Genomic DNA, 52,468 nt, shown 5'->3' with positions numbered 1-52,468 from the left:
TCGCGGACCCGGACCACTTGCGGCTTGCGACCACGCTTCGTCGGTTCACAAAAACCCGGTGTGTGGTCAGCTACTACGATCACCCGAAACTCGTCGAGCTGTACCCCGGTTGGCACAAGATCGATCTGCACATCAACCGCGCGATGGCGAATGCGAACCGGGCCAAAACCTCACTTGCGCCCGAAGTGCTGCTCGTGAACCAAGCCCCCATCACCCAAACAGCAAAGGAGGCCGCGTAATGGCACAGCAAAGCATCTGTCGGAGTTGTGCGAGGACGGAACGTGTCGCGTGGTGCCGAAGGCCGTGGCCGCCGAATGCACAGCGAAACTCGGCGTCGTGCTCCATCGCTCGCACTTCGTGACCTGTCCGAACTCCGATCGGCACCGGCGCCCAGCGTAAGCAACCCAAATTCGCCCCAACCATTGAACCGAGGAGCTGAAATGGCAACGAATCTGAAACCCGGTACGCACCCATACGTGATCGGCGATGCGCTCAACGACCTGGTCCGCGATCAGGGGGCATGGTCACAAGCCACGTTCGGCGCCGACGCCGAGCGCGGGCCGATCGGTGCGCTGAAGCATCTGGCGAAGGAAGCCGCGGAAGCGGAAATGGCCTTCATCATGAACAACTGCGTCGGCGGCGATCGCGGCATCATCGCCGAGGAGCTGGCCGATTGCTTCCTGCTCATCCTCGACGCGAGCCGTCGGGCCGGGTTCACACCGATCGAACTGATTCGGGCGGCCGAACAGAAGATGGTGACGAACAAACGGCGGGTGTGGCCTAAGACCGTCGGCGACGTGCCGAGCGAACACGTGAAAGAGGCCGCATGAGCGCCGCCGACCTCACGCCCGTGCGGGCCACATTCCGTTTGAGCGCGGAAGCGAATGAGTTATCCTGTTGAACATTACACCAACTACAACTAGATTTCACACCCGTACTCGTTTGGCATTCAATACAAACTGACTGAGTGTGGGGATGGGCTGGCAAACCAAGTTTAAGTTTGGCAATCGGAGTAAAGTAGATGACACCTGAACTCGTCCACGCGATTCTCTGGCCGACAGTCGTGGTTGTTGCTCTTATCTTGTCGCGGCACCGTTTTACCCACTTCAAACTTAAGGTTCTTGGCGGAGAGGTGGAAGTTTCTGCGAAAGAGGCCGCAAACATGGCACAGGAATTGCTTGATGAAGCTGATCGATTGATTAAATCTGTCACGCCAAAAGAGCAGAAACTACTCGCGAAGGTGTATTCGGCACCCAAGATGCTCACCGTTGAGCAACTTATTCCTGGTTTCAGTCGTGGGTCTATAGAGCACGAGCAACTTCGCAAGTTGCGGATGATACAGTTAATACGACCGGCAAGTGGCAAACAATGGGAAGCCCAGGAATATGTGGAGATTAAGCCATTCGGTAGAATACTATTTCGGATTCGACCAAAGGCGTTACTAGGCGAACAAGCTTAATTTGTCGCTGCGCCGAACCTAGCCCCATAGTCTTTAACAGCTTCCCATGTTTGCCCTCGCCTTCCTCACCCTCGCTGCTGATCCGCTTCCCCTTTCGCTCGACACAATCTCGGTCGAGCGAGCCCGCATGCTGGACGGCAAGCAGGTCACCGTCACCATGTTCGTCGCGAAGCCCATCGATCAGTCGCCGGACTGCACCATCGTCGGCGCTGTCGATCTCCCGGACGGTATCGAGCGCGGCGCGCACCTCAACGGACACCGTTACGACCTCGAAGGAACGCGGATCACAGTCACGGGGAAGCTCTGGGTGATCGATCACCCGGGAGCCTTCGTTGAAGGGGTGTTGGTGCCAGCGTGGACCGAGATTCGGGTGGAAGAGGGAAAGTGATGATTACCCTCAAATGAGCGATCTGCCCCCACGAATAATCAGTCAGGGAGGTCGTGTATGTACATCGCCAAGCTGTTAGCTGCCATCTTCGGCGCCAATCCCCGCTACTCCTGCTACGCAATGATGCCCCTTTGCGTAACATCCGACAAGATCAGACCTTTCGCCAAGATCAGATCGATGAAGAACGAATTTGTGGGATGTGTGCCCCTGGAAAAGTGGCTGACCAATGAGGTAGAGGTAAAGGAGGTTCTTGAAGCGCTTCTTCCAGCAAAGGAACTGCGACAGTTCATCGACTCCAAGTCGCGGTCAGCCGAGTATACCGTGCCACGTTTGCAGCTGTCTGCTCCGGTTCCCGCCTTTCCCCCGCGGACTGCCAACTACGGGCGGTATAGTACCGGGCCACCCGTACACGGCGGGTTTAGAAACCTCGCGTGACAACTTCCGGCCCTCAACGTGCAAACATGTTGAAACGGGCATTCGCGTGTGTCGTGCGGGCATTGAAGGCGTCGTGGGTGATGGCCCGAGGATCTATTACTTCCCTCGACCGCCTGACGCCCAAGGTCTCGGTCGAGACCGAGGTCAAGGTGGTTAAGGTCCGGGTCACATTCGATTGGTCGCGGCCCGTGCCGCCGAAATCCGACCAATTGAAGCTCGACTAACCGAAGGAGAGCCCTACCAAAGTTGGCGGGGCTCTCCCATTTCATTGGTCCCATCAAGCTCGGTCGCCACTGCCATTTTCCCCCGCGGGCGTGGAATCGCCCCTCCAAGCACTTCTCAGTCGCACGCGGAATGTTTGTCCCGCGCCCGCTCCTGCAAATACCGCGTTAGTCGGTACCGATGATTACGACGGGTTGTTTTAAATAGCAAAATCCAATCGAAATCTGGTACCGAATCGGGATTACCTATTTCGTAGGATGCAAACGCTCTACACTGAATCGCTCGCCACCAGCCTCAACCCGCCAGGCTCGATGTCATGAACTCCATTGCCAAAGCCCTCGAACACATCCACTCCCGAGGCGCTCAACTCGACCCGCACGAGCAAAGGGAACTGGCCGAGCAGCTCGCCGAAGAAGCGGAAACCCTCACCGACATGGCCGACGCCGCCGAACGGGACAGCTACCTGGTGGACGACCCGGACGAGCGGACCCTGAGCAAGCGTTAGAGCTTCGCTCGCTGGACAATCTGGCGAATGTCATTCTGACGGGTCCTTCCCCCGGGTCAGGAGGGGGAGACCCCACGGGGAACAGTCGGGCTCGCACACAGAGTAGCGGATTGGAGGACACCCGGGCTTGCACCGGGCGCCGGATCGGTCATGCTGTGGCAACCGTGACGGCCGATGTAGCCAGCGACGACAAGCAGATCACAAGGTCCACGCCATGAACGAACAGATGTGGCTCATGGATGACGGGGACGATTTCATGCGGCTCGTCAAGTTCGCGGCAAATAAAGTGAGCGAGCGCAAGATCCGATTGTTCACGGTGGGTAGTTGCCGGCTGATCTGGACGCTTATCACCAAGAAACCGTATCGCGTGGCCGTCGAGGTGGCTGAAGCCTTCGCGGACGGTGAAGCGACCAAAAAGGCGCTGACCGCCGCACGGATCGCGGCCCGGACCACTGTCGCGGCCGAAAAAAAGTATGCGAAGCTGCAAGTCGCGGCCGCGTGCTTGGATACCGTGAACGCGAACGTGGTCAGCGGGGCATTCGGAGCGTCCGTAGACGTCCCGAGCGCGGCCCTTTACCGCGGGACGGACGACTGGGACTACGACGCGACGAAACTGACCATCCTGGCGCTCCTTCGCGATGTGGTCGGCCCGTTGCCGTTCCGTAAGGTCACGGTGAAGCCCGCGTGGCGCACCTCCACCGCCGTCGCGCTCGCGTCCCAGATGTACGAAGCGCGTGATTTTAGCGCGATGCCGATTCTGGGGGACGCGCTCCAGGACGCCGGGTGTGACAACGACGAGGTGCTGGACCACTGCCGCGGACCGGGGCCGCACGTGCGCGGGTGCTGGGTTGTGGACTTGGTGCTCGGCAAGGAATAGCGGCGGTACTGACAGCTCTTAATCGTGAAACGACACGGGCCAGGGATTGCTCCCTAGCCCGCTCCGTTCCCGTGGTGTCTACTTCCCGACCTGGGGCGCGGTAGGCCCACGGCACGCCGGTGGCCGGGGAGCTTCTAACCATCTTCACAATGGTGAAAGCCCGACCCGCGGGGTTGCCACAGCCACCATTGTGAAGATGGTTTGAAGGGCAACGGCCACTGGTAAGCGTGCGGGAACGGCCTTCCCCGTGTGGGGTGTGGCGGAATGGGCTCGGCTGACGCAACATCAGCCTGTCGCAGGGCGACGAGCTAAACCAACCACGAGAACACGCACATTCTACCGGCCGGAACCGGTCCGAGCACGTCCGTCCCCAATCAATTGTTAATGACGATTGATTTCCGATATCGAATTGGAAATGACTATTAATTAGAATGGTGCCTGCGCGCAGTGCGTGAGGAGCCGGGGAGCCAATGGCCAAGAAGAAGCGACCGGCGAAGAAGCCGAAGCGCCCGGACCGGAGCGCCCCCGCGCCCCCACCGGTACCGCCCCCGCCGCTCGTGCTCCCGTCCCCCGGCGACGACGAGCGCGAGCGCAAGGCCGGGCAGTCGCGGGAGCGGTCCAAGTCGGTCCGGGAGATCGGCCCGCTACCCGCGGTCGCGGCCCCGGAGCGCCGCGAGAAGGGGCGCAAGTCGCTCCGGGCGTTCCTTCAGCTCTACTTCCCGCGTCGGTTCCGGCTCTCGTTTAGCTCGGCGCATCTGATCGCGATCGACCGCATGGAATCGTGTACCGACTTCGGGGAGCTGTTCGCGTGCGCCATGCCCCGCGGGTTCGGCAAAACGACGATGGCCGAGTGTGCCGTGCTCCGGGCCGTCCTGTACGGGTTCCGCCGGTTCGTCGTGCTCGTGTGCGCCACGGGGCGTCTCGCCGAGCGCCGGCTCAAGCAGATCATGCGAGAACTGGAGACGAACGACCTGTTGCTCGCGGACTTCCCGGAGGCGTGCTACCCGATCCGCGCGCTGAACCGCATCCACAACCGCGCGAAGGGGCAAACCCTCAACGGGAAGCCCACACGCATGGAAATGACCAAGGAAGGAGTGGTGCTGCCCACGGTGCCCGGGTCCGCGTGCTCGGGGGCCGTTCTTCAGGTCGCGGGGATGGAAGGGGCGATCCGCGGGGCGAACGTGGCCGGACCGGACGGCGAACCGCTGCGCCCCGACCTGGCGGTGATCGACGACGCGCAGACCCGGGATTCCGCGAAAAGCCTGATCCAGACGAGCGAGCGCGAAGCGGTCGTGACCGGGGACGTGCTCGGGCTCGCCGGTCCGGATGTGAACATGGCCGCGGTCATGCTGTGTACGGTCATTTACCCCAACGACCTGTCCGAGCGGTTCTTGTCCGAGGAGCTTCACCCGGAGTGGCAGGGCGTTCGCACGAAGCTGCTCGAGCAGTTCCCCTCAAACATGGAACTGTGGGACCAGTACGCGGAAATCCGGCGCGAGAGCTTCCGGACCGGGGACAAGGGGAAGCGGGGAACGGCGTTTTACAAGGCGAATCGCAAGGCGATGGACGCCGGCGCGGTGATCTCGTGGCCCGATCGGAAGAAGCCCGGCGACCTGTCCGGGCTCCAAAGCGCGATGAACTGGTTTTACACCTCGCGGAAGGCGTTCATGGCCGAGGGGCAGAACGCGCCCGAGGTGGACGGGGGGCCGGCGGGCGCGAAGGAGCTGGTCCCGGCCGAGGTCGCGAAGCGCGTGAGCGGGTGCGACCGGTACGCGGTGCCCCCGGACGCCACGCGACTGACGGCGATGATTGACGCCGGCGGCGGGCGCGGGCGCGGGTTGTGGTACATGGTGTGCGCGTGGACCGAGGGGTTCGGCGGTGCGGTGCTCGATTACGGCGCCTGGCCCCGGCAGTCGCGCACCCTGTTCAGCGCCGACGACATGCGCCCCGGGATGGCCGAGATGTACCCCACCCTCGGCGTGGCCGAGCGGTTGTACAAGGGGCTCACGGACCTTTCGGCCGAGGTGCTCGGGCGCGAGTACGTTCAGGAGCGCACGGGCGGGCGCATGCGGGTGGAGCGGTGCCTGGTGGACTCGGGGTGGCAACCGCAGACCGTCCACACCTGGTGCCGACAGACCCCGTATTGGGGCATCGTGTTCCCGTCCAAGGGGATCGCGCGCACCGCGACCTCGCGGGGTGTGGCCGAGTGGAAGCCGCGCCCGGGGGAACCGCGGCCCGGGTTCCACTGGCGCATCACGATGAGCGAAACGGGGATGGGTCGAATGGTGCAGTTCGACCCGGACGCCTGGAAGTCGTTCATCTGGGAGCGGTTCACGGCGCCCCTCGGCGGGGCCGGGTGCCTGACTGTGTACGGGCGGGGCGGGATCGGCTCGCCGGCGCACGAGATGCTGGGCGAGCACCTGGCGGCCGAGAACGCGGAGCCGATGATGGTTCGGGGGAGCACGTTCGACAAGTGGACCGAGCGCCCGTACCGGCCCGATAACCACTTGCTCGACTGCCTGGTCGGGTGCGCGGTCGGGGCGAGCGTTCAGGGCGCCACGTTCGACAGCGGGGCCGCGAGCGGGGTTCTGCTCCCGGAGCTGGCGCCCGCGGAACCCGTCAAGAGCTTTAGCGAGTTGCAGCGCGAGGCACGCGCCGCGAGAAACGGGGGCCGACGATGAGCAACGCGAGCGAAACACCGCAGACGGTTGTTACCCCGGTGCGTGGCGGGATCGTGTGCCCACGGTGCAAGGGGAACGATTGGGGTACCGCGAAGGTGCGAAAGCACCCCGGGCGGGTGATGCGGGTGCGCACCTGTCGAGGGTGCTTCCTACGGGTCCGAACTCGCGAAACGATCGAAGCCGTGATAAGTGGTCCCGATCGTTGAACGCGGGCAACGGATCAGGTGGCCGGACCCGGGGCATCGTATGTGAGCCCGGCATAACGGACCTCGGTTCCTGGTAGTCGCTCGCGCACCGATGCGAGAAATACCTCTGACATTTCTCCATACGCGCCCAAGTCAAGTACGCGCAAGTGTGGGAGCCCTTGCAGAACCGCCACGTCCGTTTCAGCAATGGGCTCGAGCGCGTAGTGGGAGCCGAGACGCAATTCCTCCAGCGATCGGCACGCGCTCAGCCCGCCGATCCCCGGGTGAAAGTAATTCGTGTCGGTCAGGTTGAGCTTTCGCAGCCGCGGGAGGGCGCCGAGAACGGATAAGTTCCGGCCGCTGATGTGTGTGTTACTCAGGTCGAGTTCCTCCAGGGCGTGCAACTTGATGATGTGCTGTAGCCCCGCATCGGTGAACTCCGAATAGCTGATATCCAGGTGCCGCAACTCAGTTAATCCGGCCAGGTACGCCAGGCACGCATCGGTGAGCCTGTCAAGCGACAACCGGAGCCGGTGCAACGTGCGCAACTTCCCGACGCGACGGATCGCATCGTTCGTGAGCCGGACGTTCCCGCCGAGCGTGAGCGACCGGAGGTTCGGCAGGACCGGCAGGTGACGGAACTCCGCGTCCGTCATACAGAAGCCGATTTCCAGTTCCTCGGCCAAAGGGAACTCGGCCAGCAACTTGAGACTATCTTCCCCGCCGAACACACCACGGGCGGCCGGGTGAAGCGTTGCAACGAAGCCACGGCGCCACTTGAAGAACAAGCACAGGGCGTTATTGGGTGCCCACGCTTGCTCGTGCGCTTCGAGTAATTTGGCTTCACGGGCGCGGAGCCCGAGGTGATCCGGGTGGTTCGGTGCGCGGGCGAGTTCGATCTGTACGCGAATGAACTCGGCCCGTTCGTGGCGCCCGTGCTCGTCGAGCCAGTCGGCGTAAACGAGGCGCGGGGTGTCGTCGTCCGGGTTCGCGGCTATAGCCCCCAAGAGGGCGGATTCGTCGTCCGTCACGTCTCGCCTCCGAACTCGGAAGTCCTGTCACGACCTCATCATCTTGGGCCGTGGCCGCTTTTGCAACCGCTCCGGAAGAGGTGTTTGCGGCCTAGACACGACCAGCGCGCCGGTCGTGTTCAGCCCCACATCACCTGATCGGGCATTACACCGGGTCGAGTAAAGATTACCCAGAAGGTGTGGAAACCGATCAAGTCGCCCGCGTTGTAGCACGCCTCGGCTCGGTCCGCTTTGAAATGAACGCACTCCAAATGAAGGCGCTCTCGGAATTGGTCCGCGGTTGTAATGACATCCCGTTGTCGAAAGCGTTCCGGGTTCCTGTCCGCGTCTTCGTGTTTCTTATCCGCCCAGTCGGTGCGGAGCCACCAGGGGAACATCTGGTCCGCAACGAACTTGAGCATGATCGGTTCGTGCTCGCGCATCCAAGTGACGTGCGCCCGAGTCATTTCCAAATGCGCCCCCGAAAGTGGCGCGCTTGGGTGATCCGGAAAGATGTACCCCATCACTCGTCGGCCGTTGAATTTCCCAACCCGCAACAGCCACCACTGACGTTCACCCTCCCAGAGTATCGGCCCGACCACTTCGTCTCGAATCAGCCCTTCTTCCATCGTTCCCTCCGCGGGTCTGTTCCGGCGCCCGTGATGGTTTCATCATCATGGGCCAGCTCGCGTTTTACAACCGGCTCTGGAGAAGCTTCTCGGCCGGCCAATTTGGTGCGGATTAGTGGCATTGAGACCCGGCGGGCCACCGGTGGCCCGTTTCGTCCCGAATCCGCTCCGCACCCCTGCGTCCGGACTGGCGCGTCGGCCCCGTGACCCGTCATGTTAAGTGAGTACGCTCACGTGTCGCCGTCTCACGGGGTGCTCGCATGGCCGATCCCGTTACACCCGAATCGATCGCCGAGGCCGCGAACGCGCCCGCCAGCGCCAGTGCGGACGGGCGCTCCGCCTCGGCCGTGTCCATTGACGGACAGAAGGACGCGCTCGAGCTGAAGGAAACGCGGGCCGCGGCGTCCGGGCGCAACCCCAGTGGCGGGGCGCCGAGCGGGTGGAACATGCTCGCGCCGGCAACCTTCGTTTCCTCCTCCACCGTGGGGCGCCGGTGAACCTCTTATCACGACTCCTGCGCGGCGCGCTGTCCCGGGTGACCGGGCGGGGCCGGGCCGCGCCCGTGCAAGCCAAGTACGACGCGGCGTCAACGACCGATCGGAACCGGAACCATTGGGCCGAGGCCGACGGGCTCAGCCCGAACGCGGCCAACAACCCGGCGGTGCGCCAGACGCTCCGGAACCGGTCCCGGTACGAGGCGCAGAACAACGGGTACTGCAAGGGGCTCCTGCGCACGCGCCGCAACGACGTGGTGGGGACCGGGCCGCGCCTGCAGCTTTCCGTCCCGGAGAAGTACACGGACCCGGACTTCGAGACCGAAATGACGGTGCCCAGGGGCACGGCGTCGGTGATCGAGACCAAGTGGGTCGAGTGGTGCGAAGCGGTCGGGCTCGCGGCCAAGCTCCGCGTCATGCACGAGACCGGGGACCGGGACGGCGAGTGTTTCGCGGTGCTCGTGAACAACCCGGCCCTACCCGCCGTTCAGCTCGACGTGCGCCTGTTCGAGGCGGACCAGGTGACCACCCCGGACCGGTGGTGGAACGACCCGCTCTCGGTAGACGGGATCAAGTTCGACGCGCACGGGAACCCGGTCGAGTACCACTTCCTGCGCACGCACCCGGGCGACCTGGCCGCGAACCGGCTCGAGTACGACCAGGTGCCCGCGGCGGCGGTCATCCACTGGTTCGACCCGGATCGCCCGAACCAGGCCCGGGGCATCCCCGCGACGACGCCGGGGCTCCCGCTGTACGCGCAGATCCGCCGGTACACGGGCGCCGCGGTCACCAAGGCCGAGTTCGGCGCCACGGTGTCCGGGGTGATGAAGACCCGGAACATGCCGATCGAGTACGCGCCGGCCCCGGGTCCGCAATCAGCAGCGAAACCCCGGTTCGACCGGGTCGAGCTGGAACAGGGCGCGCTGCTGACGCTCCCGGACGGGTGGGAGGCCGAGGGGTTCGACAACGGGCACCCGGTGGCCGGGTACGGGGAGTTCAAGCGCGAGGTGCTGACCGAGGCCGGGGCCGGGCTCAACGCGCCCCGGAACCTCTCGACCAAGAGCAGCTCGGAATACAACTACTCGTCCGCGCGCCTGGACCACATCCCGTACCGGGCCGATTGCACGATCATCCGGGACCAGCTCCGGCTCGTGGTCGTGGACCGGGTGTTCCGGGCGTGGGCGCGGGAGGCGGTCCTGGTCCCGGGGTACCTGCCGAAGGGGTTGCCCCCGGTGGCCGCGTGGTCCATGCGCTGGCAGTGGGACGGCACCCCGTCCATCGACCCGCAGAAGGACGCGAACGCGGACGACGTGGCGCTCAAGAACGGGTCCAAGAACCTGTCCGACGTGCTGTCCGAGCGCGGGGTGGATTGGGAAGAGCACCTGCGCCAGCGGGCGCGGGAGATCAAGCTGGCCCGCGAACTCGAGGCCGAGCACGGGCTCGCGCCGGGCACGCTGTACCCGATCGAACCCATGTCCAACGCGCCCGTACCCCAGGTTCCCGAACCGGAGTGGGACAATGCCCAACCGTCAGCAGCGGCGCAAGGCCGCCGCGATCGCGCGTCGTGGAGTTCCCCCGGTTCAGGCCGGGGCCGGAACCGCTCGCCCGTCCGGGAAGCCGTTGGCGCCGCGGCGGATTAGTGCCCGGTCCGCGCCGGTCGCGATCACCGGGGCCGAGGCGCCGACCGCGGATCAGCCGGCCCGGTTCGAGATGATCGCGTACACCGGGGAGGCCATGAACATCGGGTTCTGGGCGGACCCGGTAGTGGTGGACCTCGAGACTGCGGACCTGAGCGAGCAGCGGATTCCGGCCCTGTACGACCACTGGGCGCACGTGTCCGACGTGGTCGGGCAGGTCGAGGCGCTCGCGATCGTGAACCGGCAACTCAAGGCGAGCGGGTTCTTCACCCCGGTTGCGCCCGACGAGAACGGGCGCGGGGCAACAAGGCCGGTGAGGTGCTCGCGCTGGCCCGGCAGAAGTACCAGTGGCAGGCCAGCGTCGGCGCGGACCCGGCGCGGGTCGAGAAGATCGAGGCCGGGGCCGTGGGCGTGGCCAACTGGGGCCGCGAGTACCCGGGGCCGTGCGTGATCGGCCGCGGGTGCAAGTTCCGCGAGATGTCGTTCGTGGTTCTGGGCGGCGACCGGAAAACCTCCGTGGTGGCCGCCCGGGACCGAAACAGCAACCGACCCAAACCCATTCGGGGGTCCGCAATGCCGACGTTTGAAGAGTGGCTCGCATCGCTCGGGTTTCCCGACTCCAGCGCCCTGGACGCGACCCAGCTCGCGAACATGAAGTTGCTCTACCAGGACGAGTACCCGGAAGCCGAGGCACCGGCCGAGACCGCCCCGGCGACCGACGCGCCCCCGGTGGACGCGGCCAACGTGAGCGAGGACGACGAAGAAGAACGCCCGGTGACGGCCCGCGGGAACCGCCCCGCGGTGCGCGCGAACGCGGGTGCGAACCGCCCGGTCCCGCGCGACCCGGTTGCGGCCATGAACCGCCGGGTCGCGGCGAACCAGACCCGGATCGACCGCATCACCGACATCTCGGCCCGGTACGGGAACCCGCAGATCGACACCGGGAACGGGCGCCGGGCCGGGTTCCTGGCCCACGCGATCCAAAGCAACTGGACCCCGGACCACGCGGAGCTGGTGGCCATGCGCGCGAGCCGACCGAACCCGGAGCCGGACCGCAACGGGGGCGCCGGGGACAACTACCTGCCCCAGATCATCGGGGCCGCGATCTGCCTGACGGCGGGGATGCGCGCCGACCGGGTGGCCGCCGACGTGCCCGCGGCGCACCGCGAGCGGGTCATGAACGAGGCCACGTCGTCGCAGTTCCAGGGGTACGGGATTCAGGGGCTCATGGCCGCGACGATCCACGCGGCCGGGCGCCAGTACCACGGTTCCCGGAAGTCGAACGACTTCGTGCGGGCCGCGCTCGAGGCGGACCGGACCATTCGCGCCACGAACCCGCGGGTCGCGATCACCGCGGCGTCCCAGGGGTTCAGTACGGTTTCGCTCTCGGGCATCCTCGGGAACGTGGCCAACAAGGTGCTGATCGCGTCGTATGAGGCGCAGGCGACCACGTGGGCCATGTTCGCGGCGGTGCGCAGCTACGGGGACTTCAAGCCCGTGTTCAGCTACCGACTCGACATGACCGGGGCGTTCAAGAAGGTCGGTCAGGACGGCGAACTCAAACACGTCGGGATGCAGGAGACCGGGTACTCGAACCAGCTCGCGACCTACGGGGCCATCGTCAACCTGACGCGGCAGATGCAAATCAACGACGACCTCGGGGCGTTCCTCGCGATCCCGGCCGGGCTCGGGCGCATGTCCGCCATTCGGATCGAGGAGGGGGTGTACGTGACCCTGCTCTCGAACCCGGGGAACTTCTTCAGCGCGGGCAACAAGAACCTGAACAGCGGGGCGGGCTCGGCGCTGTCGATCGACGGGCTGACGGCGTCCGAGACCGCGTTCATGAACCAGGTGGACGTGAACGGGAAGCCGATCCTCAACGTGCCCGACCGCATTCTGGTCCCGACCACGCTCGGGGTGACCGGGAACAACCTGTACAAGCAGACCTCGATCGCGACGGACAACGTGGTGACGGGTAACGCGCTGGCGTACTACGAGAACCCGCACGCGGGCAAGTACCGGCCGACCGTGAGCCCGTACCTGAACAACACCGCGATCCGGGACCAGGACGGGGCCGCACTGTCCGGGCAGAGCGGGACCGCGTGGTACCAGTTCGTGGACCCGGCGGTCCGGGCCGCGCTGGTGGTCGGGTTCCTGAACGGGCAGCAGACCCCGACGATCCAGGACGCGGACACGGACTTCGCCACGCTCGGGCACCAGTGGCGCGCGTTCCACGACTTCGGGGTGGGTATGGAAGACCCGGCCGCGGTGCAGAAGAACGCGGGCGCGTAACGGTCCGTAGCCGCGGCGGATAAGCCGCGGCGGTGTGCAGGGCGGGGAGCTGGTCCCCTTGCTGAGGTTGATTCCGTGGCGAACGCCGGTTCGATTCCGGCCCCTGCGACTCGAACATTTTGACCCACGTGCGGAGCCGGACCGATGAAGCCCGAGCACAAGCGACTGGTGGAGATGGCGGCCGGTTGGAAGGGGTCCAACGCGGTCGTCACCGTGTCCCACGCGGACGCGCAGATCCTCGCGGGCGTGGGCGCCGAGGTGCGGCCCGGGCGCCGGGACTCGGACCCGTACACGATCGCGGCCCCGGAGCTGTGCGAGGCGGCCGACGCGCTGCTCCTCGCGAGCGTGCAACCCGAAACGGCGCCGATCGCGCCCAAGGCGCCCGGGGACGACGGGCTCGACAAAAAGACGGTCCCGGAGCTGCGCGCGATCGCGGCGGCCGAGTCCGTGGCCGTGCCCGCGGACGTGAAGAAGGCGGACGTGCTCGAGGCCATCCGCAAGGCCCGCGCCGCGAAGTAACCGGCCCCGCGTCCGCGTGACGCCGGCCCCTCACCCACACTCTCAACCGGAGAACGGTCATGCCCTTTGAAGCTCGGTTCCTGCACGGCGCCCCGGTGATGGTGGACCACACCCCCGGGTCCGCGATCGCGGCCGGTACCGTGGTCATCACCAACGACACCCCGCGCGTGGCTCACTTGGACATCCCGGCGAGCACCCTCGGCGCCCTGGCGAGCGGGGGCGGGGTGTACGAGATGGTCGGGGACGGTGCCATTGCCGCGGACAAGAAGGTGTATTGGGACGATGTGAACAACAAGGTCACGTTGACCGCGAGCACGAACAAGATTTTCGGCGTCACGGTGACCGCGTGCGCCGCGAACAACGGTCTGTGTCAGGTGAGACACGATCCGGGTGCGTAACGCTCGGCTCCTTCGTAGTTGAGTCCCGCGGCCGATCGCCCCGGCCGCTTTCCCGCTCGCCCGCACCCGAGGTTCACCGATGTCCGACACCACCGCGAAGAAGCCCGCACCGAAGGGTATCCCGACGACCGACACGGCCGGGGCCACGTTCCCCGGGAACGCATCGTCGCTCGTGATCCCGGACCCCGAGGTGAGCCCGCGCGACCGGGTGACCGAGGCCGTGCGCGGGAAGCCCGCCCGTTCGCTCGTGGAGGTGTTCGCGGGCGATGTGGTCGCGCTCGCGGCCCTGGTCCCGGAAGCGACCCACACCCCGGTTATCGGCGCGCTCCGGGACGGGGCGGCCAAAGCCGTGCGCGACAGCCAGAACCCGAGCGCGCAGACCGTGTACCAGGTGGCCGGGCAGCTCGCGCACCTGCTGGGGGCCGCGGCGTGAGCCTGCTCAACAAGGCGCGATCGTGGCTCACGGAAAAGGTCGAGCAGGCGGCCGGGGAACTGGTCACGTACTCGCGCTCCGGTGAGTCGCACACGGTCACCGCGGTTGTGGGCCAGACGCTCGCGAGCGAGGTCGAGCAGGGCGCGGCCCGGATCGCGTACAGCGACCGGGACTACCTGATCGCGGTGGCCGCGCTCAGGGATCTGGGGTTCGGGCGCCCGCGCATCGGGGACACGATCGCCCACGTGATCGACGGTGAGGAGATCGTGTTTTACATCGGGAACCTGGACGGCGCCGAACCCGCGGTCCGGTTCATCGACCAGAACCGCGACGTGTGGCGCATCCACGTGAAGCGCAAAGAGGACTGAACCATGCACGGGCCGAGTCTGGGGCGCGCGTTCGGGAACCTGTTCACCGGGCTCCTGGTGCTCGCCGGGTGCGGCGGGTTCCTCGGCGCGGTCGGAATCGTGTTCGGTATCGCCGTGTTGATCTGGAAGTGAGCCATGCCCACGACACCGACACTCATTCTGTGCGAGCAACTCGCCGCGGCGCTCCGGGACGCCTGGCGCCCGGTCTCGCCGTCGGCGGTGGAGTGGCACTTCTTCCGGCGCCTCGGGGACGCCGAGGAGGGCGAGCACCGGGTCCGCGGGCGCCAGGTCATCATTTACCCGACCGGGTACGATTCGGCGGCCGAGACCCGGGGCGAGGACCGGTACACGCACCAGGTCACGGTTCACGTGGTCGAGCGGTACCCCGATGCCGGTGACCCGCCCCGGGACTGGATCACCGAGCGCGTCGATTTCGTTTACGACCGCATCGTTCAGGGGTTCGATTTCGGGCGCCAGCCCCCGAACTGGAACCTCAAGCTCGTGACCGAATCCGCGGTGGTGACCGTGTGCGAGGTGGACCGGCTCCTCGGCGCCGGGAACCTGTTCTTGTCCGTGGTCGAGCTGACCTTTGCCGAACTCCGTGACGCCTAACGAGGTGCCCAACATATGGCCGCAGCAACCCAGATCCTCACCGGCATCGGCGCCGTTCTGTACAAGAATTCCGGCTCCTACGGCACCCCCACGTGGGGCGCCCAGAACATCATCCGCTCCGTGTCCCCCTCGTTCCCGTGGGACTTCGCGGACGCGCCCTCGCGGGCCACGCCCATCAAGATTTACGGCAAGGTGGCCGTGGACCTGGCGATTCAGGTGATGATGCGCGCGGACCCGGCGGACGCGAACTATGCCGCGTGGGTTGATGCGCACTGGTCCCGGACCGCGGTGTTGGACCTGTTGATCCTCAACGCGAAGCTCGCGACCGAGGGCGCCCGGGGGCTCCGGGGCGAGTTCCTGATTTCCCTGAGCGGCGAGCCCCAGGAGATCGAGGGCACCATTTTCTCGACGTTCGACATCAAGCCCACGATCACCACCAACGGGTTACCGAAGTCGGCCGTGATGGGCGCGAGCAGCACCCCGACCTTCACCGACATCACGGTGTAAGGGGCGGACCGGGGCCGGGTGCGAGGTGCGGTATGCCGTTCGACTTCTCCTTCGAGGCGCTCAAGGACGGGTTCTTCGACACCCGGGCCGTGATGGACGCGGCCATGAAGGAGTACCGCAAAACGGCGTCCCGGTTCGGGGCGTTCACGCGCACCCGGATGAAGTCGAGCCTGAGATACAAGCCGGGCAAGAGCAAACCGGGGCAACCGCCCCACGTTCACCGGAGCCGGAGCAAGTACACGCGGCCCAAGAAGGCGACGGACGGGACCACGGTCCGGCGCCAGGTGTCCCCGCTGAAAGAGCTGATCTTTTTCGCATACGACCGGGAATCCGAGTCGGTGGTGATCGGGCCGGTCAAGTTCGGGACCGCGGCGGACGCCAAGGTGCCCGGGCTGCTCGAGAAGGGCGGGTCGGGCACGTTCAAGGCGAGTCGGTCGGGCGAGCGCAAGCGCGGGGTGTGGTCGGCGCGACCGTTCGTGAAGCCCGCGGGGGACGCGGAAGCCGAGAGCGGGAAGTACCTCAAGGGGTAGGGCCAATGGCGAACACGTTTCGGGACAACGCGGGGCGCGAGTGGGTGGTCGCAATCCACGTTCACGCGGTCGAGCAGGTCGAGGCCCGGTGTGACGTGCGAATCGGAGCGCTGCTCCGGGACCAGCTCGCGGGGCTGTTCGAGCTGCTCGAAGACCCGGTGAAGTTCGTGCGCGTGCTGTGGGTGCTCGTCGAGGAGCAGGCCACGAAAGTTGCCCTCACCCCGGAGCAGTTCGGGCGGTCCCTCGGCGGGGACGCGCTCGAGGCCGCGTGGCAGGCGTTCGTGGGCGCGCTGGCAGATTTTTCCCCGAGCCGCCTGCGGTCCCGGATCCGCGCGCTGGTGGCGACGACGAACGCGGACCCGAGCCCGGCGACCTCGTCCGGCTCTGTTACGAACTCGCCGGAATCGTCGGGGTCGATCCCGCCCGGCTGACGCTCCGCAAGCTCGGGTGGATGGTGGGCGCCCGGAAGCGCGTGGACGGGCAGTTGTCCGCGTGGCACCTGGCCGGAATTGTGGGGTTCATGCCGTTCACCGGGAAGGCCCTGGACCCGGAGCAAATTAACCCGTTCGGGCCGGGGGCGGGGGCTCGGGCGGGGCGCAACGGCGGATCGCGGACGTGAAGGCGTTCATTAACGCGCGCGGGGTGGCCGCGCTCGGGGGCATAGGAAGGGCGTGAGTCATGGCGGGTACCGCGAACGACGTGCGCGCGGGCGGGGCGTGGTACGAGCTGTGGGGCAAGGACAAGCTCACGCCCGTTCTCGAGAGGGCGAAGAAGGGGGCCGAGTCGCTCACCGGGGCGCTGAAGAGCGCGGGCAAGAAGGCCGGGGGCGGGCTCGACATGGTGCTCGGGGGCATCAAGGGCAAGGCGGTCGAGCTGGCCGTGCAGCTCGCCACCGGGGTCGGGCGCGCGGTCGTCGAGCTGGTCGCGAACGTGGAAGAGCTGCGCAAGGAGTACGAGCGCACGAGCCGGGCCATCGCGCAGGCGGACCAGCTCGGGGCGATGAACATGAAGCGCCGCACGGAGCTGATCGAGTCCGAGATCGACCCGAAGAAGAAGGTGCTCGCGATCGACAAGGAGATCGCCCGGCTGGAACAGGACCGGGCCGTTCAACAGGGGCTTAAGGAGTACCACCAGGACAAGAAGGACCGGCTCGCGACGTTCCGGCGCAAGGGCACGCTGGGCGAGCGCGTCCAGGCCGGGCTCCTCCAGACCGGGGGCGCGATCGGGCTCCCGGGGCTGGAGGAAGCGACGGCCGACTTGCAGGCCCACATCGACGCGGCGAACGCGGCCCGGGACAAGGCGTTCGAGCGCTTACAGGAGCTGAGCGACCAGCGGGCCAAGCTCCTCAACCCGGGGCGCGACCCGGAGCGCATTAAGGAGATCGCGGAGCTGACACGGGAGCTGAAGAAACAGGGCGACACGTTCGGGCAGACCGCGGAGCAGATCCAGATTTACGAGCAGATGCTCAAGGGCGCGACGTTCTGGCAGATCGCGTTCATCGCGGCCGCGCAGGGCAAGAAGAAGCGGGACGAGGCGGTCGGCGGGGCGATTGCCGCGATCGCGGGCGGCGTGGAGGGGATGGGGGAGGAGCTGAAGAAGGAGATCGAGGAGGTCACCAAGGCGCTGAAGGAGCAGGCGGACACGTGGAACATGACGGCCGAGCAAGCGGCCCTGTTCAAACTCAAGGCGAAGGGCGCGAACGACGGGGCGCTGGACAAGGTCAAGGGGGAGGTCGGGCGCCTCAACATGCTCAACGTCCTCGGCGGGGCCGCGGAAGCGATCGCGGGCGGGGTCGCGGCGGTCGAGAAGATGACGCTCGCGAGCCCGGGGAGCTTCAGCGCGGGCAACGCGGCGCAGCGGTTCGGGGCCGACACGATCCCGGCCAAGCAGCTCAAGGCGGCCGAGGAGACCGCGAAGAACACGGGCAACATCGTCAAGGCCATTAGCGACCTCGGGCGGGGGCTCACGTTCAAATGATCTACGCATACGAGGCGCCCGACTCGCGCGAGCTGACGTTCGGGGCCAACGGCGGGGGCGAGATCCTCCGGTTCAACATCATCACCACGGCCGGGGAGTCGCAGGCGACGATTTACCTGTACGTGCTGGCGGGCACGTTCCCGTATTACGACGGGTTCGTCCGCAACGACCTGAAGCTCACCCCCAACGGCGCGTCCCACATGTGGAAGGCCGAGGTGAACTACGGGACCACGGGCGTCGGGGGCGGGGACCAACCGCTCGGCGGGGAGGCCAGCGACGGCGCCCCACCGCCCCCGCCCGAGGCGCCGACCGCGCCCGACATCGCGCTCACGGGCGGGTACTCGTTCAGCATCCGCGCCCGGAAGCAAACGCTCCTGTACTCGCTCCAAACGGTCGGCTCGTGGAACCGCGGGGGCGGGATCGCGCCGAACTTCAAACAGGCCATCAGCCCGGACACGGACGGGAAGATCGCGGGCGTGGAGTGGCCGCCCGAGCCCACGTCCGTGCTCCGGCGCACGTTCGCGCGCGCGAAGGTCACCCAGGGGTACCTGGCCACGTTGTTCAACCTGGCGGGACGGACCAATAACGCGCCGTTCTACGGGTGGGACATTGAGGACGTGCTGTTTCTCTCGGCCGAGGGCCAGTACACGCAGGGCGAGGGGTGGACCATCACGTGCGAGTTCGGGGTGAACGAGCACGAGGAGGGGATCGTGATTATCCCCGACGAGCTGCCGATCGTCAGTGAGACGATCAGCAAGCGCGGGTGGCACTACCTGTGGGTGCTGTTCCGCGAGCGCCAAGACCCGGTGACCAAGGTCTCGGTCGGGGTGCCCTCGGCGGCCTACGTCGAGAAGGTGATTCGTCCGGTGGACTTCTCCCTCATCGAAATGGGGGCGTAATGGACGCGCTCAAGTACGCGACCCCGGGCGCGCCGTTGGTCATCACCGCGAGCACCTGGAACCGGATCATTGATGCGGTCAAGCGGTCCGAGGACGATCCCCGACCGACGGCCGGCGCGCGCCCGCTCGACGGCGACCCGTGGCGCCCGGCGCTCACCGTGCTGGTCGAGAACACGGGTGAGGATGCGATTGAGGCGCGCACGATCCTGACCCCGAAGGCGGTGGGGCTCGACCCCGAAGACGATCCGTTGCTCGCGCGCCGGCGCCCGCTCATTCGGGGCGCGACCCCGGCCGCGCCCACGGACCCGGTGCTCGTGGTGCTCGACGGGATCAGGCCGGGTGAGATCGGGCGCGCCGTGGTGTCGGGGGCGACGGTCGCGCAGGTGAGCATCTCGAGCACGAGTCACCGGTTCGCGCGCCCGCTCGCCGGGTACTCGTCGCACCTGGTCTCGGCCGCGACCGGACCCGTGCGTCTACTCGTCCCGCCCACGTCCACGGGCACGAAGAACGTGTACGTGCTCCTCGGGGGCGGGGGCGCCGGCTCGCGGAGCGGGAACCCGGACTGCAACGGGGACGGGTGGCTCGTCGCGGCCAAGCCCGAGGATTATTGGACCATTCAGGAGGTCGGGGGCGCCGCGCCGGCGGTCGAGATCGGTCTGAAGATCACCATTAACGAGATCGAATACACGGTCTCGTTCGACCCGGCCGTCCCGTCCCTGTCGCTCACCTCGAGCCTGCCCTCGGCGGTCGCGAAGGTCGGGCGCAAGGACTGCTCGGTGTGCCCGTGCGTGACGTTCGCGTTCAAGCGCAAGGACTTCTACCCGGACTTCGTGGAAGACCCGGACGACGTGTGCTCGCGGGTGCTCTATCTGAAGGTGTGCCAGGGGTGCCCGGAAGGGTGGTATTGCGTCCGGGACGCGGGCACCGACGACGAACCCGCGGCGGTGTGGCTGGACCCGGGCGAGGCGTGCGGGGACGACGAAATCGAGGTGGTGAGCGGGCCGCACAAAACCGAGAACATTGCCGTATCAAACTGCGCAAAGTCTCTAGGGGGGCCTAGTGCGTGTTCGACCGTCGCGAACGATCTGGAAGAGGGCGTCTGGTACAAGTGGGATAGCACTCTTGGCGGACAGACGTTTATCGTCAACCTGACCGAATCGCACGTACTCGAAGCCGGGTGCGATAACCCGTCCGTTAGCGGCATTAACGTAAGTGTCGTGCAGACCAACTGCGCAACAGACTTCTTTCCGCCGACGTATGCAACGGGATCGTTCGGGAGCCAGGACAAAGAAGCGGTTAACGGCGGGAACCGGTGCATCCTCATACCGAACGGGGGCACGTACAAGATTAATCTCGGCGCACCGTTCGCCGGAACCGCTCATATCACTTTTCGGCTTCGTAAAGCAACTAGCTGCCCGGCGAACGGGTCGCACACGTTTATGCCCTGCGGCGGGATTCAATCGGTCCATTTTCAGGATCGGATCGCACTGGAATTCCTATCCGGCGGCACGGGCGCGTATGCGGGCGACGCGGGCAAGTGGATTTACTTGGATTACGATTCGGGCTCCGGCTCGTGGAAGGGATCGGGAACCATCGGCGGCTCAACCGGCCCGATCGAATTGGAATTCACGACACTGTGTTTCCACGTGGTTGCGATGCCCGGTACGAACTTCCTTTGGGTAACTGGTGGCGTCGATTACTGCGACTCGACGCTCACAAAGAACACGATGAGGAACGCGGCGGGCGACCAGGTTTATTTCCACGTGCGGGGGCAACTCGAATGGGAAGGGTAGCCCACTACAAGAAGCGCACCGCGGACCGGAAGGCCGCGGGCGTGCCCATGATCGGCCCGGACCCGCGCCCCACCGGGCTGCAACGGGTCGCGCTACCCGTGCTCCGGGCCGAGTGCCCACACCAAAAGGACTTGCAGCGCGAGTGCAGCACGTGCGCGGGTCCGAACGAAGCGCGGCGCACGTACTACTGCGATCACCCGGACAACGAAGAGGGGATCTGTACGCGCGGCAACACGCAATCCGGGCTGTGGACGTGTGCCACGTGCGACCATCACCCGGACGCACCCCGGGCAAAAGTGCCGCAATCATTCCACCGAATATTCCCCGCGCCGGTGCCCCCCCCGTGCGGAATCGTGGTCGGGGTGTACAAGTGGGCCGCGCTCGCCGAGGTGCAGATCCGGGCCGTGCGGGAATCGTGCGGCCCGGTCCCGGTGCTCATCAGCAACGACGACCCGCGGATACACGCGGACCTGGAACGCATCTGTGCGAAGTACCCGGGCGCGGAGCTGAGCACGAACCCGGAGCGCATCGGGCACGGCGGGGGCGACATTGCGGCGTTCCACAAGGGCGCGCTGTGGGGCCGTGAGCGCGGGCTCGAGTACGTGTGCAAGCTGTCCCAGCGGTTCATCCCGACGGCCCCGTTCTGGCTCCAAGACGGGGCCAAGGCGCTCGACCTGGCGGACCTGGCGACGGCGACCCGGAAGTGCGATCACCCGCGCTGGCCGGTCCGCACCGAAATCGTGCTCATGCGGGTGAAGGAGTGGACCACACCGGCCGCGCTCGAGTTCTACAAGCCGCGCCCGTTCTACTTCGAGCGGGCCGCCGGGTACGACGCCGAGACGCTCATTGCGGAGCTGATCCGCGAGCATCTCGGCGGGGCGTACTGGCCGTGGGAGCTGGTGCCGATGGCGCGCGAGCAGTCCGGCGCGTTCCTGTGGCACCACTCGAGCACGGTGGACGAGTACCGGGCGTTCGCGGCGCGCTTCGGGGTGGCGCTCCCGGACGATTTCACGTGCGAGGGGTGGGAGCGGGATTTCCACGCGGGGCTGTACAAGCATGGGTGACATTCGGCTCTCACTGGTGATCGCGACCGTGGCGCGCCCGACGCTCGCCCGGACCCTCCGTTCGCTCCGGGGCCAGTTGTGGGAACCGGGCGACGAGGTGCTCCTGGTCGGGGACGGCCCGCACCCGGTCGCGGCCGAGCTGCTCGCGCAGACGGGGCTACCGGGTCGGTACCTCGAGAACCCGGGCACCCGGGGCATGTGGGGGCACCACGCGCGGAACTGGGTGCTCGACACACGCCAGGCATCCGGTACGCACGTGATGGCGCTGGACGACGACGACGAGTACACCCCGGGCGCGATCGCGCGCGTGCGGGCGCGGCTCCGGACGAACCCGGACCGGCCCCACATCTTCCGCATGAGCGGGCACCCGACGGCCCCGCTCATCTGGCGCCCGGAGCGCCCGGTGCTGACGGCCGGGAACCTCGGGACGCCGTGCCTGGTCTTTCCCAACGACCCGGAGAAGCTCGGGCGGTACGGGATGCGGTACACCGGGGACTGTGATTTCGCGGCGACCACGTGCGCGCAGTACCCGGACGGGCCGGTGTGGTGCGAGGACGTGATCTGTCGGGTTCGCCCGTTCGCGGCTTAACGGAGAGCGCTCATGATCGACAACCCGGTATTGCGACGGTTCACGGACGAGACGGTCCGGACCACGGCGGACCTACTCGCGGGGGTGCTCTCGGTCCCCACGGCGGCCCTCGACGCGGTAGTGGGCCAGGGGCTCGCGGCGGCCCTCGGGACCACGGACGCGGCGCTCCTGCGGGCCGAGCCGTGGGAGCCCAGCGACTACCAGGCGGTGCCCGCGCAGGGCATCACCGGGACCGACGACAACGCGCGGGTGCAGTTGACGAACCACGACGTGATCGCGCTGTTGCGGGTGCTCGTGGTGGTCAAGGGGATGATTGCCGCGAACGACCAGCTCGGCCCCCTGGTCCGGAAGATCGCGGTCAACCCCCGTTCCTACCTGGTGGGGTGAGTCATGGCGTTCAACGCGAACACGGTGTGGGAAGTGCGCGTAGACGGGGACGACTCGAACGGGGGTAGCTTCAACACGAACGCTCTGGGCACCGGGAATGTGGACTATTCCCAGCAGGCGGCGCCCCAGATCGCGGTGACCGACGCCGTGACCAACGCCACGACGACCATCACGAGCGCCAGCGCGAACTTCCCCGCGAACTGCGTGGGTAACGGGATCTGCATTGAGGGCGGGAGCGCGTCCATCACGCGCCGGTACGTGCAGATCCTCTCGCGCACCAACGCAACAACCGTTGTTGTGGACGCCTCGACGGGGTTGAACGTGGGTACCGGCGCGACCCTGAAAATGGGCGGGGCGCTCGCGTCCCCGGGGGGCGCGTTCAACACCGTGCTCGTGTCCGGGAACATCGTCTTCTACAAGTACAACGCGCTCCCGTTCGTCATCACGTCGGCGACGATTTCGGTTGCCGGGGGCGGATCTCGCCGGTCAACGGCGTGTCCTACTCGGGCTACGACACCACCCGGCGCGTGCGCAACTGGGACGCGAACCGCCCGACGTTGCAGCTCGATTCGAGCCTGTCGAGCACGAACATCGTCTCCAGCACGAGCTACGCGCTGCTCGAGTCGATCATTTTCGACGGGAACAACATCACGCTGGGGAGCGGGTGTACGCACCGGGGGAGCACGTGGCGGTGCCGGTTCCAGAACTTCACCAACGGGGCGGTGACGGACGGGGCGGCGACGGGCATCACCGAGTGCGCGTTGGGCGAGTTCACGGGGAACTCGGGCGCGGGGGCGGCGCAGGTGTACCACGGGATCGGGTGCGTGGCGTGGAACAACAGCGCGACCCCGTTCCAGTTCGTGGCCAGCGCCCGGGACTGTATCGCGTTCAACAACACCGGGGTAAACACGGACGGGTTTTCGGCGAGCCGGAAGCTGTGGAACTGTATCGCCTACGGCAACGCGCGGAACGGGTTCAACCTGTCGAACGCGGCCGAGAGTGCGGCGTACAACTGCATCGCCGAGGCGAACCTGGTGAGCGGGTACGTGGGGAACTCGTCGAACCCGTTCGTCGTCAACTGTGCGGACTTCGGGAACTCGTCGGGGCGCAGCGGCGGGAACATCCGCGACCTGGACCCGATCGGTCTGAGCGGGTCGGCGTTCGTGAACGCGGCGGGCGGGGACTTCCGGCTCAACGCGACCGCTGGGGCTGGTGCCCTGTTGCGCGCTCTGGCGCTGCCGGTGACGTTCCCGGGCGGGGTTGGTGCGAACTACCGAGACATCGGGGCGCTTCAGCACCAGGACGCGGGCGGCGGGGGCGGATCAACGGGCGGGTACATCATTGGAGCCTAACTCATGGCGTTCGACGGACTCACCTTGAACCCGGGTTCGGGCGGCGCGGTGCTCGCGACCGACTCGTTCACGGACACCGATTCGCAAAACCGGATCATGCCGTTCGGGGCGGTCGCGTTCGGGGAGCTGGGCGGCCCGTACACCCCGGTCGATGAGGAGCACGGGTTCCCGGTCCATCAGCAGACCGGCGCGACGTGGGCCGTGTCGCTCGCCGCGATCCCGTTGGCGCCCGGCGCGGCAACGGCCACGTTGCAAGCCGCGCAGGGGGCGGTGCTCGAGTCGATCGACGCACGGCTCGCGGGCACGCTGGCGGTGGTCGGGGCCGTGACGATCGGCGACGGGGGCGGGTCCATCACGGTGGACGGTACGGTCGCGGCCACGCAATCGGGCGCGTGGACCGTGAGCGTTTCCGGGACCGTACCCGTGTCCGGCCCGCTCACCGATACGCAGCTCCGCGCCTCGGCCGTGCCCGTGTCGCTCGCCTCGGTCCCGACGCACGCGGTGACGCAGTCGGGCGCCTGGTCCGTGAGCATCACCGGCACGCCGGCGGTGACGCTCGGGGCCGCGATCCCCGCGGGCACGAACAACATCGGCGACGTGGACGTGCTCACGCTCCCCGCGGTCACCATTGCCGCGGCCCAAACGCTCGCCACGGTCACGACCGTGGGCACGGTCACCACGCTGACCACGTGCGCCACGGTCACGAACCTGGCGCAACTCGGGGGCCAGGCGGTGGCGATGGGCACGGGCACCCGGAGCGCGGGCACCCAGCGCGTCACGATCGCGACCGACGACACGGTGCAGGCCGCGGCGGTCGCGGCCACGGCCGGGGGAACCACCCCGTACTCGTTCCTCTCGACCGCGGCGGTGCAGGCCGCGGCGATCAAGGCGAGCGCGGGCCAGGTGTACGGGTTGCGGTTCTTCAACAAGAACGCCTCGCCCGTGTACGTGCGGCTGTACAACCAGACGACCACGCCGGGCACGAGCGACACGCCGATTTACCGGTGCATGGTGCCCGGGAACACGGCCGTGGGCGGGTTCGTGGACACGATCCCCCCGGGCATCACGTTCGGAACCGGAATCGGCATCCGGGTCACCGCGGGCGTGGCCGACAACGACGCGACCGCGCTCCCGGCGAGCGACGTAATGGGAAACGTGCTCTACAAGTGAGGGCGCTATGGTCGGCGGGTGGATCAACGCGTTCCTCAACCTGCTCGGGCTCGGCGGCGGGGGCTCCGCGCCGGGCACCCCGGGCACCCCGGGCGGTGCGTTCCGGCGCGCGCTCCCGACGTGGGGCCGCACGCTCGAGCGCGCGCCCTCGACCTGGTCGCGGACCTGGAGGTATGACCCGATGGCACTGGCAACCGAGGGCGTGGCCGTGGTCGCGGCCGAGAGCGACGACCGGGACTATGCGTTCGACCTGTCGCGGTGCCCGGAGATCCGGGCCGGGGCGACGATCACCGGGGGCGCGATCGTGGGCGGGTCCGGGCTGTCGATCGGAACCGTGTCGGTGCTCGCCGCGGAGTTCGACGAGATCCCGGCCGGTGAGGGGCTGTCGGTGCGCATCAGCGGGGGCACCGGGGGCACGACGTACAAGCTCGCGTGCAAGGCCACGCTCTCGACCGGGCGCGTGGTGACGATCCCGGGGCGCCTGGTCAAGCTCCCCGACTACTCCACCTGACCCGAGGGCGTTCACCATGACGGCACCCGTCCCGATCAAGAGCGGCGCGGAGCTGCTCGAGGAATACGACCGGCTCACGGCCGAGCTGCGCCGGGCGCTCCGGACCACGCGCGAGCTGCAACAGAAGTGGCAGGCGTGCCGGGACCAGATCAAGCGCCGGACCGACAGCGCGGCGAGCGGTTGGGACGTGAGCGTTCACGTTCACGACACGTCCCCGCACGTGCCCCTCGGTACGGCTTAACACGGGGCGCGGTCCGGGTTCCTTTTTTTTGGCCATTGCAATAGGTAGTACCGATCAATTTCGCGTAGTATGATCGTTACTTCCTATTGCGTCTCGCGTACCCACTTTGACCCACGAGGCCCACCCTCATGTTCCGCGCTCGCCTGCTCGTGCTCCTGGCGCTGCTCCTCACGGTGCCCGTCGTGTCGGCCGCCCCGGACCGGATGCTCGTTCCCGAACCGCTCCCGCAAAAGCTCGCGCTCGAGGGGCCGACGAAATACAAGCCGTACCAGCTCGTGCGCGTGAAGGCGTCCGGGCTCGACCCGAAAGCCGGAATCATCTGGCGCGTGTACCCGAGCCAGGACGTGCAGCGCGCGACGACCCCGCGCGGGATTCTCGAGTTCGCGGCCCCGCCCGGTACCTACCAGATCGAAGCGCTGGTCATCACCACCGGGGCCGACGGCGCGATTTCGGTGGATGAACAAGCGATGTCGGTGGAAATCGAGAGCTGTTGCGACAAGGCGCCCCCGATCGTTCCGCCCACACCGCAACCGCCGATCAAGCCCAAGGCGAACCCGGTGGCCGCGCTGGGCAAGATCCAATTCGGCAACGCGGGTTGCACCGCAACCGTGATCGGGCCACGGCGAGCCGATGGGAAATGGGACGTGCTCACCGCGGCGCACTGTGTCACCCACGTGGGCGTCGGCGCGAAGGGCTCCATGACGCTACCCGACGGCCGGAAGCTGGCGATCAAGGTGGGGAGCATCTACGAAACGCCGGACTGCGCGTGGCTCACGACCGAGGACGCGACACTCGCGGACCTGCCGTTCGCGGAGATCGCGGCGAGCAACCCGCCTGTAGGGACCAAGATTTGGCACAAGGGGTACGGCGTTGATGTCCCGGGCAACCGCGAGGACGGCGAGATCACGTTCGCTCAGGACGGCAACGGTCAGCTCCAAATGTCGTTGTCCGTTTCCTCGGGCGACTCGGGCGGGGGCATCTTCCGCGACGACACGGGCGAGCTGATTAGCTGCGTGTGCTGTACGACGGCGAAGGGCCAGAAGGCGCGCGTGTGGGGCTGCGCGGCGGACATCGCCCGCAAGTACCGGCCCGGCGCGAGCGGAACAGAGACGTGGACTCCAATTGAGATCCCGGACGCCGGCATCGGCCCCGTCAACGTGTGGGAGCCGGTGGACATGCCGACGCGCAGAGTGCTCGAGGTGACAACCCTCAAGTGAGGTAGCCCGCGTGATCGGGGTGGCGTGCCATCGGTGCGACAAGTTCAACACGCGCACGAACTGGCCGCCCCCGTTGTGGCCGTGTGCCGGGTGCGGGCAACCGCTCCCGGTGATCGTGGCGACCGGTGCCGAGGCCCGGTGCCTGCCCTCGGCCGTGGTGAGGCGCGAGCGCTCACGCGGGCCGGACGTGTGGTTCGTGGTCGGTGTGTGCGGCGGGGTGCTCTCGACCGTGGGGTTACTCGAGCTGTTCAAACTCTTGAGGTAATGCCGTGGATCTGCTGCTCGTCGCCCTGGCGCTCGTCCCGCTCGAGTGGGTTTTGTTCCCGTTTTCGATCGCGTTCACAATAGGGCACACGGCCGAGGAAGTGATCGGCGACGGCGGGCCGTTCTGGTGTTACTACCGGCGGCACTTCGGGCGCGGGATCGACGACATCCTCGGTGTCATCCTGTTCTCGACCCTCGCGGGCATCCTCATTTTGCTAGCGATTTACGGCTATCTCTGCGGGTCGGCTTTCTGCCTCGGCGTGTTGATCGGTGCGCGGTTCGGTGATGCGTGGCTCTCGCACGTGTGCATGCGGAACACTGCCCCAGGCCCAAACCCGGGGCTTGCAACTTCGCTCCTCTACCTGGTGGAAGTCGCGGTAGTGACTCTCTCCGGGGTTCCCGTCTCGCCCCTCGGGTTCACGATCGCATGGGGCGCGTTTGCCGCGTTCTGGGTTGTCTCGTTCTTGATCCGCAAGAGGTGATTGCCGTGGCCGAAAGCACCAAGAGTTACGCCGAACGACTGAAGGATTGGGCTCTGTATGCCTCTGCGATCCTCGCGCTGTCGATCGCCTCCGCGCTCGCTCAGCGGTGGTTGGGGAAGGAAGTTCCTCTTCCTCCCCCGCCTGTAATCCTGGTCACTTCGGGGGTTGATGGGATCACCCCGGTAGTGCAGGTTTTCCCCTCACCCGATCCCTCAAAGGATAAATGATGCTTCACCTACACCTGAACGTGAACCTCGGCGGCGGCGACGTTCGGCAGTTCACCGCGCTCGGCGACGGTACCCTGCTCAAGCTGGCCCTCAAGTGGGGGCCGGTCATTGCCGCGATCTTCGGTCTGAAGCTCCCGGACCTCTCGGGGCTGGTCAGCGAAGCGAAGGAGCCGGCGGTTGAAACCAAGTAAGTAACCACACAATCCAAGCGAACAACTGCGGGCGGCAAGCTCAAATTGGCTTGCCGCCCGCACTGCATTTCTTGGGTCTCGTTTACTGGCTCCCCATAGGCGCGTCGTATTAAGGTTGCGATAATCTCGTGCCGATAGATACGACTTGCCAAAAGGAGAATTCGCCAATGACCTGTCTCATCCGCGGCGCGGCGCTTTGTCTGGTGGTTGCAACTAGCTCGGTTTTGAAGGCCGAAGAAGTAGTAGAAGAGGGGATTTCGGCCGCAAAGAAGGCGATCAGAAAGGACGATTTCAAAAAGGCCGTTGAGATCCTCGACAAGACGATCGCCACCATTGGAAGCGACAAGAAGGTGCGCACGGAAGAGGAGATCTCCCCACTTTACGCTTGGCGAGCCAAGGCTCACATGGGACTCAAGGACTATGCCAAGGCGGTTGCGGATTGCAAAAAGACCGTCGAACTTGAGCCGAAGAACAACGATTATCTGCACCAAGCCGCGTGGCTAACCGCAACCGCCCCTGACGAAAAGGCCCGGGACGGGAAATACGCCCTGGATTGTGCGGTAAAGGCGTTGACCATTGCTAAAAATGCCCCATCTCCGACCGCTCAAATCAGGGACTACTACGTCGCGCTTTATTCCGATACTCTCGCCGCAGCATGGGCTGAAACGGGAAATTTCAAAGAGGCAGTTCGGGCCGAAAATGAGGCAATCAAACTGATCGAAGGAACCTCACTGGCGAAGAAGGGGGAATTGGATAACGTTTGCTTCATTGTCGATCGCGATGTGGATGAAATTCGCCCGCTGTTCAACGGCGCGAAAAATCGGCTCGCGCTCTACCGCGACATGAAACAGTACCGCCTCAAATAAACAACCCGCCCCAAGCATCCTTGCGTGAGGCGGGCAGCGCCCCCACCCGGAAGGGTGGGGCAACCGGGGACGCATCTTGCGTCAGCCGGCAGTCTGCTGTGGTTGGCGCTCGCGCTCGTATTCACCGTACTCCGCGGCGTGGCGGCCTTTCTCCGTGAGCTTGTAGAGGGTGCGGAACTGCACCGGCTCGTTGCCCGCAATAGGCTTCCCCTCGGCACGTTCGATTAAGCCCTCCTCAATAAGCTCGTCGAGGAACTCCCCCGACTTCGTGAAGCGGGTCGGTACGATGCGGATTTCGCGGCCGAGGACGGCTTTCCCCTTCGCACGGGCCAGAACGCGGAGTTGTTGCCAGGTGGCGTGTTTGATCGGAAAAAGCATCTGATTGACTCGCTGGGGTTTAAAGAGCAAGGGCGGCAGTGCGGAACTCGGCCACGTCGAGCAACCGCTCGGAGTGCGGCACGTTGGCCTGAATCACTTCCATATGCGGGTTGTGTGCCGGATCGCGAACGAGCACCACGGCCACGATCTGGAAATCGCGAGCGATCGAGCTGGCCGCGGCACGCGCGTTGATTTCCGTGCGATGCACCCCGCACAAGTTCCAGCCCGATTCGACTGTGTACCCAACCACCTTGAACACGGGCGATCCTCCGAGCGGGCCGCGGAAACGACCGGGGTACTACGCTTCCTCCGGCCGCACTCCACGTGCATCACGCCACCTTCAATTCCGCGGCACCGGGTTCCTCTGCGACGGTCGCGACCAGTTCGACGGCTTTTGGCATCGGGACGTTGACCGTGATCTTCACCATCCGCGAGGCAAGCCCCACGTCGGCCTGCAGGTCGCCGGCATCTTTGGAGACCACATACTCGCCCTGTTCATCCACGAGCACCCACACTTCGACTTCGACCATGATCCGCACTCCCGAGGGCGTTTAGGGAAAGCGGGCGGGCCACTGCGACCCGCCCCGGTTGTCTCGCTCACTTCTTTGCCGCGATGTCCTGGCACTCGTCGCATTCGTAGTTTTCCAGGTCCGCGATCGACTTCGGGACGAACAGGGTCTGGAGGCACGTGCCGCACATCCGCAGGGTGATTCGTTCACCGAACTGGGCTTCGGTTGCTTCGGGCTGGCGGTTGTAGCAGGCCATTTCGTCTCTCCGTGTCAGGTGTCTCGTTCGCGTCACACCGTCAATGTAATACGCGGCATACCGCATATTAACCGCAAAAAGAAAAATTTACATGCGGTATGCTATGCAGTAGAATTGGGAGTGACACTAAACCGCGGAGTGGCTACATGGTCGCAATGGCAAAGAAGAAGCCCAAAGGCGGCAAGCACACCACAAACCGCAAGCCCATGCTGCTCCCAGAGGCGTGGGATGCGATCGCGCAAGAGCTGGCGACCGCGGCCGGTCAGCCGAAGATGTGGAAGGTGGTCGAACTGCTGAAGCGAGAGGCCGAGGCAAAGGGGATGACGAACTTACCCCGGCCGCCGTGGGTAAAAGAGAAGCCCGAGGAAGAGGGCGACGAGAAGCCGAAGAAGTGATTTCGGTTGAAAGTTACTACTGCAAAAGCGAACAAGGGCGGGTGGTGTCTGGACACCACCCGCCCTTTAGTTCAAGGCTTGAGACTCGCAAATCGTGCGTTTTCTCGGCAACTTGCTAATTTTTTGTCGGTCAGAAATATTTGCCATAAACACAACAGCAATCGGGATTTATGGAATCCCGATTGCCGCGACTTGTGGGCTAGATCAATAGCGGGTCAAGTCCTGCGTGATCTGACGCTGCGTTTCCGCATCCGGCCCGACGTACAGGTGCAGGTGGTCCTTGTCGATGTAGATGACCTGGACCCGCTGCTTCTTGACGTACACCGGGAACGGGTAGTCCGACTGCACCAGTTCGGTGTAATAAATCACACATTCCCAGTGGCAGTGGTGCAGTTGCGCCTGGCCGACGAGCGGGAAGAAGCGCGGCGGATCGATCTTATCCACGAGCCGGTTCTTGACGATCACAATGTCGTCGCGGAACGTCTCGTAGAAGTACGGCACCCCGCGCGGCACCCGCGGCATCGCGCGAAGCACTTCCTGGTCGCTCGGCGCGTCTTCACAGATCGGGTCCGGGTACCCGGCACGGAGCGGCGGCATGATCGGCACGCGCCCGTCGTTCTTGTGGTTGAGCTTCTGCTCCATCCGCTCCGCGGTCCACGGCTGCACCGGGACCGGCGTGAGCAAACCGAGCGTGAACGGGTTGCAGCCGGATGCGCCCGCGAGGACGCCCACCGCCAGCACCCAGAGTTTACGACGAATCCAGGACATACTCCCCTCCGAGCCATGACGGTTCAGCTGTGTGTGCCAGATGTATCGTCCGTGCGGAGCGGAGAGTTTAAACCGAAGTTCTAAGTTCTCGGTTCCGTATCGAAGATTTCAAAACCGTGTTGGCTGCCGGGGCAAACGGCGCAAAATACGGGCGTGGGAGCGTCGCCCGAACCCGAACGGGAACCCGGAACTATGGTGTTTCTCTCTCGCATTTACACGAAGTCCGGCGACACGGGCGAAACCGGCCTCGGGGACGGCTCCCGCGTGCCCAAAGATGCCGTTCGCGTTGAGGCTTACGGCGAAGTAGACGAGCTGAACGCCGTTCTGGGACTCGTCACCGCGAACTGCCCCGACGGTCCCGAAAGTAAGCTGCTCCGGGTCATCCAGAACGACCTCTTTGATGTGGGGGCGGACCTGTGCGTGCCGCTGACCGATCACGAAGATCCGGGAAAATCGCTGCGCGTGGTGCCCGCACAGTACGAGCGATTGGAGTGGGCCATCGATCGGCTGAACGAAGACTTGCAGCCGCTGCGGAGCTTCATTCTGCCGGGCGGAACGCAGGCCGCAGCGTGGTTGCACCTGGCGCGTACCGTGTGCCGACGCGCCGAGCGCACAGTGGTCACGCTCCAGCGCACAGAGCCAGTGAACCCGCACGCACTGATCTACCTCAACCGGCTCAGCGACTTCCTGTTCGTGCTCGCCCGCGTTGCGAACGATGGCGGAAAGGGAGACGTGTTGTGGGTTCCGGGCGCGAGCCGCGAGGGGTGAGGTGCGCAAGAGAGAAATCACAGACGCAAAAGAACAGAACCGCAGATCACGCGGATGAACGCGGATAAACGCGGATAAAACCAACGAGCGAATTTGAACATGCTCTTCTGGCTTGATCCGCGCGATCCGCAGTTTTTCGTTACCGCTCACCCGGAACACCGCCGTAGGAGTGGCACGAGGCACACGATTTCGTCAGCCCGGTGAACGCCTCGTTTGCCGCCTTCTTGTCCTTGTTGCCAGCGGCCTTGTTCAGCGCGGCGGCGCTCTCGATGTACTTGTCGGGCGATTTGTAGTTGAGGTTCACCTTCTTGAACGCCTCGCTCATCGCCGTGAACGCTTTCGCGTCTTTGGCGATCTCCTCCCAGTTGGGCGAATCCTTCTTCAGTTCCGCGAGCGTGCGCGCGTGTGGCGATTTCGCGCCGTCGTGCGCGTCCTTCATCATCTTGGCAATTTCCTTCTTCGTGAGCTTCGCTTCGTCCTTCTTTGGCTCATCGGCGGTCAGGCCGCTCATGGCCAGCATCGCAGCGCCGAACAGCGTCAGCGCGAATACGATTTGTCGCATGGCTTTTCTCCTGGAATTGAAGGGGGTTACTTTTTCTCGGTCGCGTGGAGTAAGTCGGCGGGAGCAAAATCGTCCGGCTTGACGCGAGCAGTGGATGCGAAGAACCCGACCAACGAACGGCGCGTGAACCCGACCGCTTGCCACAGGTTCTTGTCGCTGCTGTCCTGTACGAAAACCACCGGTTCGTTCGCGCTCGTCACCTCGAGAAGACGGGCCACCGGGGTATTGGGTGAAACCGGTACCAGTTTCAGGCTCGCGCCGTATGCCGCGACACGCGGACCGCCCGTATTGAACGATGCCTGGTCCACGGTCATGATTTCGAGCGGCCCCTTTTCACCGTAAATCAATCTCTTTCGCAACGAATCGGACGCGACCGCGACCACTACCGGTTGCCGGCGGAAGAATTCCACGAACGTCTCGTGCCGATCAGAGACAACGGTGATGTCGCCGGCCGGGTTCACCAGCACGAACCGGGCGCTTTTCGCAGCACCCGCGTTCTCCCCGGCGGGCTTATCTGCTCCCGCGATCGCGGTGGAGGCTGGCGCGGATTGCGCCCAGGACGGCGTGGCATCGTTTGATTGCGCCAAGCGCGTCTCGACCGACTCGAACGGGAACGATTTCGTACCCGAAACCGGAGGCACGATTCGCGGGCCGAACCCGCCGCACGCCCACACAGTTGCCGTGCCGGTCCCGGCGATACCGATTACAGTGAGTAACGCCACGGTCACAGTTCGGAGTTTGCTCGACATCATGGCTCGTATGACCTCCTGCGCCAGCGCCTCCGCGCTGGGCGAAGGGGCGAGTAACAAAGCGGAATAAGAGAGTATCGGAACCGCGGATGCGTGATTCGCTCCGAGCGCGGCCACCAGTCCCGTGGCCGGAAGCACAATCCCGCGTCGCGTGAGACGGTCGGCGAGCAGAGAGCGCCCGCGAGCGAGCCGGCTCGCCACGGTCCCCTCGGACCAACCGAGGCGCCCGGCCGCTTCCGACCGGGTGTGCCCTTCCAGATCGCAGACCACCACTGCTGCACGGTATGTGTCCGGCAACCCGCTGAGTTCCTGATCGATTACTTCCCGCAAATCGTTACTCACCGGTTCCGGTCCGGGGACTTCGACGGTTAGTTCCTGTACCCGGCGACGCGAACTCGCATCGCGCCCGCGCCGGGCCACGTTCACCGCGACGCCGTAGAGCCAGTTCCCGAGCCGGTTCCGCGGCCGAACGGCTTCCGCCTTGCGGAGCAGCACAATAAACACAGCCTGGAACGCATCGTCCGCGTCGGTGTCGTTGCGGAGCACCCGGCGGCACACCCCGCGGACCATCGGCCCGTGCCGCCGAACGATCGCCGCGAACGCCTCGTCCGCGATTTGTGGCGCGCCGCGAACGCCCTCGCGGTGAGCGAGGAAATCGCCGAGCAAGTGCTCGTCGGTCGCCTCGCCCTCGTGCTTTGAGAGCCGGGATTGCAATCGGTGAATCAAAGAACGCATACGTCACACTCGCCGGAGCCCCGCGAGCGGCCGACCCGCGGTTCTGCCATTCTTTCCCGCGCGCCGGGGTGAATTGATCCCAAAAAGTGCGCGAGATGAAAAAAAGAGCCGCCCCAATTCGCGGAGCGGCTCGAAACGGCATTTGAAATGCGAATGCCTACGGCACGATCCAGGCCCGGTTGATGTAGATCACGTTGTCGGACGAACTGGAGTATTCGCCCTTGATCTTGAGCCGGTCGCCCACCTTCAGTGCGGCGGTCTGCTTTCTGGTATCGAACGGGAGCGTCACCTTGATCCGAACCGTACTCTTCTTCAGGTTACCGACAACGTATACCGACTGCTCGCCGTCCTTGCTCTCGACCACCGCGTTGGTAATGGTAATTGGTTTGTCTTTGTACTTTTCGTCGGTTGCTTCATTGTTCCGGCCGTATTCCGCGAGCAGGAGCGCGGCGCTCACGGTTGGGGCGGGATCGACACCCGTGCTCTCAACGGTCGCGTTCAGGACGTCCACGAACAGATCCCCGGTCAGTCCAGAGCACTTGCCCTTGAGCGCCAGAGTTTGACCGCGCGAAACGTTCAGCACCTTGTTCACATCGGACTTGGAGACGACGACGCGAACCAGTGTACCGAGGGCCTTACCCGGGGCCGGAGGGACACCCTCCAACAGTGCCTGAACCTCGCCATCGAACCCGAAACTGAGATCGTCCAACTTGCCCTCAACGAGGACGTTCTTGTTCTTGTATTTCTCGTTCGCGGTGGTCGCGTTGTCCTTGTAAGCCCCGGCCAGTTCCGCGGCCGTCACCGAGACACCCGGCCCCCCGCCCGGCGGGTACTGTTGCATAAACCTGAAATCGTTCACCTCGCCCTCGCGCAGCGCGGCCCCGCTCTTGGGGCGCCACTCTTTCGCCTGGAGGCGCGCGTTCCCGTCGGCCGTCGGGTGAAACGCGGCAATAATGTAATCGTCGCCGTTCTGCCACACGACGGCGCGCTTCTGACGAACCTTGTCCGCCCAAGCGTCCGCGCGCTGGGGATCGGTCGCGAACACCTTCGGCAAATCTGCGTCGGTGGCCACCCGTCCGCTGCCCAACTTCGCGTCGGTCTCCGTCCGGGTGACGGTCCCAACTTCCAGATCGGCGTAGCTGAACGAATTCACCCGGAGGTTCATCTTGTCGACCGCTTCGACGATATCATCTTTGGCCTTCTTCGCCTTGGAGTACAACCACCACCCGCCGTACCCGACCCCGCCGCAGCACGTGAGCAGAGTGCCGCACAGGATCGCGACGATAATGATCGGCCCCTTTCCGCCCTTTTTGCCCTCCGGCTGATCGTACTCGTCGTCGCGCGGGCGCCGGCGCCGAACCGGGCGATCGTCGTCGCCTCGGTCCGCGTCATTGCGGCCCTCCTCGCCCGGGCCTCTTCGTCGCGCGGGTCGCTCCTCGTCTTCGTCGCGTTCGTCGCTCGCGGGCACCGGCGCCACGGGCCGACCGGTCGGGCGCCCGACGATCTTCCCGCCCCTAGACGGCGCGGGTTCGTCCAGCCCCTCGAACGGTGCGGGAGGGGGAGCCGGGGGCGGTTCGGGGACCGGAATGGGCGGCATCACCGCGCGCGAGGGCGGGGGCGCGGAAGCCCCCGATGGTGTCGCGGGGATCACGCCCCCGCACTTCGGGCACCGCACCGCGCGCCCGGCGAACTCGTCCTTCACCGACAGCGTCGCCGAACACGACGGGCACACCAAACGCACCGGCATCGGACCCTCCTCAAAAAAGCGCGGAACGCGGATCGCGTGCCGTCGAGTGTATACGCCCGTTCGCACAGTGAAACGAAAAAAGCCCGGCTTGTGCCGGGCCTCTTCGGGGTCGCGTTGCGCTTGGTTACGCCCGGATGATGTCCTTCACGGTCGCCCCGGCGGGGATCATCGGGAGCACGTGCTCCTGGTGCGGTACGTGGACGTTCAGCAGGAACGGCCCGGGCGACTCGATCATCTCCACGAGGGCCGCGTCCAGGTCGGCCTTGTCCACGACGCTCTTCGTCGCGACCCCGAAGCCCTCGGCGATCTTGCAGAAGTCGGGGTACGGCGGGTGCTCGTCGCCCGCGCCCAGGTAGGTGTGCCCGCGGTTCGAGCCGAAGAACCGGTCCTCCCACTGCATCACCATCCCGAGGTGCTGGTTGTTGAGCAGCAGCACCTTGGCCGGGATCTTCTCCGCGTAGGCGGTCGCGAGTTCCTGCACGTTCATCAAGAAGCTGCCGTCGCCGTCGATGTCGATGACGAGGTTGTTCGGGAACGCGACCTTCGCGCCCAGCGCGGCGGGCAGCCCGAAGCCCATCGTGCCCAACCCGCCGCTGGTGATCCACTTGCGCGGCGTGTTGAACGGGAAGAACTGGGCCGCCCACATCTGGTGCTGGCCCACACCGGTCGTGATGATCGTGTCGTTGAGCTGGTTGCGGTCGCGGAGGATCTGCCACAAGCGCCGGATGGCGTACTGCGGGATGATGAAGCCGTCCGGCTCCGTGAACTTGAGCGGCTCGGCCTCGCGCCAGGCGTCGATCTGGCGCCACCAGTCCGGGTAGCGCCCGCCGGCGGTGAGGTCCGCGTTCTTCGGCTCCTTCAGCAACGTGTTGAGTTCCGTCAGCGCGTGCTTCACGTCGCTGTGGACCGGCACGTGCGCGAACTTGTTCTTGTGAATTTCGCTCTTATCGATATCGATGTGAACGATCTTTCCGTGTTTAGCAAATTCCGTGAGCTTGCCCGTCACGCGGTCGTCGAACCGCACGCCCAGCGCGATGAGCAGGTCCGCTTCGTTGATCGCGTAGTTGGAGTACACCGTGCCGTGCATGCCGAGCATTTGCAGACACAAGTAGTGCTCGGACGGGAAGTTACCGAGGCCGTGGACGGTGAGGCCGACCGGCGCCCCGACCAGTTCCGCGAACTCTTTCAGTTCCGCCGCGGCGTCGCTGTGCGTCACCCCGCCACCGGCGTAGATGAACGGCTTCTTGCTCGCGCGGATCGCCGCGATCACGGCTTCCAGTTCCGGGCGCGGGGCCTTGCGCACCGGCCGGTAGCCGGGCAGGTCCATCGGCGGGTCCCAGTCGGGGACGATCGACTTGGTCTGCACGTCCTTGCACACGTCGATCAGCACGGGGCCGGGGCGCCCGGTGGTGGCGATGTGGAACGCCTCCTTCACCACGCGCGTGATGTCCTCGGTGCGGGTGAGCAGGTAGTGGTGCTTGGTGATGCCGCGGCAGATCTCGACCATCGGCGTTTCTTGGAACGCGTCGTTACCGAGAACGTTGGTGCTCACCTGCCCGGTGATGAAGATGGCCGGGATCGAGTCCATCTTCGCGTCGGCGATGCACGTCACGAAGTTCGTAGCGCCGGGGCCGCTCGTGGACATGCACACGCTGGCCTTGCCGGTGGTGCGGCAGTACCCGTGGGCCATGAACCCGCCGCCCTGCTCGTGCCGCGGGAGGATCGTGCGGAGCTTGTCCGGGACGCGGGTGAGCGCCTGGTGAATCGGCATGCTCGCGCCGCCGGGGTACGCGAATACCGTGTCGACCCCGTGCCGGATGAGGCTGTGAACGAGGATGTCGGCCCCACTCATGGGGGTGTTGGCGGGGGTCGGGGTCGTGTTCGGATCGGCCATTTCTGGTCGCCTGGTTAGTGGGGAGATCGCAAACTCTCTCGACATCGAGAGATTAGTATACCGATCTGCCGCGGGTCCGGGAACGGATTCGGGCGAAGATGTGAGAGCCGCCCGGCGTCACCCTCCAATCGATTTTAGACGGATCGCGTCCGTCGGACACACGAGTTCGCACACCGAGCACGAAACGCAGTCGCGGGGGCGCGGGAGCCACGGGCGCGGGCCGCCCATCGCGAGGCAGTCCGCCGGGCACGCGGTCACGCAGTCCCCGCACCCCGTACAGCGGGCCACATCCAGGACCGGCAGTTCGCCCAGCGGGTTCATTCGTGGGCCTCTTCGTCCGCGAGGTCGATCACGTCGTCCGCCGGTTCCGCGCGGCGCAAACGCGGTTTGGGCTTCGGCTTATCGGCTTGTGGTGCGGGTTCGATGACGATCCCCGCCCGAACCGTTGCGGCCCCCATGAGTCCGCTCACCACGTCTTCGAGCACGGGCCGGGTGAGTGGCGGAAACAGCGCGTAGCGCACCCCGAGGTCGAACAGGGCCGAGGTCCACGCGACGCGGTCCGCATCGTTGAACTTCACATCGCTGATTGCGATCACCGGCACATCGGGGCACGAGCGGTTCGCATCGGAAATCAGTTCGAGCGCGGGCGACTTGTCGTCGGCCGGGTCCACTTGAACCACCAGCACCGATGGCCGTCGAGTGCGCACGAGCGCGATCGCGCTATCGGCGGACCGCGTGCCGCGCACCAGCCACGCGCTGTCGGTGGCGAGATCACCCAACAATCGTGCGATCCAACCGTCCGTCTCGACGATCACCAGTTGCGGCGCACGCACGGCAATTCCACCCGGGGTCCGATGGCTAACATTTGCTAACGTTTCCGGAGCGACCGGCCGCACTCATTTTACCACAAGATATGCGAGATATTACAGTTACGAACAACGATCTCTGAATCTCATGTTAGCTTTCTTTGCTCGTGAACGAGCCGCGACCGCAAGGGAGCGGGCGGCACAACGGGCTACCGCAATGGCCCATACGGGAAGCCACTGCACCGCTCCCTTGCGGTCGCGGCTCGTCCGATCATCCTCGTACCTCAAATCTCAATCACGATGACTGCCCGCCGACCACCTCGATCAGTTAGCAGAATTTGCTAACAATCCTCCAAAATCACATGTTTTCCGGCTAACATTCCATCAATAATGGCCCCAAAAACTCCATTTTTCACCGACCAACTTAACGCCCAATTGACCGACCATCGCAATCCAGATATTACCACATTGATTGATGTGAACACAAGATCACATTGTAAATTCACAGGGATTCGCCCCTGTGCTACGAAAGTCGGCCCTCCGGGGTGAAGGACGAAAACCGGGAGGCACCCTGCACTAATTATGCGCATCTTATTCTCGGTGCGATGTCAAAAACCAATGCATTTCCACACCGAGAAGGGGCCGGTCTTCGTAGCACAGGACGGGAGCACTGTACATCTATACTTGAAAATCGCCGCCATCAGTCAGTTCATAGATGAACATTATGTGGCAAAGTGGCCTTCCGAATCGGCCGATGAGAAGTAAAACAAAAGTATAGAGAGCCGCGATCACCTGTACGGGTTCCGAGATGTCTGACGAAACTGAACCGAAATTGTCCCCGGTTGAAGGGCACAAGGTCGAGGGGCGCTACCTCCGCGGGACGCTCCCGGAGGAGCTCGCTGATGACTCCATCGACCACCTGAGCGACGCCAACAAGAGCCTCATCAAGTTCCACGGCAGCTACGAGCAAGAGGACCGGGACGCCCGGAAGAACCGCGCCAAGGCCGGCGTGGGCAAGGCGTACATGTTCATGATCCGCCTCAAGCTCCCGGGCGGGAAGCTCACCGCGGACCAGTACCTCGCGCTCGACGACATCGCGGGCGAGTTCGCCAACGGCACGCTCCGGCTCACGACGCGCCAGAGCATCCAGTTCCACGGGGTGCTGAAGGGCAACCTCAAGGCGACGATGGCGGCGATCAACGCGACGCTCGTGACCACGCTCGGCGGGTGCGGCGACGTGAACCGCAACGTGCTCTCGTGCCCGGCCCCGCTCCCGGACCCGACCCGCGCCCGGATGATGTTCGACTGCGCCGCGGTCGCCGAGCACCTCGCGCCGAAGGCCGGGAAGCAGTCGTACCACGAGGTCTGGCTGAACGGCGAATCGGTGCAATTCTCCGACGACGCGAGCGTCGCGGAGCCGATCTACGGCAAGTCGTACCTCCCGCGCAAGTTCAAGGTGGCGTTCGCGCTGCCGCACGACAACTGCACCGACCTCCTCGCGCAGTGCCTCGGGTTCCTCGCGATCACCGAGAACGGGAACCCGGTCGGCTACAACGTGTTCGCGGGCGGCGGGCAGGGCCAGAGCAACGCCAAGCCGGACACGTACCCGCTGCTCGCCCAACCGGTGGGCTTCATCGAGCCGACCGAGGTGCTCGGGGCAGCCGAGGGCATCATCAAACTGTTCCGCGACCACGGGAATCGCTCCGACCGCAAGCGCGCGCGACTCAAGTACGTGATGAAGGATTGGGGAGTGGAGAAGTTCCGCGAGGTGTTCTACCGCGACTACTTTACCGGCCCGCGCCGCGCGCCCCGCGTGGCGGAAATCACCGGCTTGGATCTGCACCACGGCTGGCAGAGCATGGGCGGCGGGAAATTCTTCCTGGGACTGTCTGTGGAGAACGGCCGCATCAAGGACGAGGGCTCGGTCCGGCTGCGCTCGGGGCTGCGGGCGATCGTCGCGAAGTACCGTGCGGACGTGCGCATCACGGCGCAGCAGGACATCATGCTGTGCGGGCTGTCGATGGACGACCGCGCCGGCGTCGACTCGATGCTGAACGAGTACGGCATCCCGCGGCCCGAAACGCTCTCGCAGGTGCGGCGCTGGAGCATGGCGTGCCCCGCGGTCCCGACGTGCCCGCTGGCGATCACCGAGAGCGAGCGGGCGCTGCCGGGGTTGGTCGGGCAACTCTCGGGCGTGCTCGCGGACCTGGGGTTGGCCGACGAGCAGATCAGCGTGCGCATGACGGGTTGCCCGAACGGGTGCGCCCGGCCGTACCAGAGCGAGGTCGGGATCGTCGGGCGCGGCGGCACGAAGTACACACTGTACATCGGCGGCGACAGCTACGGCCGGCGCCTGAACACCGAGATCCAGGACGGCGTGCCGATCGACCAGATCGCGCCGAAGCTGGGCAAGGTGTTCGCCGCGTTCGCCGCGGAGCGCACGAAGGGCGAACTGTTCGGCGACTATTGCTCGCGCGTGGGGCTGCCGAAGCTCAAGGAGCTGCTCGGCGCGCCGGCGTAATCCGGAGGACTCGCCCGTGGCAGAAGCGGACAAGCCGTGGGACGCAGTGTTCAATCAGGTGCGGGTGACCCGTTGGCCGGGGTGTGTCTACCCGCACCCTCCGCAAATCTCCGAAAGCTCATTAGATGCGGCCGAAAAGCAACTCGGTACCCGGTTTCCCGAAAGCTACCGCGCGTTTATGACGCGCTTCGGTCCGGGTGAGATTGAAGGCCGGATCTCTCTACGCCGCCCGACGGCCGAAGAGATTGGTGACGAGACGGGCGGCTACCACGACTTCTTGGAAGGCCTGGCTGAGCGTTTCGCCATCGATCCCGCGTGGATTCACCAGCTCGTACTTTTCGCATCGGATGGTTTGGGAGATGCTTACGGTTGGCACCCGGCGGAGATCACGTCTTCCGCCCCACACGAGTGCCGCTTCTACCACATACAAAGAGCACCGCTGTACCCTCCACACGTGGTGGGCAATACGTTTGTCGATCTTCTCCATTGGGCTGTGATAGAAGCCACAGAAGGGCCGACGGAGGCTATTCAAGGATTCCAATTCACGCCGCGGGCGTTGCGTCTAAGAACGACGCCGAAACACTCCGACGTGCAGAACTGGCTCTTCTTTAGGACTACCGGACAAAACCCGATCGTAAGAGGATCACGCAAGCCGCCATCTGGCACCAGCCGAGGTAGTTGCGCGCGTTGCGGTCGCGCCGCCTGCGGACCCGGCCGAACTGGGCGAAGAAGTTGTGACACCGCTCGACGGCGTTGCGCACCTTGCCGACTCCGGGGCGCTTCTGACCACGGCCGGGAGCGTACAACCGGAACCCCTGGGAACCGGCTCGGCCCCGCGACGGTTCGTTCCCGTATGCACCGTCCGCTCGGGCGGTTGGTCGGCCCCGCTCGTCGGTCGTGTCGGTCGGCACCTCCGGGGCCGGCGCACGAACGACCAGGGCCGCCAGCACCTTGTGGGTCTGGCAGCCGTCGTTGGCCCCGGCTTTGGTGACTACGACCGCCAGGGGCATGGCTCGCGCGTCGCTCGCTATGTGGATCGCCGTGCCCGACTTGCCGCGATCAACCGGACTCGGCCCCGAAGCTTCGCCCCCTTTTCCGACGGCTTCTTGGACCCGTCGAGGAGGATCTGGTCCCAGTTGATCCCGTGCAACCGCTGGTACCGCTCGGCCAGTTGTTGCCACGCCCGAAGAAACGCATCCTCGCGGAGCCAGTCCTTGAGTCGGCGTTGGACCGTCTTGTACGACGGGAAGCACCACGGGAGCAACTCCCAACTAATGCCCGAGGCCAGGACGTACAACAGCGCGTGAAGGCATTCCCGATTGCCGCACGGCGGGCGACCGTTGCCGGACCAAACCTTGGTCGGCAGGACCGGCTCAAAGACCGCCCAGATGCCTTCCGGTAGTTCGCGGGCCAGATCCTTCAGTTGCATGGACCGAATCCTGAGCAGAATGGGTGCCGATCAGGATAGGCGACTTCGTAGTTTTGTCCGGTAGTCCTTAACAACCGTACCGCGCGCCTCATTGCCCGCTCGATCCGCGACCAGGGCCGCGTGGAGGCGTTCCCCATTCTGGCCGACGCACTTCAAGAAGCGGGCTGCACAAACGCGGACCTGCTCGACTCGTGCCGTACCGGTGACCCGGACATTGATGGCGCTTGGGTGCTTCAGGTGCTCTTGGGTAAAGGGTGAGTCAATGGGCACACAGGGCTCCCGCCCGGTGCTACGAACACCGGCCACTCCACGGCGGGGCATCGAAGGTACTTGGTTTCCGGTGACCGGTCCGCGCCCAGTCGTCACCCGTTCGGGGCGTCCTAGCGCGGCCCATCAGTTGCGCAAACGCAGGTTTCGTGCCGGCCAGTGTCGGGTGACAGCCGCCCGGTGAGGTGCACACAATCAAATGGGACGACCGACCGGTGCCGACCGGCCGGTCGCCAAGACGCGGCTCACTTCTTCTCGAACAGAGCGGCGACGAAGTCCCAGTTCACGACGCTGAACCACGCATTCACGTAGTCCGCGCGCTTGTTCTGGTACTTCAGGTAGTAGGCGTGTTCCCACACGTCGCACCCGAGCAGCACGGTGTGGCCGTCGGTAATGGGGTTGTCCTGGTTCGCGGTCTTCACCAGGGCCAGCGGTTTGTCTTTACCCTTCACCAGCCACGCCCACCCGCTGCCGAACTGCGTGGTCGCGGCGGTCGCGAATTCCTTCTTGAAACCGTCGACGCCGCCGAAGCTCGCTTCGATGGCCTTCAGCAGTTCGCCCTTCAGCGGGGTGCCGCCCTTCGTCATCATCTGCCAGAACCACGAGTGGTTCAGGTGCCCGCCGCCGTTGTTGCGCACCGGCGCTTGCAACTCCATCGGGAGCTTCTTGTAGTCGCGCACCAGTTCCTCGATCGGCTTGCCCAGCCACTCGGTCTTGGCGAGCGCCTTGTTCAGGTTGTCCACGTAAGTCTGGTGGTGTTTTCCGTGGTGGATCTCCATCGTCTTCGCGTCGATGCTCGGCTCGAGGGCGTCGGTCGCGTAGGGCAGTTTGGGCAGCGTGTACCCCTTCGCGTCGTCCGCGCGGCCGAACGAGGGGAGGGCCAGCGCCGCGGCGCCGGCGGTAGCGGAACGCAACAGTTCGCGACGGGAAATCATGTGGGAAGGCTCCTACGGAGGTTGAGAGCGACAAGTGGGCAGGAGCATCGTAGCGACGCGCACCGGCCGACGCCACCGGCTCGTGCCGAAGTTGCGGATGCACTCCGTGTGCCGGCTATCGTGCGAGTGACGCGCTGAGGAGCGAGGACCAGTAGGCCGGCAGCGGGGCCTCGACGGTCAGTTCTTGCTTCGTGAACGGGTGCGTGATGGTCAACCGGCGCGCATGAAGTGCAACGACGTGGTCGCGCGGCAGTTCTGCGGGCGGCCCGAACGCCCGCGTGCCGCCGTACATGGCGTCGCCCAGCACCGGGTGCCCGCGCCACGCGGTCTGAACCCGGAGCTGGTGCATCCGCCCCGTGAGCGGTTCGAGTTCGATGTGCGTGACCGAATCGAGACGCTGGAGCACGCGGTATTCGAGCGTCGCGAGTTTCGCGCCCGGCGCTTCCGCCTCCGCGCGCTCGACGCGCGCCTCGTCCGCGATCTTGCGAATCCAGTCGTCCCACGCACCGGCATCGGAATCCACGACGCCTTCAACGAGCGCCCAGTACACCTTGCGCACGCTGCGTTCGGCGAATTGCGCGTGGACCCGCTGTGCGGCCTTGGTGTTGCGCGCGAAGCACACGACACCGCTCACGGGCCGGTCCAGCCGGTGCGGAACGCCGAGGTACACCCCGGCCGGCTTCGCGTACTTCTCTTTGATGTAAGACTTGACCAGCGCTTCGAGATTCGGCACGCCGGGCGGCGCTTGTGTGAGCAGCGGCGCCGGCTTGTTCACGATGAGCAGGTGGTGGTCTTCGTACAGCACTTGGAGCGTCGAAGAGAAAGGGGGAGGCGGTTCGGAGGAAGAGAAGGGGTGAAGGGGTGAAGGGGTGAAGGGGTGAGAAGACACCCCAGCATTGGCGCCGGTTGCGGCCTTGTCGCTCTGCTCGTTCCGTTCGTTCGACTCTGCCACCCGCGCACCCTTTCGCCACGCTCGCCCTTGCGTTGGTGGCACAGGCCTCTGGCCTGTGGTAGCGCCTCCACAAGCCAGAGGCCTGTGCCACCAACAGAGTTTCACCGGCCGGCTTACACCGGCCGTTCGCCCAGACTTTTGACCAACCGCGAGTGTCAACGAGCCGGGGCATTTCTCACCCCTTCACCCGCTCACCCGTTCGCCCCTTCTCTTCCGAGCCCCTTCACCACCAGAGTTCACCCGAGGATCATCTCCGGCAGCCGGCGGGCGGGTGCTGGAGCGAGGCCCACGCCACCGATACTCTTCTTGAGCACCTCGACGGCTTTATTTAGCGGCTGGTCCACGAACGGCTTCGAGTCGTCCACGAGCGGCTTGCCGTCCAGCCCGCGCGGGTTGGGAGCGGGCGGCGGCTTGGGGCCGACGACGTCTGGCTTGCCCGCAACCCAGTGAATCCGCAACTGCTCCACGTCCGCGCGGATCTTCTCGTCCTTCGTCATCGGCACACTGATGTCGGGCTTCACGCCCCACTGGTCCGGCGCGTCCTCCGAAGCACGAACGCGGTCGATGTTCGCCCCGCTCGGGCGCCAGTACGTCTCGGTCGTCAGCTTCACTGCGGCCTGCTGATCCCCCTGCCCGCCCAGGCGCAGGAGCTTTTGCACGCTCCCCTTACCGTAGCTGCGCTCGCCGATAACGACGGCCCGCTTGTGGTCCTGGAGCGCGGCCGCCACGATCTCGCTGGCGCTCGCGCTGCCGTCGTTCACCAGCACCGCGATCGGCTTCTGCTCGGCCGGGAGGAAGATCGTGCCGTCCTTCTTGGCCTCAAACACGCGCTCCTTGTTGTTCCGGTTCCGCGTGCTGACGATCTTCCCTTCAGTAAGGAACAGGTCCACGACTTCGACCGCCTGAGTCAACAGCCCGCCGGGGTTGTCGCGAAGGTCGAGCACGAGCGCCTTCCCGCCGTCGCGCTCGATCTCCTCGACCGCAGCCTTCAGTTCCTTCGCGGTGAGTTCGTTGAACGCGCTGAGCCGGACGTACCCGATGCCGTTGGCCTTGTCGAGGAACCACTCCCACTTGCTCGGGTCGTCGGTCCGGCGCCGGATGCCGGAAACGGGGTGCTGCGCGATCTGGGCGCGGGTCAGCGTTACCTCTTCGTCGGCGGGGTTGCGCCCGGCCCGGCGGATGGTGAGCTTGACCGGCGTCCCCGGCTCGCCGACGACGAGCTTCCGCGCGTCGGGCACCGTAAGCCCTTCGGTGGACTTACCGTCGATCTTCACGATGAGGTCGTCGGCGATGATCCCCGCGTCGTATGCGGGCGTGCCCGGTGTGGGGTGGTTGACCTTGAGGAACTTCGTCGGCGGGTCGATGGTGAGCAGGATGCCGACCCCGCCGAAGCTCCCCTGCGCGTCGGACTCGAACCGCTTCAGTTGCTCCGCGTTGAAGTATTCGGAGTGCCGGTCGAGCTTCTGTAACCCGCCATTGATCATTTCCTCGACGAGCTGCTGCTTCTCCTTCTCCGTCAGTTCGCGGTAGAAGTTCGCGTCCACCTCCGCGAGCACGTTCACGAGCTGGCGCACGCGATCGTAGTCCCGGTCCGGCGGGGGCGCGCTAAAGCAGATCGCGAGCGCCAGCCCGACCATCGCCGGCACCACCAGGAACCAGGCCAGATTGCGAAGCGGCATGTCGTCTCCTCGGTGACCGGCGCCAGTTACGCGCCCCGCCGAACACCAGAACGCCAAACGTATCGGGTTGTGCCGATTATACGTGACGGGCGTGTCGCGCGGGAGTTGAACCTGCCCCGCATATCCCGATGTAAAAATTACTTCAAGTCGATTTGCCCACTCAAACCCCGCCGGTTATCCTCGCGCTGTAGGCTTTTCAAAGCCCCCAATTTAACAGACCATTGGGCGGGTACCGCAATGTATAGCATCGTGCTGATGACCGCGCTAACGGCATCCCCAGATACGCCACAATTTAACGGCTACTTCCGCGACCTCTTCCACGGCAGCAGTTGTAACGGGTGCTCCGGCGGGGTGCGGTACAGTTGCTACGGCGGCGGGTGCTCCGGGTCGGTCGCGTACCCGGCCTCGTGCAGCGGGTGCTCCGGGTCGGCGTGCTACGGATCATCCTGCTACGGCTCGTCTTGCAGCGGATCGTCCTGCTACAGCTCGTCGTGCTGCGGCGGAGTCTTCGGGCTCGGCTTCGGCGCCCGCGTGCGGAGCTGGTTCGAGCCGTCGGGGTGCTGCGGGTCTCGCAGTTACAACTGCTCGGGGTACTCGTGCTACGGCTCGTCCTGCTCGGGTTCGGGTTACTCGTGCTCGGGGTACTCCTGCTCCGGTTCCGCGTACTCGTGCTTCGGGAGCAGCCTCTCGTGCCAGGGCGGATACATGGTGTACCCGCCGTCGGGAGGCGACTCGTTCCCCCCGTACCCGGGTCAACCGATGATCCCCTACGCTTCCCCGAACCCCGCACCGGGCGAAGCCGGGCTGTACCCAGGGACGGCTCTGTCCCCGACGACGACCGTCGCGAACGCCCAGACCGGGCGCGCTTCGGTCAACGTGAAACTGCCCACGGACGCCCGACTCTTCGCGGACGGCCGGCCGCTGAACCTGACCGGCGCGGAGCGCCAGTTCGTTTCTCCGGAACTGCCGCTGAACCAAGACTTTGTGTACAACTTCAAGGCAGAATACGATCGCGACGGTGAGACCGTGAGCGTGACGAAGAAGGTCACGGTGCGGGCCGGTGCGACGTTCACGGTCGAGTTCACGAGCCTGAGTGCGGCGGCCCCGACCGCGTCGGGCGCTGGCAAAACGACATCGAATCCTCCTGCGGCTCCCGCGGCTCCTGCATCGAAGGAACCGACGAAGGCCGAGCCGCCGCTGCGCGACGCGCCGACCGGCTCCGGTGACCGCGCGACGATCACCGTGAAGCTCCCGCCGGGCGCGACCCTCTACGTCGACGATCGCAAGAGCCCGTCGAAGGACGCGGTCCGCCAGTTCGCGACCCCGCCGCTGCCCGCGAACCGCGAGTTCGCCTACCTGCTGAAGGCCGAAGTCGTTCGCGACGGCCAGCCCGAAACGCTGAGCCAGAAGGTTCCGTTCCGCGCCGGCGAGCGGATCACGGTGGATTTCACCTCGCTCGGAAACAAGTAAGATCACACGATGCGCCCGGTGTCATTTCAGGCACCGGGCGAATTTCCGTTCGCGCACTTCATCATTCCTACACATCTTCATTATTTCTTCGTTTGAAAGATTTCCGCGCTCGTCTACTATTCTCATACGCCCACGCCTCTCCTGCCCCAATTTAGACGCCCGCACCCGACCCGTTCGCGTGTGGGATCGGTTCGAGAATCCAGCGCAAAGCCGTCGGACACCAATACCAGGTGCCGACCCCCGACGGGGAAACGTGATCGATCGGCCCGGCCCTCCGCAAGGTGCGGAGCACGCGCGCCGGGATTCGTCACCTTATCCTCCCGAGGGAACGCGATGCGTTTTCACCCCGGTTCTCGTCGCGCGTTTACGCTGATCGAACTCCTCGTCGTCATCGCCATCATTGCCATTCTCATTGGGCTGCTGTTGCCCGCGGTGCAGAAGGTCCGCGAGGCCGCGGCCCGGATGAAGTGCTCGAACAATCTCAAACAGCTCGCGCTCGCGGTCCACAACTACGAGAGCGCTTACGGGTCGCTCCCACCGGCCGTCGTGAACACGACCACGCGGAGCACCATTCCCGGCCTGAACGAGTACCTCTACTCGCCGACGCCGGCGAGCGGCGGGATCTACGCCAAGCACGGGTTCCTGTCGGTGATGCTGCCCTACATCGAGCAGGGGAACGTGCTGACGGCCGCGGCCGGCGGGTACAACTACACCAAGGACTGGAACGACCCGGCGAACCAGCCCGCGGCGAGCGTCCGCATCCCGACCTACGAGTGCCCCTCGTCCCCCGCCCAGCACGTCATCAACCCGAACCCGTCGAGCTCGACGTTCTTCCCGGCCACGTCCGACTACTGGCCCGTGAGCCGCGCGAACACCAACGCGAACGCCTGGATCGGCGCCGGGCTGGCGGCCCCCGGGAGCACCGACGTGTGCAACGCGGTGCTGACCGCCAACCAGCGCACCAACTTCATGGCGATCACGGACGGACTGAGCAACACGATGATGCTCGGCGAATCGGGCGCGCGGCAGGAGGGCTGGGCGAAGGGCAAGCAGTACGCGACCTCCGCTACCCTGGGGTTCACCGGCGGGGCGTGGGCGAGCGAGAGCAACAACATCGTTTGCGCGGGAACCAAGGGCCCGGTGACGCCCGGCGTGAAGCCGGCCAAGGTCGCCAACGGCGCCTCGGACGCGACCGGCGCTCAGGCCATCAACGCCTGGAACCAGGGCGAGCTGTACGCCTTCCACACCGGGGTGTGCAACATCGCGATGGGCGACGGGTCCGTCCGGTCCCTGCGCGACAGCATCAGCCTGGGTGCCATGTACAAGCTCGCGTTGCGTGCTGACGGCAACCCGCTCGATCCGGAATAACGTGCGATCAAAACCGCGGGCCATCGCCCGACCCGCGTCAATGCGAGAAGCCCGATCCACAGTGGATCGGGCTTCTTCGTTTCTGTTAGCACCCCGCCCTTGCGGACGGGGTTCACCGGGCGGACGTCACTTCGTCAGTTCCCAGTTCTTTTCGTTGGTGCCGCGCTTGGCCTCGAATGTGAGTGTGGTCTTATCAGGTTTACTGTACTTGTCCGGGAGCAGCTCGGCGGTGACCGGCATCTCCGGGCTGTTGGGGGTGTTGTAGATCTTCTTCTTGTTCACCACCTTGGCCCCCGAGATCACCACCTTGGACGTCCCGACCGGAACCTTGGTGGCCGTGTACTTCCCGTCCTTGATGGTGCCCCCGGCCGGGTTCTTCCCGTCGGTCGGGTAGAACCGGATCGCCCCGTCCTCGATCGGCGCGCCGTCGAAACTCACGGCCCCGGTCACCTCGACCAGGTCCGGCTCGCCGGAGCACCCGACCAGTGCGGCCGCGCCCGCGAGCACCGCGACCCCACCGGCCCATCGGAATCCGCGCATGGGTCGCCTCCGGTTACTGGTTGGGAACGACTTCGCCGCCGCTCATGGTGCCCATGTACGACCACGCGGTCGCGTTGATGCTGTTGGTGAAGAACCGGATGCTCCCGTCGCACAGGGCCGCGTTGACCCCGCCCGTGTGCCGGCTCCGGGCCGCGCTGAACTGCGAGCCGGCCGTCGAGTACGGCATGGCGGGGTCCGAGCCCACGGCCCAGTTCACCACGTCCGGGACCGACGAGTTCGGGGTCGTCAGGGTCATGAACTTGAACACCCCGTCGTCGTTGTGGATGTCCCCGCGCCAGTCGTTGTCGTCCGGGCTCTTGGCCATCAGCGTCTCGGACATCATCAGCGTGTTGCTGGTCCCGTCGGTGATCGAGGTCATGACCACTTTGCCCGGCGTGCTCCGGTTCCCGCTGACGTGGTAGAACGGGGCCTGCCCCGCGGGGGGCGCGGTGTCGTACAGGGCGTTGCCCCAGTTCACCACGTAGTTCCCGCGGGCGCGCTGGTAGTACGCGCTCGGGGAGTTCAGGTCCGAGCCGTTGTCGGTCGGGCAGTAGTAGATCGCGACCCGCGCGCCGCACAGCCCGGTCATCGTGTTCCCGATCGTGGTCGGGGGCTCGTAGAACTGCTGGGTCGGGTAGTTCACCTTGCTCGAGAGCGCGGTCTGCTCCACGTAGGGCCACAGGTACATGACCCAGGACTGGCGCGGGTTGTTGCGCGCGCCGATCGGGAACTGGCCCACCGCGTCGTGGTAGTTGTGCATGGCCAGGCCCCACTGCTTCAAATTGTTCGAGCACTTCATGCGCGCCGCGGCCTCGCGCACCTTCTGCACCGCGGGCAGTAACAGACCGATCAGGATGGCGATGATGGCAATGACGACCAGCAGCTCGATCAGCGTGAACGCGCGACCGCGGCGAGTCAAATGACTCATGACAAAACCCCCGGGAGAGTGGGCGAATGATCGGTGCGAGTACCCAACGAAATGACAGACAACCAGACGTTACCCGAGTGATGGTTAATCTGGCAAGAGGCAAGTTTTAAAATTGTGAAAGATGAGACTTGCCGATTCCTACTCACGTCGAACTAATCCCTTCGCCTCCAACATGGCACCGGACCGGTCGTTGGTCGGCCGGTTTAAGTCCAACGGTACTCGGCCCCGCGCTCGTTGAGTTCAGGGCGGTGTTTCCTCGTTTCTTGCGTCGCCGCCCGAGGGCGTTCCGAAGCCCGTCGTTCTCGGCCCGAGCGCCCGGCGCGACGGAACCGGGTGCCCCACCGGTGACCGGTTCGCGCCCGTAACCTCCCCGTTCGGAGCGCCGTAGTGCGGCCACGTGCGGAATGGCACCGGGCGCCAACCGGCCGTTCGCCAGTTCACTCCAGTCCCGGCAGTTTCAGGAACAGGCCGTAGCCGTTCGTACACAGCAGCACGCCGAGACCGGCGAGGGCCAGGCTCCCGTAAAACGCCCAGCGCTTGCCCGAGAGCATCGCCACGGACGCGAGCACGATCGCGATCTGGAGCAGCACTTCTGCGTAGTCGAAGTACGGGTCGCGCCGGGCGGCCACGTCGCGCTCGGCTTCGAGTTTCTTCGCGTCCTCCAGGATGTCCTTCTTTTCTTTCGCGTACTCTTCGGCCTTTGTTAAATACTTGCTCCGCGACTGTTCCATCCGGGCGCGCTGGGCGGGCTTCAGCTCGGTGCCGAGCAGGTCCATGTCCAGTTGCAGCTTCTCGGCCTCCAGGATGTACATGTTCTCGCGCATCACCTTCGCCTGGTAATACGCCCACTGGTTGCTGGCCTGCTGTTGGGCCATCACCATGTCCTTGCCGGCGTTGCTGCCGCCCAGCGCGGTGACCGCTAGCGCGACCGCGTACACGGCCACGCACAGCGCGATCTTCTTGGTGAACGGGTCGCCGGCCTTCTCTTCGGCTTCGTTCGGATCGGGCACTTCGATATCGGCCATGAATCACCGCGTGAGTTGGAACGAAAGCGTGACGTGTCGGGGATTGCTCTATTCGCGCCTCCCCGGTGCCGCCACTAGTCTCGTTTCGGGAGCGTCGTAACGGATCATGAGCCGCGACCGCAGGGGCGGTGGCGCCTCCCGCGCCCTCGCGGTCGCGGCTCGTTACGACGGGCACCGAAACTGGTCTAACGCGGCACGAGTTCTCTTCGTGCGGGCGCCGGATAGACTGTCAGGAGCGACGGGAACGAGCGTGCTGTGTTGAATTGATGCGTTCGGTTTGTGGTTTGGTGGCACAGGCCTCTGGCCCGTGGAGGCGCTCACACAGGCCAGAGGCCTGTGCCACGAACACAAAAATACGCGCTTTTAACGCGGCAAG

The 52,468-nt window shown here is 65.5% G+C and carries 66 protein-coding genes and 1 pseudogene (1 of these 67 cut by a window edge); 45 read left to right on the top strand and 22 right to left on the bottom strand.

Annotated elements, in window-relative coordinates; genetic code table 11:
• The 9 genes from VT84_RS32275 to VT84_RS32235 all read left to right on the top strand — a co-directional run.
• On the top strand, positions 1–239 hold the 3' end of the coding sequence (locus VT84_RS32275) for a DNA adenine methylase (protein ID WP_162271916.1). The gene continues 607 nt to the left of window position 1, outside the view; only the last 239 of its 846 coding nucleotides appear in the window; the start codon falls outside the window, past its left edge; its stop codon occupies positions 237–239.
• Between the two features lie 201 nt (positions 240–440).
• Positions 441–830, top strand: a complete 390-nt coding sequence (locus VT84_RS32270) for a dATP/dGTP pyrophosphohydrolase domain-containing protein (protein WP_162271915.1) — start codon at positions 441–443, stop codon at positions 828–830.
• A gap of 191 nt (positions 831–1,021) precedes the next feature.
• Positions 1,022–1,459 carry a hypothetical protein gene (locus VT84_RS32265; protein ID WP_082842425.1) on the top strand — a complete coding sequence of 146 codons (438 nt, stop codon included), beginning with the start codon at positions 1,022–1,024 and terminating at the stop codon, positions 1,457–1,459.
• Between the two features lie 46 nt (positions 1,460–1,505).
• Positions 1,506–1,847, top strand: a complete 342-nt coding sequence (locus VT84_RS32260; protein WP_082842424.1) for a hypothetical protein — start codon at positions 1,506–1,508, stop codon at positions 1,845–1,847.
• A 57-nt stretch (positions 1,848–1,904) separates the two neighbouring features.
• A complete protein-coding gene (locus VT84_RS32255) occupies positions 1,905–2,282 on the top strand; it encodes a hypothetical protein (RefSeq protein WP_082842423.1) in 378 nt (125 codons plus the stop codon).
• Between the two features lie 26 nt (positions 2,283–2,308).
• The gene (locus VT84_RS40350) at positions 2,309–2,506 is read left to right on the top strand and encodes a hypothetical protein (RefSeq protein WP_082842422.1); all 198 of its coding nucleotides are present in this window, start codon (positions 2,309–2,311) and stop codon (positions 2,504–2,506) included.
• 314 nt (positions 2,507–2,820) lie between these two features.
• Positions 2,821–3,009: a hypothetical protein gene (locus VT84_RS32245; protein ID WP_082842421.1), complete on the top strand. Its 189-nt coding sequence runs from the start codon at positions 2,821–2,823 to the stop codon at positions 3,007–3,009.
• Positions 3,010–3,223: 214 nt separating this feature from the next.
• A complete protein-coding gene (locus VT84_RS40345; protein ID WP_204249847.1) occupies positions 3,224–3,886 on the top strand; it encodes a hypothetical protein in 663 nt (220 codons plus the stop codon).
• Between the two features lie 470 nt (positions 3,887–4,356).
• Positions 4,357–6,567, top strand: coding sequence for a terminase gpA endonuclease subunit (locus tag VT84_RS32235; RefSeq protein WP_082842420.1), 2,211 nt, complete (start codon positions 4,357–4,359; stop codon positions 6,565–6,567).
• A 220-nt stretch (positions 6,568–6,787) separates the two neighbouring features.
• On the opposite strand, the gene VT84_RS32230 is transcribed toward VT84_RS32235, so the two are convergent.
• The gene (locus VT84_RS32230) at positions 6,788–7,783 is read right to left on the bottom strand and encodes a TIGR02996 domain-containing protein (RefSeq protein WP_082842419.1); all 996 of its coding nucleotides are present in this window, start codon (positions 7,781–7,783) and stop codon (positions 6,788–6,790) included.
• Between the two features lie 119 nt (positions 7,784–7,902).
• Entirely contained in the window at positions 7,903–8,391 is a 489-nt protein-coding gene (locus VT84_RS32225) for a hypothetical protein (RefSeq protein ID WP_082842418.1), read from the bottom strand.
• Positions 8,392–8,651: 260 nt separating this feature from the next.
• On the opposite strand from VT84_RS32225, the gene VT84_RS32220 reads away from it, so the two are divergent.
• The 19 genes from VT84_RS32220 to VT84_RS32135 all read left to right on the top strand — a co-directional run bounded on the left by VT84_RS32220 (position 8,652) and on the right by VT84_RS32135 (position 22,890).
• Positions 8,652–8,888, top strand: a complete 237-nt coding sequence (locus tag VT84_RS32220) for a hypothetical protein (protein WP_082842417.1) — start codon at positions 8,652–8,654, stop codon at positions 8,886–8,888.
• Positions 8,885–10,525, top strand: a complete 1,641-nt coding sequence (locus VT84_RS32215) for a phage portal protein (protein WP_162271914.1) — start codon at positions 8,885–8,887, stop codon at positions 10,523–10,525. The genes VT84_RS32220 and VT84_RS32215 overlap by 4 nt, the downstream gene beginning before the upstream one ends.
• A 315-nt stretch (positions 10,526–10,840) precedes the next feature.
• Complete coding sequence (locus VT84_RS32205) at positions 10,841–12,814, top strand: hypothetical protein (protein ID WP_162271913.1); 1,974 nt, start codon at positions 10,841–10,843, stop codon at positions 12,812–12,814.
• 144 nt (positions 12,815–12,958) lie between these two features.
• Positions 12,959–13,333, top strand: coding sequence for a Rho termination factor N-terminal domain-containing protein (locus VT84_RS32200; RefSeq protein WP_082842413.1), 375 nt, complete (start codon positions 12,959–12,961; stop codon positions 13,331–13,333).
• A 59-nt stretch (positions 13,334–13,392) separates the two neighbouring features.
• Positions 13,393–13,731, top strand: coding sequence for a DUF2190 family protein (locus VT84_RS32195; protein ID WP_082842412.1), 339 nt, complete (start codon positions 13,393–13,395; stop codon positions 13,729–13,731).
• A gap of 79 nt (positions 13,732–13,810) precedes the next feature.
• Positions 13,811–14,164, top strand: a complete 354-nt coding sequence (locus VT84_RS32190; protein ID WP_082842411.1) for a hypothetical protein — start codon at positions 13,811–13,813, stop codon at positions 14,162–14,164.
• On the top strand, positions 14,161–14,532 hold the full coding sequence (locus tag VT84_RS32185) for a hypothetical protein (protein WP_082842410.1): 372 nt from the start codon (positions 14,161–14,163) through the stop codon (positions 14,530–14,532). The genes VT84_RS32190 and VT84_RS32185 overlap by 4 nt, the downstream gene beginning before the upstream one ends.
• A 3-nt stretch (positions 14,533–14,535) precedes the next feature.
• Positions 14,536–14,664: a hypothetical protein gene (locus VT84_RS41835; protein ID WP_255359518.1), complete on the top strand. Its 129-nt coding sequence runs from the start codon at positions 14,536–14,538 to the stop codon at positions 14,662–14,664.
• Between the two features lie 3 nt (positions 14,665–14,667).
• Positions 14,668–15,144, top strand: coding sequence for a hypothetical protein (locus VT84_RS32180; RefSeq protein WP_082842409.1), 477 nt, complete (start codon positions 14,668–14,670; stop codon positions 15,142–15,144).
• A gap of 15 nt (positions 15,145–15,159) precedes the next feature.
• Positions 15,160–15,651 (top strand): hypothetical protein, encoded by a 492-nt coding sequence (locus tag VT84_RS32175; protein WP_082842408.1) that lies wholly within the window; start codon positions 15,160–15,162, stop codon positions 15,649–15,651.
• Between the two features lie 32 nt (positions 15,652–15,683).
• A complete protein-coding gene (locus VT84_RS32170) occupies positions 15,684–16,181 on the top strand; it encodes a hypothetical protein (RefSeq protein WP_082842407.1) in 498 nt (165 codons plus the stop codon).
• Positions 16,182–16,186: 5 nt separating this feature from the next.
• Complete coding sequence (locus VT84_RS32165; RefSeq protein WP_082842406.1) at positions 16,187–16,612, top strand: hypothetical protein; 426 nt, start codon at positions 16,187–16,189, stop codon at positions 16,610–16,612.
• Between the two features lie 20 nt (positions 16,613–16,632).
• Positions 16,633–16,800, top strand: a complete 168-nt coding sequence (locus tag VT84_RS39150) for a hypothetical protein (protein ID WP_157470077.1) — start codon at positions 16,633–16,635, stop codon at positions 16,798–16,800.
• 59 nt (positions 16,801–16,859) lie between these two features.
• Positions 16,860–18,158, top strand: a complete 1,299-nt coding sequence (locus VT84_RS32160) for a hypothetical protein (protein ID WP_082842405.1) — start codon at positions 16,860–16,862, stop codon at positions 18,156–18,158.
• On the top strand, positions 18,155–19,057 hold the full coding sequence (locus tag VT84_RS32155) for a hypothetical protein (RefSeq protein WP_082842404.1): 903 nt from the start codon (positions 18,155–18,157) through the stop codon (positions 19,055–19,057). The genes VT84_RS32160 and VT84_RS32155 overlap by 4 nt, the downstream gene beginning before the upstream one ends.
• Positions 19,057–20,850 (top strand): hypothetical protein, encoded by a 1,794-nt coding sequence (locus VT84_RS32150; RefSeq protein ID WP_082842403.1) that lies wholly within the window; start codon positions 19,057–19,059, stop codon positions 20,848–20,850. The genes VT84_RS32155 and VT84_RS32150 overlap by 1 nt, the downstream gene beginning before the upstream one ends.
• Positions 20,838–21,914, top strand: coding sequence for a hypothetical protein (locus VT84_RS32145; protein WP_082842402.1), 1,077 nt, complete (start codon positions 20,838–20,840; stop codon positions 21,912–21,914). The genes VT84_RS32150 and VT84_RS32145 overlap by 13 nt, the downstream gene beginning before the upstream one ends.
• Positions 21,907–22,503 carry a glycosyltransferase family 2 protein gene (locus tag VT84_RS32140; RefSeq protein ID WP_082842401.1) on the top strand — a complete coding sequence of 199 codons (597 nt, stop codon included), beginning with the start codon at positions 21,907–21,909 and terminating at the stop codon, positions 22,501–22,503. The genes VT84_RS32145 and VT84_RS32140 overlap by 8 nt, the downstream gene beginning before the upstream one ends.
• A gap of 12 nt (positions 22,504–22,515) precedes the next feature.
• On the top strand, positions 22,516–22,890 hold the full coding sequence (locus tag VT84_RS32135; RefSeq protein ID WP_082842400.1) for a hypothetical protein: 375 nt from the start codon (positions 22,516–22,518) through the stop codon (positions 22,888–22,890).
• A 104-nt stretch (positions 22,891–22,994) separates the two neighbouring features.
• Here the strand turns inward: VT84_RS32135 and VT84_RS32130 are convergent, their stop codons facing one another.
• Complete coding sequence (locus VT84_RS32130) at positions 22,995–23,297, bottom strand: hypothetical protein (protein ID WP_082842399.1); 303 nt, start codon at positions 23,295–23,297, stop codon at positions 22,995–22,997.
• An 87-nt stretch (positions 23,298–23,384) separates the two neighbouring features.
• Between VT84_RS32130 and VT84_RS32125 the strand changes: the two genes are divergently transcribed.
• From VT84_RS32125 to VT84_RS32085, 10 genes are all read left to right on the top strand, one after another.
• Complete coding sequence (locus VT84_RS32125; protein ID WP_082842398.1) at positions 23,385–24,242, top strand: hypothetical protein; 858 nt, start codon at positions 23,385–23,387, stop codon at positions 24,240–24,242.
• Positions 24,243–24,245: 3 nt separating this feature from the next.
• On the top strand, positions 24,246–25,412 hold the full coding sequence (locus VT84_RS32120; protein ID WP_082842397.1) for a hypothetical protein: 1,167 nt from the start codon (positions 24,246–24,248) through the stop codon (positions 25,410–25,412).
• A 7-nt stretch (positions 25,413–25,419) separates the two neighbouring features.
• Entirely contained in the window at positions 25,420–25,923 is a 504-nt protein-coding gene (locus tag VT84_RS32115) for a hypothetical protein (protein WP_082842396.1), read from the top strand.
• Between the two features lie 16 nt (positions 25,924–25,939).
• Positions 25,940–26,164, top strand: coding sequence for a hypothetical protein (locus VT84_RS32110; RefSeq protein ID WP_082842395.1), 225 nt, complete (start codon positions 25,940–25,942; stop codon positions 26,162–26,164).
• Positions 26,165–26,292: 128 nt separating this feature from the next.
• Positions 26,293–27,381 carry a trypsin-like peptidase domain-containing protein gene (locus VT84_RS32105; RefSeq protein WP_082842394.1) on the top strand — a complete coding sequence of 363 codons (1,089 nt, stop codon included), beginning with the start codon at positions 26,293–26,295 and terminating at the stop codon, positions 27,379–27,381.
• A 10-nt stretch (positions 27,382–27,391) separates the two neighbouring features.
• Positions 27,392–27,646 (top strand): hypothetical protein, encoded by a 255-nt coding sequence (locus VT84_RS32100; protein WP_082842393.1) that lies wholly within the window; start codon positions 27,392–27,394, stop codon positions 27,644–27,646.
• Positions 27,647–27,650: 4 nt separating this feature from the next.
• Positions 27,651–28,127, top strand: a complete 477-nt coding sequence (locus VT84_RS32095) for a hypothetical protein (RefSeq protein ID WP_082842392.1) — start codon at positions 27,651–27,653, stop codon at positions 28,125–28,127.
• A gap of 5 nt (positions 28,128–28,132) precedes the next feature.
• Positions 28,133–28,354: a hypothetical protein gene (locus tag VT84_RS39145; RefSeq protein WP_157470075.1), complete on the top strand. Its 222-nt coding sequence runs from the start codon at positions 28,133–28,135 to the stop codon at positions 28,352–28,354.
• Positions 28,351–28,545 (top strand): hypothetical protein, encoded by a 195-nt coding sequence (locus VT84_RS32090; protein ID WP_157470073.1) that lies wholly within the window; start codon positions 28,351–28,353, stop codon positions 28,543–28,545. The genes VT84_RS39145 and VT84_RS32090 overlap by 4 nt, the downstream gene beginning before the upstream one ends.
• A 167-nt stretch (positions 28,546–28,712) precedes the next feature.
• A complete protein-coding gene (locus VT84_RS32085; protein ID WP_082842390.1) occupies positions 28,713–29,411 on the top strand; it encodes a hypothetical protein in 699 nt (232 codons plus the stop codon).
• An 81-nt stretch (positions 29,412–29,492) separates the two neighbouring features.
• Here the strand turns inward: VT84_RS32085 and VT84_RS32080 are convergent, their stop codons facing one another.
• From VT84_RS32080 to VT84_RS39140, 4 genes are all read right to left on the bottom strand, one after another.
• Positions 29,493–29,789, bottom strand: coding sequence for a hypothetical protein (locus tag VT84_RS32080; protein ID WP_082842389.1), 297 nt, complete (start codon positions 29,787–29,789; stop codon positions 29,493–29,495).
• A gap of 19 nt (positions 29,790–29,808) precedes the next feature.
• Positions 29,809–30,048 carry a hypothetical protein gene (locus tag VT84_RS32075; RefSeq protein ID WP_082842388.1) on the bottom strand — a complete coding sequence of 80 codons (240 nt, stop codon included), beginning with the start codon at positions 30,046–30,048 and terminating at the stop codon, positions 29,809–29,811.
• A gap of 70 nt (positions 30,049–30,118) precedes the next feature.
• A complete protein-coding gene (locus VT84_RS32070) occupies positions 30,119–30,319 on the bottom strand; it encodes a hypothetical protein (protein WP_082842387.1) in 201 nt (66 codons plus the stop codon).
• Between the two features lie 67 nt (positions 30,320–30,386).
• Complete coding sequence (locus VT84_RS39140; RefSeq protein WP_157470072.1) at positions 30,387–30,554, bottom strand: hypothetical protein; 168 nt, start codon at positions 30,552–30,554, stop codon at positions 30,387–30,389.
• Between the two features lie 146 nt (positions 30,555–30,700).
• Here VT84_RS39140 and VT84_RS32065 point away from each other — a divergent pair, with 146 nt between their 5' ends.
• The gene (locus tag VT84_RS32065; RefSeq protein ID WP_082842386.1) at positions 30,701–30,949 is read left to right on the top strand and encodes a hypothetical protein; all 249 of its coding nucleotides are present in this window, start codon (positions 30,701–30,703) and stop codon (positions 30,947–30,949) included.
• A 204-nt stretch (positions 30,950–31,153) separates the two neighbouring features.
• Here VT84_RS32065 and VT84_RS32060 read toward each other — a convergent pair whose 3' ends face one another.
• A complete protein-coding gene (locus VT84_RS32060; protein ID WP_082842385.1) occupies positions 31,154–31,717 on the bottom strand; it encodes a hypothetical protein in 564 nt (187 codons plus the stop codon).
• Positions 31,718–31,909: 192 nt separating this feature from the next.
• Between VT84_RS32060 and VT84_RS32055 the strand changes: the two genes are divergently transcribed.
• A complete protein-coding gene (locus VT84_RS32055; RefSeq protein ID WP_082842384.1) occupies positions 31,910–32,485 on the top strand; it encodes a cob(I)yrinic acid a,c-diamide adenosyltransferase in 576 nt (191 codons plus the stop codon).
• A 139-nt stretch (positions 32,486–32,624) separates the two neighbouring features.
• Here VT84_RS32055 and VT84_RS32050 read toward each other — a convergent pair whose 3' ends face one another.
• The 6 genes from VT84_RS32050 to VT84_RS32025 form a co-directional block, all read right to left on the bottom strand.
• The gene (locus VT84_RS32050) at positions 32,625–33,047 is read right to left on the bottom strand and encodes a cytochrome c (protein WP_082842383.1); all 423 of its coding nucleotides are present in this window, start codon (positions 33,045–33,047) and stop codon (positions 32,625–32,627) included.
• A gap of 26 nt (positions 33,048–33,073) precedes the next feature.
• Positions 33,074–34,531, bottom strand: a complete 1,458-nt coding sequence (locus tag VT84_RS32045) for an RNA polymerase sigma factor (protein WP_082842382.1) — start codon at positions 34,529–34,531, stop codon at positions 33,074–33,076.
• A gap of 157 nt (positions 34,532–34,688) precedes the next feature.
• On the bottom strand, positions 34,689–36,278 hold the full coding sequence (locus VT84_RS32040; RefSeq protein WP_082842381.1) for an OB-fold protein: 1,590 nt from the start codon (positions 36,276–36,278) through the stop codon (positions 34,689–34,691).
• A gap of 124 nt (positions 36,279–36,402) precedes the next feature.
• The gene (ilvB, locus tag VT84_RS32035; RefSeq protein ID WP_052551636.1) at positions 36,403–38,172 is read right to left on the bottom strand and encodes a biosynthetic-type acetolactate synthase large subunit; all 1,770 of its coding nucleotides are present in this window, start codon (positions 38,170–38,172) and stop codon (positions 36,403–36,405) included.
• Positions 38,173–38,289: 117 nt separating this feature from the next.
• Positions 38,290–38,493 carry an ATP-binding protein gene (locus tag VT84_RS32030; protein WP_082842380.1) on the bottom strand — a complete coding sequence of 68 codons (204 nt, stop codon included), beginning with the start codon at positions 38,491–38,493 and terminating at the stop codon, positions 38,290–38,292.
• A complete protein-coding gene (locus VT84_RS32025; protein WP_082842379.1) occupies positions 38,490–39,005 on the bottom strand; it encodes a hypothetical protein in 516 nt (171 codons plus the stop codon). The genes VT84_RS32030 and VT84_RS32025 overlap by 4 nt, the downstream gene beginning before the upstream one ends.
• A gap of 781 nt (positions 39,006–39,786) precedes the next feature.
• Between VT84_RS32025 and VT84_RS32020 the strand changes: the two genes are divergently transcribed.
• Together VT84_RS32020 and VT84_RS42565 are read left to right on the top strand one after the other, a co-directional pair.
• Positions 39,787–41,499 (top strand): NADPH-dependent assimilatory sulfite reductase hemoprotein subunit, encoded by a 1,713-nt coding sequence (locus tag VT84_RS32020; protein ID WP_082842378.1) that lies wholly within the window; start codon positions 39,787–39,789, stop codon positions 41,497–41,499.
• A gap of 16 nt (positions 41,500–41,515) precedes the next feature.
• Positions 41,516–41,971: pseudogene (locus VT84_RS42565) on the top strand (SMI1/KNR4 family protein); the annotation flags it as partial.
• Positions 41,972–42,113: 142 nt separating this feature from the next.
• On the opposite strand, the gene VT84_RS41415 reads toward VT84_RS42565, so the two are convergent.
• Positions 42,114–42,509 carry a hypothetical protein gene (locus tag VT84_RS41415; protein ID WP_082838126.1) on the bottom strand — a complete coding sequence of 132 codons (396 nt, stop codon included), beginning with the start codon at positions 42,507–42,509 and terminating at the stop codon, positions 42,114–42,116.
• A gap of 17 nt (positions 42,510–42,526) precedes the next feature.
• Positions 42,527–42,928: a transposase gene (locus VT84_RS32010; protein WP_082838127.1), complete on the bottom strand. Its 402-nt coding sequence runs from the start codon at positions 42,926–42,928 to the stop codon at positions 42,527–42,529.
• Between the two features lie 120 nt (positions 42,929–43,048).
• Here VT84_RS32010 and VT84_RS39785 point away from each other — a divergent pair, with 120 nt between their 5' ends.
• The gene (locus VT84_RS39785) at positions 43,049–43,186 is read left to right on the top strand and encodes a hypothetical protein (protein ID WP_162271911.1); all 138 of its coding nucleotides are present in this window, start codon (positions 43,049–43,051) and stop codon (positions 43,184–43,186) included.
• A 254-nt stretch (positions 43,187–43,440) separates the two neighbouring features.
• Here VT84_RS39785 and VT84_RS32005 read toward each other — a convergent pair whose 3' ends face one another.
• The 3 genes from VT84_RS32005 to VT84_RS31995 all read right to left on the bottom strand — a co-directional run bounded on the left by VT84_RS32005 (position 43,441) and on the right by VT84_RS31995 (position 46,761).
• Positions 43,441–44,130 (bottom strand): superoxide dismutase, encoded by a 690-nt coding sequence (locus VT84_RS32005; protein ID WP_082842376.1) that lies wholly within the window; start codon positions 44,128–44,130, stop codon positions 43,441–43,443.
• A 115-nt stretch (positions 44,131–44,245) separates the two neighbouring features.
• Entirely contained in the window at positions 44,246–44,935 is a 690-nt protein-coding gene (locus VT84_RS32000; RefSeq protein ID WP_157470070.1) for an RluA family pseudouridine synthase, read from the bottom strand.
• Positions 44,936–45,318: 383 nt separating this feature from the next.
• On the bottom strand, positions 45,319–46,761 hold the full coding sequence (locus VT84_RS31995; RefSeq protein ID WP_082842375.1) for a S41 family peptidase: 1,443 nt from the start codon (positions 46,759–46,761) through the stop codon (positions 45,319–45,321).
• A gap of 237 nt (positions 46,762–46,998) precedes the next feature.
• Here VT84_RS31995 and VT84_RS31990 point away from each other — a divergent pair, with 237 nt between their 5' ends.
• Both VT84_RS31990 and VT84_RS31985 read left to right on the top strand, forming a co-directional pair.
• Complete coding sequence (locus tag VT84_RS31990; RefSeq protein WP_082842374.1) at positions 46,999–48,231, top strand: TIGR03000 domain-containing protein; 1,233 nt, start codon at positions 46,999–47,001, stop codon at positions 48,229–48,231.
• Positions 48,232–48,564: 333 nt separating this feature from the next.
• Positions 48,565–49,599, top strand: coding sequence for a DUF1559 domain-containing protein (locus VT84_RS31985; protein ID WP_082842373.1), 1,035 nt, complete (start codon positions 48,565–48,567; stop codon positions 49,597–49,599).
• 126 nt (positions 49,600–49,725) lie between these two features.
• On the opposite strand, the gene VT84_RS31980 is transcribed toward VT84_RS31985, so the two are convergent.
• The 3 genes from VT84_RS31980 to VT84_RS31970 all read right to left on the bottom strand — a co-directional run bounded on the left by VT84_RS31980 (position 49,726) and on the right by VT84_RS31970 (position 52,092).
• Positions 49,726–50,139 (bottom strand): hypothetical protein, encoded by a 414-nt coding sequence (locus VT84_RS31980; RefSeq protein ID WP_082842372.1) that lies wholly within the window; start codon positions 50,137–50,139, stop codon positions 49,726–49,728.
• 13 nt (positions 50,140–50,152) lie between these two features.
• The gene (locus VT84_RS31975; RefSeq protein ID WP_082842371.1) at positions 50,153–51,067 is read right to left on the bottom strand and encodes a DUF1559 domain-containing protein; all 915 of its coding nucleotides are present in this window, start codon (positions 51,065–51,067) and stop codon (positions 50,153–50,155) included.
• Positions 51,068–51,504: 437 nt separating this feature from the next.
• Entirely contained in the window at positions 51,505–52,092 is a 588-nt protein-coding gene (locus VT84_RS31970; protein ID WP_082842370.1) for a DUF4337 domain-containing protein, read from the bottom strand.
• Between the last annotated feature and the right edge of the window lie 376 nt (positions 52,093–52,468).

Source organism: Gemmata sp. SH-PL17 (assembly GCF_001610855.1).
GTDB lineage: Bacteria > Planctomycetota > Planctomycetia > Gemmatales > Gemmataceae > Gemmata > Gemmata massiliana.
The sequence above is the reverse complement of the archived record's forward strand: the minus strand, read 5'-3'. Positions and strand labels throughout refer to the sequence as shown.

What these genes read in the sequence shown, in the direction of transcription:
- VT84_RS31980 (WP_082842372.1), bottom strand. Translation starts at nt 50,139, where the DNA reads ATGCGCGGATTCCGATGGGCCGGTGGGGTCGCGGTGCTCGCGGGCGCG.
- VT84_RS32190 (WP_082842411.1), top strand. Translation starts at nt 13,811, where the DNA reads ATGTCCGACACCACCGCGAAGAAGCCCGCACCGAAGGGTATCCCGACG.
- VT84_RS32225 (WP_082842418.1), bottom strand. Translation starts at nt 8,391, where the DNA reads ATGGAAGAAGGGCTGATTCGAGACGAAGTGGTCGGGCCGATACTCTGG.
- VT84_RS32110 (WP_082842395.1), top strand. Translation starts at nt 25,940, where the DNA reads ATGACGGCACCCGTCCCGATCAAGAGCGGCGCGGAGCTGCTCGAGGAA.
- VT84_RS31970 (WP_082842370.1), bottom strand. Translation starts at nt 52,092, where the DNA reads ATGGCCGATATCGAAGTGCCCGATCCGAACGAAGCCGAAGAGAAGGCC.
- VT84_RS32040 (WP_082842381.1), bottom strand. Translation starts at nt 36,278, where the DNA reads ATGCCGGTGCGTTTGGTGTGCCCGTCGTGTTCGGCGACGCTGTCGGTG.
- VT84_RS32255 (WP_082842423.1), top strand. Translation starts at nt 1,905, where the DNA reads ATGTACATCGCCAAGCTGTTAGCTGCCATCTTCGGCGCCAATCCCCGC.
- VT84_RS40350 (WP_082842422.1), top strand. Translation starts at nt 2,309, where the DNA reads ATGTTGAAACGGGCATTCGCGTGTGTCGTGCGGGCATTGAAGGCGTCG.
- VT84_RS31975 (WP_082842371.1), bottom strand. Translation starts at nt 51,067, where the DNA reads ATGAGTCATTTGACTCGCCGCGGTCGCGCGTTCACGCTGATCGAGCTG.
- VT84_RS32145 (WP_082842402.1), top strand. Translation starts at nt 20,838, where the DNA reads ATGGGAAGGGTAGCCCACTACAAGAAGCGCACCGCGGACCGGAAGGCC.
- VT84_RS32270 (WP_162271915.1), top strand. Translation starts at nt 441, where the DNA reads ATGGCAACGAATCTGAAACCCGGTACGCACCCATACGTGATCGGCGAT.
- VT84_RS32020 (WP_082842378.1), top strand. Translation starts at nt 39,787, where the DNA reads ATGTCTGACGAAACTGAACCGAAATTGTCCCCGGTTGAAGGGCACAAG.
- VT84_RS32170 (WP_082842407.1), top strand. Translation starts at nt 15,684, where the DNA reads ATGCCGTTCGACTTCTCCTTCGAGGCGCTCAAGGACGGGTTCTTCGAC.
- VT84_RS32115 (WP_082842396.1), top strand. Translation starts at nt 25,420, where the DNA reads ATGGTCGGCGGGTGGATCAACGCGTTCCTCAACCTGCTCGGGCTCGGC.
- VT84_RS32080 (WP_082842389.1), bottom strand. Translation starts at nt 29,789, where the DNA reads ATGCTTTTTCCGATCAAACACGCCACCTGGCAACAACTCCGCGTTCTG.
- VT84_RS32175 (WP_082842408.1), top strand. Translation starts at nt 15,160, where the DNA reads ATGGCCGCAGCAACCCAGATCCTCACCGGCATCGGCGCCGTTCTGTAC.
- VT84_RS32085 (WP_082842390.1), top strand. Translation starts at nt 28,713, where the DNA reads ATGACCTGTCTCATCCGCGGCGCGGCGCTTTGTCTGGTGGTTGCAACT.
- VT84_RS32055 (WP_082842384.1), top strand. Translation starts at nt 31,910, where the DNA reads ATGGTGTTTCTCTCTCGCATTTACACGAAGTCCGGCGACACGGGCGAA.
- VT84_RS40345 (WP_204249847.1), top strand. Translation starts at nt 3,224, where the DNA reads ATGAACGAACAGATGTGGCTCATGGATGACGGGGACGATTTCATGCGG.
- VT84_RS31990 (WP_082842374.1), top strand. Translation starts at nt 46,999, where the DNA reads ATGTATAGCATCGTGCTGATGACCGCGCTAACGGCATCCCCAGATACG.
- VT84_RS39140 (WP_157470072.1), bottom strand. Translation starts at nt 30,554, where the DNA reads ATGGCCTGCTACAACCGCCAGCCCGAAGCAACCGAAGCCCAGTTCGGT.
- VT84_RS41415 (WP_082838126.1), bottom strand. Translation starts at nt 42,509, where the DNA reads ATGCCCCTGGCGGTCGTAGTCACCAAAGCCGGGGCCAACGACGGCTGC.
- VT84_RS32160 (WP_082842405.1), top strand. Translation starts at nt 16,860, where the DNA reads ATGGCGGGTACCGCGAACGACGTGCGCGCGGGCGGGGCGTGGTACGAG.
- ilvB (WP_052551636.1), bottom strand. Translation starts at nt 38,172, where the DNA reads ATGGCCGATCCGAACACGACCCCGACCCCCGCCAACACCCCCATGAGT.
- VT84_RS39150 (WP_157470077.1), top strand. Translation starts at nt 16,633, where the DNA reads ATGGTGGGCGCCCGGAAGCGCGTGGACGGGCAGTTGTCCGCGTGGCAC.
- VT84_RS32065 (WP_082842386.1), top strand. Translation starts at nt 30,701, where the DNA reads ATGGTCGCAATGGCAAAGAAGAAGCCCAAAGGCGGCAAGCACACCACA.
- VT84_RS32195 (WP_082842412.1), top strand. Translation starts at nt 13,393, where the DNA reads ATGCCCTTTGAAGCTCGGTTCCTGCACGGCGCCCCGGTGATGGTGGAC.
- VT84_RS32130 (WP_082842399.1), bottom strand. Translation starts at nt 23,297, where the DNA reads ATGTTCCCGGACACGAGCACGGTGTTGAACGCGCCCCCCGGGGACGCG.
- VT84_RS31995 (WP_082842375.1), bottom strand. Translation starts at nt 46,761, where the DNA reads ATGCCGCTTCGCAATCTGGCCTGGTTCCTGGTGGTGCCGGCGATGGTC.
- VT84_RS32090 (WP_157470073.1), top strand. Translation starts at nt 28,351, where the DNA reads ATGATGCTTCACCTACACCTGAACGTGAACCTCGGCGGCGGCGACGTT.
- VT84_RS32260 (WP_082842424.1), top strand. Translation starts at nt 1,506, where the DNA reads ATGTTTGCCCTCGCCTTCCTCACCCTCGCTGCTGATCCGCTTCCCCTT.
- VT84_RS32070 (WP_082842387.1), bottom strand. Translation starts at nt 30,319, where the DNA reads ATGGTCGAAGTCGAAGTGTGGGTGCTCGTGGATGAACAGGGCGAGTAT.
- VT84_RS41835 (WP_255359518.1), top strand. Translation starts at nt 14,536, where the DNA reads ATGCACGGGCCGAGTCTGGGGCGCGCGTTCGGGAACCTGTTCACCGGG.
- VT84_RS32135 (WP_082842400.1), top strand. Translation starts at nt 22,516, where the DNA reads ATGATCGACAACCCGGTATTGCGACGGTTCACGGACGAGACGGTCCGG.
- VT84_RS32165 (WP_082842406.1), top strand. Translation starts at nt 16,187, where the DNA reads ATGGCGAACACGTTTCGGGACAACGCGGGGCGCGAGTGGGTGGTCGCA.
- VT84_RS32200 (WP_082842413.1), top strand. Translation starts at nt 12,959, where the DNA reads ATGAAGCCCGAGCACAAGCGACTGGTGGAGATGGCGGCCGGTTGGAAG.
- VT84_RS32235 (WP_082842420.1), top strand. Translation starts at nt 4,357, where the DNA reads ATGGCCAAGAAGAAGCGACCGGCGAAGAAGCCGAAGCGCCCGGACCGG.
- VT84_RS32005 (WP_082842376.1), bottom strand. Translation starts at nt 44,130, where the DNA reads ATGATTTCCCGTCGCGAACTGTTGCGTTCCGCTACCGCCGGCGCCGCG.
- VT84_RS32245 (WP_082842421.1), top strand. Translation starts at nt 2,821, where the DNA reads ATGAACTCCATTGCCAAAGCCCTCGAACACATCCACTCCCGAGGCGCT.
- VT84_RS32150 (WP_082842403.1), top strand. Translation starts at nt 19,057, where the DNA reads ATGGACGCGCTCAAGTACGCGACCCCGGGCGCGCCGTTGGTCATCACC.
- VT84_RS32050 (WP_082842383.1), bottom strand. Translation starts at nt 33,047, where the DNA reads ATGCGACAAATCGTATTCGCGCTGACGCTGTTCGGCGCTGCGATGCTG.
- VT84_RS32105 (WP_082842394.1), top strand. Translation starts at nt 26,293, where the DNA reads ATGTTCCGCGCTCGCCTGCTCGTGCTCCTGGCGCTGCTCCTCACGGTG.
- VT84_RS32265 (WP_082842425.1), top strand. Translation starts at nt 1,022, where the DNA reads ATGACACCTGAACTCGTCCACGCGATTCTCTGGCCGACAGTCGTGGTT.
- VT84_RS32180 (WP_082842409.1), top strand. Translation starts at nt 14,668, where the DNA reads ATGCCCACGACACCGACACTCATTCTGTGCGAGCAACTCGCCGCGGCG.
- VT84_RS32120 (WP_082842397.1), top strand. Translation starts at nt 24,246, where the DNA reads ATGGCGTTCGACGGACTCACCTTGAACCCGGGTTCGGGCGGCGCGGTG.
- VT84_RS32140 (WP_082842401.1), top strand. Translation starts at nt 21,907, where the DNA reads ATGGGTGACATTCGGCTCTCACTGGTGATCGCGACCGTGGCGCGCCCG.
- VT84_RS32030 (WP_082842380.1), bottom strand. Translation starts at nt 38,493, where the DNA reads ATGAACCCGCTGGGCGAACTGCCGGTCCTGGATGTGGCCCGCTGTACG.
- VT84_RS32155 (WP_082842404.1), top strand. Translation starts at nt 18,155, where the DNA reads ATGATCTACGCATACGAGGCGCCCGACTCGCGCGAGCTGACGTTCGGG.
- VT84_RS32060 (WP_082842385.1), bottom strand. Translation starts at nt 31,717, where the DNA reads ATGTCCTGGATTCGTCGTAAACTCTGGGTGCTGGCGGTGGGCGTCCTC.
- VT84_RS32045 (WP_082842382.1), bottom strand. Translation starts at nt 34,531, where the DNA reads ATGCGTTCTTTGATTCACCGATTGCAATCCCGGCTCTCAAAGCACGAG.
- VT84_RS32010 (WP_082838127.1), bottom strand. Translation starts at nt 42,928, where the DNA reads ATGCAACTGAAGGATCTGGCCCGCGAACTACCGGAAGGCATCTGGGCG.
- VT84_RS31985 (WP_082842373.1), top strand. Translation starts at nt 48,565, where the DNA reads ATGCGTTTTCACCCCGGTTCTCGTCGCGCGTTTACGCTGATCGAACTC.
- VT84_RS32220 (WP_082842417.1), top strand. Translation starts at nt 8,652, where the DNA reads ATGGCCGATCCCGTTACACCCGAATCGATCGCCGAGGCCGCGAACGCG.